The organism is Nocardia sp. NPDC003345 (assembly GCF_053589395.1).
In genome coordinates this window covers 1-42774 of the sequence record NZ_JBSFRU010000013.1, presented here as the reverse complement: position 1 = coordinate 42774, position 42774 = coordinate 1, and the positions used below count along the sequence as shown (strand labels likewise).

The window sequence follows — 42774 nt, the reverse complement described above, 5'->3', positions numbered from 1 at the left end:
CCGCTGTACCGCCTCCGTGCGCGCAGTGACCGACACACCAGCGCGCTGTCCCGCCGGCGGTCCGGTGAACTGCCACGATGGAACCCGGCCGGGTCCCGGTGCAGGCACACCGGGACCGCGACCCGCGGCATCGAGGGAGGACAGATGGAGTCGAACGACACCGGGGACGCACCGGGCACCGATACCCGGGCGACCGGTGCCACGCTCGCGGCGAGCGGGCACCGGATCCGGATCTGGGCCGGGCCCCTGGCGGTCGTGACCCTGCTCATGTCACTGCTGGCCACCATGTATCTCGGCTATGTCGTCAACCCCGAGGAGAATTTGCACGATTTCCCGATCGCGCTGGTCAATCAGGACGACGGTGATATCCGGGACGGCACCCCGATCAATGTCGGCGACCAGATCACCGAGGGCCTGACCCAGCAGGTACCGGCGGACAAGGTCGATCTGCGGGTCACCGGTATCGCGGAGGCCCAGCGCCTGCTCGGCAACGGCGAGGTCTACGGGGCGATCGTGCTGCCCAGCGATCTGTCCAAACGGTTGTCGATCCTCGGCGCCGGCGCGGTCGTGCCCGGAGATATCGAACAGCCCGTTATCACCGTGTGGACCAATCCCCGCACCGGCACCTACGCCACCCAGATCGTGGCGCTGGTGACCCGCCAGGCCCTGACCCAGGTGAACAGTGAGGTCGGCCGGCAGCTCACCGATACGGTGAACGCCGCGCTGGCCCCGCCCCCGGGCGGTACCGCCACCGAGGTGCCCGGCGCCTCCCGGCTGCTGCTGGCCGAACCCATCCAGGTGATCACCGATCAGTACCGGCCGCTGCCGGCCGGGACCGGAAGCGGGCTGTCGGCGTTCTTCGTCACCCTGCTGGTGGTGCTGGCCGGGTTCACCGGCGCGATGATCGTGCACACCATGATCGACTCGGCGCTGGGCTTCGTCCCGACCGAATACGGCCCGTGGTTCGTGCACCGGCCCACCGCCCCGCATTCCCGGTTGCGCACCCTGCTGCTGAAATGGGGGGTGATCTCGGTGGCGGCACCGATCGTGTCCGGTGTCTTCCTGGGGATCGGGACACTCCTGGATATGCCGTTCGACCACGCGCTGGCCTTCTTCCTCTTCAGCACGCTGGCGATCATCGCCGTCGGGGTGACCGCGCTGTCGGTGCTGGCGGTTTTCGGCTCGGCGGGCATGCTGCTGAACCTGATCCTGTTCATCGTGCTGGGCCTGCCGTCGGCCGGGGCGACCATCCCGCTGGAGGCGACGCCGAAATTCATGGCGTGGCTGGCCACCTTCGAACCGATGCACCAGATCTACTTGGGAATCCGGTCGATCCTCTACTTCGACGCGCACGGCAACCCCGGGCTCTCCCGCGGGGTCGGCATGTGCCTGTTCGGGCTGGCGGTGGGCCTGATTCTGGGCGCGGCGACGACGTATTTCTACGATCGCAAGGGCCTGGAACGCCGCAACCGCTGAGTCACCGCCGCCCGGCAGAGCAAGAACGGTCGGGCGCGGCGGGCCGTCCGGCAGTCAGACTCGACGGGTGACCAGCCGACGCGACCGCCTCCGGGAACTCCTGGACGCCGTACTCGACGCGGACAACACGACCCTCGGGCAGATGGCGGCCGGCGCGTACGCCTCACCGTTCCATTTCTCCCGGCAGTTCAGCCGGGGCACCGGTGAGTCGCCCGTCGGATTGCGGCGCCGGGTGCTGCTCGAACGCGCCTGCTGGCAACTCGGCGGCGGCGCGTCTGTCACCGAGGCGGCCTTCGCGGCCGGCTACGACAGCCTGGAGGGTTTCGGCCGGGCGTTCACCCGGGCGTTCGGCCATCCACCGAGTGCGACACCGCCGCGCACCGGCCGGGCACCCCGGTGGCTGCCCGCGGTCAACGGAATCCACTTCCATCCGCCCATGTCGCTGTGGGTGGAGGGCGAACCGAAAGGACGGTCCGATATGGACCCGACAGCGCTGCTGCTGCAGCACGATCTGGACGACACCCGGCTGCTGCTGGACGCGGCGGCCGGTATTCCCGCGCAGCGGTACCGGCAGATCAGGTCCACCGGCGCGGTGGTACTACCGTGGGACGGGCCGGAGGAATCCGTCGCCGCGGTACTGCACCATCTGATCCGGAGCAAGGAGGTCTGGCTCGCCGCGATCGAGGGCGCCGATATCCCGGCGGCGGGCGGGGACGAGCCGGCCGCCCTCACCGCCCGGCTCGCCGCGGTGGGCCCGCGCTGGCTGGATACGGTGCGCGATATCGACCGCCGGGGCGGATGGGGAGATACCCTGATCGACGCGCTCTGCGATCCACCCGAGAGTTTCGTGCTGGGCAGTGTTATCGCCCATGTGATCGCGTATTCCGCCTACCGCCGCCAGCAGGTCAGGTACTGGATGCACCGCGACCTGCCCGCGGAGACGGTCGGCTGGGGCGACCCGATCATGTGGCTGCGAGACCGGGCCTGACGGTGCCCGGCTAACCCGAGGAGACCGATGCCGTCCAGGCCGCGAACGAGCGCGGGTTGCGCGTCTGCAGCATCACCCGGCCCGGACCGGTGAAATCGAAGACCAGCCCCTCGCCCGATTTCAGCGATTGCAGCGACCGGCCGGAGACCGCGCGGCGGATGGTGAACCGCATGGACAGGTCGTAGGCGACCACATGCCCGGTATCGATGGTCACCGGTTCGCCCGGCGCGAGGTCGACGATATCGATCGCGCCGAACACCCCGATCACGACCTCTCCCTGCCCGTGCGCGCGCAGGCCGAAACCACCCTCACCGCCGAAGAGATTGGCGAAACCACCCCACTGGCTCTCCACCTGCACACCGGCGGAATTGGCGATCCAGCCGCCGCGGCTGATGAAATGCGGCCGGTCCGAGGTGACCGGGAGCGCGAGCATATCGCCGGGGAGGGAGGGCGCCACATCCACCCAGCCGCCGTGGGCGGGCGCGGTGAAGGTGGAGACGAAGAACGACTCGCCCGCCAGGACCGATCGTTTCAGCCCGGCCAGGATGCCGCCCTCGGCCTTGGCCTCCAGGCTCACCCCGGCCGAATGCGCCAGCATGGCACCGGTTTCCACCCGGACCGGTTCGCCGCCGGCGAGGACACACCGCGCCACCGTCGACGACGGGTTGTGCCGCAGTTCAACTTTCATGGTCCGACACTACCGCCGCCGGAGCCTCCAGATGGTTTCACCGGCCTCCTCACACCGGGCCGGGGCCGCTATCCGCCGGCAACCGCCACGGCGATCAGTCCAGCGAACGCAGAGCATCCTCGTCGCGCGCGACGAGGGCCCGTCCGCCCGCGGTGAATACGATCGGGCGCTGGATGAGCCGCGGATACCGGACCAGCGCGTCGATCCAGCGGTCGCGGTCCGCCGCGGTCCGGCCCCAGCCGGATATTCCCATCTCCTTGGCGGCGTCCTCGGTGGTGCGGGTGATATCCCAGGGTTCGGCATCCAGCCGCGCCAGCGCCGCGCGCAGTTCGTCGGCGGTGGGCGGATCGTCCAGGTACCGGCGCACCGTATAGGCGACGCCGAGTTCGTCCAGCCGCGCCAGGGCCGCCCGGCTCTTGGTGCAGCGCGGGTTGTGCCAGATCTCGGTTTCCGGAGCACTCATAGTGCGCAGCGTAGCGGCCGGCCCCGCGCTACATATGCATCCATTCCGGCCAGACCCGCACCCACGAGGCCCGGGGTTGTGCGCACTTCCAGATGGTGACATCGCGGGTGTTACCCAGAAAGCCCAGACGGGTATCGACCCGGCCGACCGGTTCGAGGACGGCGAACTGGGCACGCAATCGGCCCTCGTCACCGCCCACGCACAGCATCGGGACCGCGGAGTCCGGCGGCGGGCCGAAATACCCGAAACCGCGGGCCGGGCTGTGGACACCGGCGAGTTCGTCGCCCGCCAGCTGGTCCAGCGCGCCCGCTTGCCAATAGCTTTCCGTGATCACCTCCACGCCCGGCCGGCCCGGTAGCACCACGGCGGCCTGGGCCGCGACCACTTCGGCGGCGAGTTCGGGCCAGCCGAACTCACCGTAGAGCCCGATCTGCATGGCCGCATCGCGCTCGCCGGCCGGTGTGGGTATATCCGCCGGTGACTGCCACGGGGTGGACCCCACAACCACCAGTATCGATACGGCGGTCAGTACGGATCCCGACCAGAGCAGCGCCCGGCGCCGCCCGCTCGAGGTGGTCCGCCGCACCGCCGCGGTGGCGGCCACCGCGCCCGCCGCGAACATCACCCCGTACATTCCGGCCACGTAGTACATCCGGCCACCCGAGACGAGGAAGATCAGCACCAGCAGCAGCGTCGTGACGCCGAGGAATCGATACGGCCGGAACGCGGTATGCCGCAGCAGCGCCCACACCCCGTAGCACAGCAGTACCGCCCCCAGCGCGCCCGCGATCGCCACCGCCAGCGGCACGAAGGCCACCGGACCGCCGACGTACTGCTGCTCCTCCCGCACGGCCGCGCCCAGGGCCAGCTGGGGCCACCCCCGGTCTGCCTGCCAGAGCAGCGAGGGCAGTGAGACCAGCAGCACACCGAGGCCGCCGACCCACAGCAGCGGGCGGCGCACCAGCTCACGCGGGCCGAATACCGCCGAACTCGCGATTACGGCCAGCCAGAAGAACGGAATCAGCCATTTGACCTGCATATCGACGGCCGTCACGGCGGCCGCCGCCAGCAGCAGGCCGTCGCGCCGGGTGCGCACCCAGCGCACCACCAACCAGGTGATCAGTACCCACAGGGCGGTGTCGACCGCGTTCGTCGAGAGATTCTTCGCCTGCAGGAGCAGGAAGGGCGAGGTCGCGTAGCCCAGCGCGGTGAGCGTCTGCGCCGCACGGCCGCCGCCGAGTTCCCGGGCGATCAGCGCGCTCACCACGATCGCCGATACCGCCAGGACGATGGCCGGCGCTCGTAGCGCTACCAGCGATCCGGGGGCGACGGTATCCATCAGCCAGGCCAGCACCGGCAGCACCGGCCCCTGATCGGCGTAACCGGACGAGAGCCGCCGGCCGGCCGCCAGGAAGTACAGCTCGTCACCGAAATACCCGTAGCGGGTCGCCGAGGCCACCAGTACGACAGCGGCGACAGCCGCGATCGAGAGCACTCGAACAGTGGCGAACGGAGGTACGCCGGGCGGGGCCGGAGTCCGGGCGGTATCGGTCGATGTGGTCACGGAAGCTCCTCGAACGATGGGTACGGCCTCGAAAATATCCGGCGCGCACCCGCATTGCCGTCCCCCTCCCGGACCATTGCGGATACCTCCACCGGCGTACCCGGATACCGTCCGAAGTCGTGCGCGAATCCTCCCGTGACAGACCGGGGGCCGCGCTTCCGGCGGAAGCGCGGCCCCTGGTTTCGTGCTGGGTACCGGAATCGGCTACAGGTACTGGCCCGTATTGGATTCGGTGTCGATCGCCCGGCTCGCGCTGGCGTTCTTGCCGGTGACCAGCGTGCGGATGTAGACGATCCGCTCGCCCTTCTTACCCGAGATACGGGCCCAGTCATCGGGATTCGTGGTGTTGGGCAGGTCCTCGTTCTCGGAGAACTCGTCCACGATCGAATCGTAGAGATGCTGGATCCGCAGACCCGGATTGCCGGTGTCGAGCACCGCCTTGATGGCGTACTTCTTGGACCGGTCCACGATGTTCTGGATCATGGCGCCGGAGTTGAAGTCCTTGAAGTACAGCACCTCCTTGTCACCGTTGGCGTAGGTGACCTCCAGGAAGCGGTTGTCCTCGCTCTCGGCGTACATCCGGTCCACCACCCGCTCGATCATCGCGCGGATGCAGGCCACCTTGTCGCCCTTGAACTCCTCCAGATCGTCGGCGTGCAGGGGCAGGAATTCGGTGAGGTACTTGGAGAAGATGTCCTGGGCCGATTCGGCGTCCGGCCGCTCGATCTTGATCTTCACGTCCAGGCGGCCGGGCCGCAGGATCGCGGGGTCGATCATGTCCTCGCGGTTGGAGGCGCCGATGACGATGACGTTCTCCAGGCCTTCCACACCGTCGATCTCGCTCAGCAGCTGCGGCACCACGGTGGTCTCCACATCCGAGGAGACACCGGAACCACGGGTCCGGAAGATCGAGTCCATCTCGTCGAAGAACACGATCACCGGGGTGCCCTCGGACGCCTTCTCCCGGGCCCGCTGGAAGATGATCCGGATATGGCGTTCGGTCTCGCCCACGAACTTGTTCAGCAGCTCGGGACCCTTGATGTTGAGGAAGTAGGACTTCGCCTCCTTGGCGTCCTCACCGCGGGCCTCGGCGATCTTCTTGGCCAGCGAGTTGGCCACCGCCTTGGCGATCAGCGTCTTACCGCAGCCGGGCGGGCCGTAGAGCAGCACGCCCTTGGGTGGACGCAGCGCGTATTCGCGGAAGAGATCCTTGTGCAGGAAGGGCAGCTCCACGGCGTCGCGGATCTGCTCGATCTGCCGGCCCAGGCCGCCGATGTCGTTGTAGCCGACATCGGGCACCTCTTCGAGCACCAGATCCTCGACCTCGGCCTTCGGGATCCGCTCGAAGGCGAATCCGGCCTTGGTGTCGACCAGCAGCGAATCCCCCGGACGCAGTTTGCGCACCGGCGAATCCGGGTCCTCCAGATCGTCGGCGTCGGCGAGTTTGACCAGCGGACCGGACAGCCACACCACGCGTTCCTCGTCGGCATGCCCCACCACCAGGGCGCGGCGACCGCCGTCGAGGACCTCGCGCAGGGTACCGATCTCCCCGATTGCGTCGAAGTTACCGGCCTCGACCACGGTCAGTGCCTCGTTCAGGCGCACGGTCTGCCCGTAGGCCAGGGTCGACGTCTCGATATTCGGCGAGCAAGTCAACCGCATCTTGCGGCCGGAGGTGAACACGTCGACGGTCTGATCCTCGTAGACACCGATCAGAATCCCGTAACCGCTGGGCGGCTGACCGAGACGGTCGACCTCCTCACGCAGCGCGACGAGTTGCTGTCGCGCCTCCTTCAGGGTATCCATCAACTTGGTGTTGCGAATGGTCAGCGAATCGATACGGGCTTCCAATTCCCGTGAGCGATCCGGTGAGTCGGCGAGTTGCCTCCGGAGTGCAGCCGCTTCGGCGCGTACTGCCTCGAGTTCTCTCCAGGCCGCCGAATCCGAATTCTCGATGGGGCTCATGTGCTGCTCCTCCCAGTCCCGGTCTATCAACGCTACCGGGCGCGACCCGTTTGCGCTGTCCGACATGATTTCGTCGTGATCACATATGCTCCGTGGTCGCGCGCTGGTCAAACCATGTTAGCGTGCCCTAACCCACATTCGGTGGGCGTTCTCACCGACTAGCCGAAAGGTTGCCAGCTATGCACCTTCCCGCACGGAGACTGCGGTTGTCCCGGGTCGCCGCGGCGACGGCCGCGACCGTTGCCCTGGCGGTGGGACTCACGGCATGCGGGTCCGACGACGCCGGCTCCCGTACCGCCGAGACCAGTGCGGTGACCGGCAGCGCCGCCCCGACGGGCGCCGCCGGGGACGGTCACGACCATGATCACGGCGAGCCCGCGGACGCGCCCACCGCGGAGAGCCTACAGGCCGGTCTGGACACCTTCGTCAACCCGGATGTCCCGGTGGACGACAAGGTGGCCCTGGTGGTCGACGGGGAACAGCGCCGCGACCTGTTCGAGCAGCTCAACGCCGCTCTGCAGACCTACCGCGGCATCACCTTCCAGGTGGCCGGCATCGAGGTCGACGGCGATACCGCCACCGCCGACACCACCATCACCAGCCCTCGCGGTTACAGCGCGCCGCCGGACGAGTTCACCTGGCAGCACGAGGACGACTCCTGGAAGCTGTCCGACGCCGACGCGTGCGTCCTGTTCGGCTTCGCCCAGATCCCCTGCAAGGCGGCATAGCGGACACATCCGGCGGGACCGTGGCACCGGCGCCCTCGCGCCGCCACGGTCCCGTCGCCGTCTCCCCGTCCGGCGGGCCTCAGCCCTTCGAGGGCCGCCGCTGGGGCTTGGGGGTCACCACACCCTCGGCGAGCCGCCGTGCGCTGACCAGGAAGGCCGTATGGCCCTGCATCCGGTGTTCCGGGCGCACCGCCAGGCCCACCACGTGCCAGCCCCGCACCATGGATTCCCAGGACCGGGGTTCGGTCCAGCACTGCTGTTCACGCAAGGCCTCCACGACTTTGGAGAGCTGCGTCACAGTCGCGACGTAGACGAGGAGAACACCGCCCGGGACCAGCGCCTTCGCGACCGCGGGCAGGGCGTCCCAGGGAGCGAGCATATCCAGCACCGCCCGGTCCACCTCCCCCTCGTAGCCGGCGACATCACCGACGGTCAGCTCCCAGTTCGCAGGTCGTTCGCCGAAGAACCGGTCCACATTGCGCACCGCGTGTTCGGCGTGATCCTCGCGGATCTCGTAGGACACCACCCGCCCCTCCGAACCCACCGCCCGCAGCAATGAGCAGGTCAGCGCACCGGAGCCCGCCCCGGCCTCGAGCACCCGCGCGCCCGGGAACATATCGCCCTCGTGCACGATCTGGGCCGCGTCCTTGGGGTAGATCACCGCCGCCCCGCGCGGCATGGACATCACGTAGTCGGTCAGCAGCGGGCGCAGGGCCAGATACGGCGTGCCGTTGTTGGAGTGCGCGAGCGTGCCCTCCTCGGCGCCGATCAGCTCGTCGTGGGAGATGGCGCCGCGGTGGGTGTGGAACTGTTTCCCGGGTTCCAGCAGCACCGTGTACAACCTGCCCTTGGCGTCGGTGAGCTGTACCCGGTCGCCGACGACGAATGGCCCGGTCCGTCTGGCCGTCATGGATCTCCGTTCCGCGATTCCGTCCACGCCCGGCCCGATGACTCCGCGCGCGGGCACCCGTGTCGGTGCCGCCGGATAGCCTGCCAGGTATGTCAGCGCCCCCGAGCACACCCCCGGCGAGTAGTGATCCCGCAGCAGCGCCGCGGCCTGCCCGCCCCGCGCTGTCCCCTTCGCGCGCAGCCGATTTCAAACAATGCCCGCTGAAGTACCGGCTCCGCACGATCGACCGGATCCCCGAACCGCCGTCGCGGCAGGCCGTACGCGGCACCGTGGTGCACGCCGTCCTGGAGGATCTGTACGCGCTGCCCGCGGCCGACCGCGATCCGGACCACGCCCTGGCGCTGGCGGGCCCGGCCTGGGACCGGGTGCTGAGCGCACAACCCGAGGCGGTGGAGGTGCTGGCCGGGGAGTCCGGTCCCGACGCCTTCCTGGAAGAGGTGCGAGCCCTGGTGCGCACGTACTACCGCCTGGAGGATCCGCGGCGCTTCGAGCCCGAATCGTGCGAGACCAGGCTCGAGGTCGAGCTGCCGGGCGGCCCGCCCCTGCGGGGTTTCGTCGACCGCATCGATGTGGCGCCCACCGGCGAACTCCGGGTGGTGGACTACAAGACCGGCCGCTCCCCCGGCCCCACCCGCGAGACCCGGGCCCTGTTCCAGCTGAAGTTCTACGCGCTGATGCTGCTGCGCACCCGCGGGGTGCTACCCGCCCAGCTGCGTTTGATCTATCTGGCCGACGCCCAGTTGCTCACCTACGCCCCCGAAGAAGACGAACTGCTCCGGTTCGAACGCACCCTCACCGCCCTCTGGGAAGCGGTCCGCACCGCCGGTGCGACCGGAGAATTTCCGCCGAATCCGGGTTGGCTGTGTGATTACTGCGCCTACAAACGACTCTGCCCGGCCTTCGACGGAACCCCGCCCCCGTACCCCGGCTGGCCCGGCGACGCGGAATCCGCCGCCGGAACCCCCGCGGAATCGGTATCGGATCGTGTTCTCGAAGCCGACCCCGCAGACGCCCTCTGAACCACTCGAGCGTGCGTTCCGCCGATCTCCGGGCACCCCGCCGGCGTCCCTTCCGTCGCGGGAGTCTCACAACTCTCCGGACGTCCGCCGGCCCACCTCGGTGGACCCGGTGTTCGGCAATGCCGTGTCAGTATCCGCTTCGAGCCGGGACGAAATTCCAGGCAGCGAGAGTCTCCCCATTCGTGCCACGAACCGAGACTGAACGGCACCGCCCCTTTTCACCGACGACCGCGGGCGATCAGCGACCACCGCATCAGCCGCACCCGACACGCCACGATCAGCGCCGACCCCCGGCCACCCCACCCCCGGGCGCCGAGTTCAGCGAGGCCCTGAAAGGGTTTCGGCCCGCGTCGCCTTTCAGCCCTCGAAGCGAGGCGGCGCAGCCGCGAGTCTCGAGGGCTGAATCGACAGTCGGCGTGGCGTCGCTTTCTGTTCATCCGAAAGACGACTGATGGAAAACTGAAGACATGGGAGCCCCCGCGACCACGGCGCCTGCCCGCACACGGCCCCGCCGGCTGCTGCGCAGTGGTGTGTGGTCGGCCTACCTGCTGGCGCTCGTGGCGGTGACCGTGGTCTTCGGCCCACCCACCGATCGCATCTACCAGGCGCTGTGGATCGTGGCCGGGATCGCGGCGTACCAGCCGGACCGGCCCTGGCGCGAGCAGGTACGCATCCTCGTCGACTGGGTTCCGCTCATCGCCGCCCTGGTGATCTACGACCACACCCGCGGGATCGCCAATACGCTCGGTATGCCGGTGCGGGTGGGCGAACTGGTATCGGTGGAGACCTGGCTCTTCAGCGGGACCGTGCCGACGGTCTGGCTACAGGACCATCTGCTCCACGACGACGGGAAGCCGTGGTGGAGCGTGCTCACCGGCCTCGTCTACATGAGCCATTTCATCGTGCCGTGGCTGATCGCGGGGATCTTCTACATCCAATCGCGGGATCGCTGGTCGAAGTACATGCGGCGGGTACTGCTGCTGTCCTATCTGGGCCTGCTGACCTATGTCCTGCTGCCCGCGGCTCCCCCGTGGTACGCCGCGAGGGTCGATGTCATCGATGCCGATATCCGGCGCGTGACCGGATTCGGCATCGGCCTGATCCCGTATGACGTGGGCGGTGACTGGCTGGCCGCCCAGAGTAATCCGGTCGCCGCCATGCCCTCGCTGCACGCGGGTTTCGCCCTGCTGGTGACCCTCGCGCTGTGGCCGCTGGCCCACCACTGGTACTGGCGGGTGCCGCTGGCGCTCTTTCCGTTCGCGATGGCCTTCACGCTGGTCTACGGGGGCGAGCACTATGTCATCGACGTCGTGCTGGGCTGGGTGTTCGTGGGCCTCACCATTCTGATCGCGACCGCGTGGGAGCGGCGGCGACGCCGCGACTCACCCGGCGGTCCCGGCACCCCCGGCGGCGAGAAGACGGGCGAGGGTTCCCCCACCGGGGGCGTCCGACAGGTCGGCCGGTGAGCCCACCCGGGTCAGCCGGCCGTCGTCGAGGAACGCGATCCGGTCCGCGCGGGTGAACTGCTCGGCCAGATCGTGGCCGATACAGACCACCGCCGCGTCCCGCGTACGGCGATAGTGGTCGAGGTGGTCCAGGATCCGCTCGGCGGTGCGCCGGTCGAGGGCTGTCGTCACCTCGTCGCACAGCAGCACCCGGGGGCGGGCCAGCAGCGCGCGGGCCAGGGCCGCCCGCTGTAGCTGGCCGCCGGACAATTCCGCGGGCCGTCGCCGGGCCTGGGTGGCGCCGATCTCCAGCTCGGCGAGCACGGTCAGCGCGGCCGCCCGCGCCTCGGCCCGGTTCATTCCCCGCAACCGGACCCCGGTCGCGGCCACCTGGTCGAGCACCGGGCGACGGGGGTCGAACGATCCCGCCGACTCCTGCCAGATGTACTGGATCGCCGCGATCCGGGGCCGGGATCGCCGCCGGAGAACCGGAAGCGATTCCGCGCCATCGGTGATCCGTCCACCGCTGGGCCGGACCAGCCCGGCCAGGCAGCGAGCCAGGGTCGTCTTACCGGCGCCCGAGACCCCCACCAGGCCCAGCCATTCTCCAGCGTGCAGATCCAGGTCGATATCCCGCAGTACCGGTACGCCGGCGCGCCGCACCGTCAGGTCGCGGACCCGCAGGATCGGGGCGGTGGCGGGCGGGGTCGACCGGCGCGGCACGGGACCGGTCGCGAGCTCCGGCCGACCCGCCGCGTCCAGGCGGCCGTCCCGCACGAACAGGGTCCGATCGGCCAGCTGCCGGACCGCGAACGCGTCATGGGTCACCAGGACGACGGCGCCGCCGCCGTCGCGCACCCCGCGCAGCCCGGCCAGTAACGCCGTGCGCGCCGGGCCGTCCAGCCCCACGGTCGGTTCGTCGACCACCAGGACATCGGGTTGCCACGCCAGGACCTGGGCCAGGGCCAGGCGGGCACGCTCACCGCCGGAGAATTCGAACGGATACCGGCGCAGGACGCGGTCCAGTTCGCGGTCGTCGATTTCGAAGGCGGCCGCCGCCAGCACCTGGGCGATACGGGCGCGGCGCCCGGCCCGGCCCGGTCGCGCACCGCGGTCGCGCCGCTGCCGGAGCGCGACCAATTCCCCGAGCGCGGCCCCGATCCGGCGAGCCGGATTCAGCGTCGACGCCGCGTACTGGGGTAGATAGCCGATCCGAACCCCGTCGGCACGCCGGATCTCGCCGGTCAGCTCGATCCCGGGACGATCCATCGCGGCCAGCGCCGCCGCGATGGTCGTCTTGCCGGCGCCGGAGGGGCCGAACAGCGCCACGACCTCACCGCCCGCGATATCCAGGTCGATCTCCCGCAGGATCACCGAATCGCCGGCCCGGGCGCCCAGCTGCCGCACCGAGATCAGCGGATCGTCGCTCACCGCCGCGCCCCTCCTCGCGCGCTGCTCGCCGCGAGCGTGCGCGGATCGGCCAGCAGATCATCGGCCAGCAGGTTGATTCCCACCACGAGCAGCACGATCAGTGTCGCGGGCAAGGCCACCGACCAGGGTGCGATCAGCAACGCGTCCTTGTTGGCGGCGACCGAGACCGCCCAGTCGGGCGCGGTGGTGTCGAAACCGAGGCCGAGGAAATTCGCCGACGCCAGGAAGTACACGGCGGCGGTGAAGCGGATCCCGAAATCCGCCGCCAGCGGCCGGGCCAGCTCCCGGACCGCGTAACGGCCGTACCGGTAGGCCCGTGTCTGCCCCTGCATCCGCAGGGCGTCCATCACCGGGCCGTGCACGACCCCGGCCGCCGCCATCCGGACGAACCGCGCGATCGGTGCCAGCAGCGCGATTCCGATCGCGCCCGCGATGGCGAGACCGGATCCCTCGGTGCGCAGCGCCGCCACCATGATGATCAGCAGCGCGGGCACGCACAGCAGCACATCGACCGGACGCATCAGCAGTTCGTCGAGCCACACCCGCGGCGCCGCCGCGGCGGCCACCCCGATCACGAACCCGGCCAGGTACGCGCCCAGCACGGTCAGCAGGCTCACCAGCAGGAAGGTCTGGCCTCCGGTGAGTGCCGCTGCCAGCACATCGCGGCCGAGCCGGTCCGCGCCGAAGGGGGACCACGGTGACGGGCCGAACGGGGTCAGTCGTTCGGCCGGAGCCGACCGGGCCACCAGCGGCCCGGCCACGGCGAAACTCAGCGGTATCGCGATCGAGACCAGGCAGATCACCCGCCGCCGGGTCATTGCTCCGGTCCTCTCGCCGCGCGGGGATTCATCCGGTCGCCCGCGATATCGATCGCGATATCGACGAGGAGGACGAACAGGGCCGTGAGGGAGACGATCGCGAGAATCACCGGATCGTCGCGGTTCCCGATGGCGCCGATCAGTTCGGAGGCGATACCGGGCATCGCGAATACGGCCTCGACGATCAGCACCCCGGAGAACAGACCGCCGGCGGTGCGCCCGAGCTCCTGGACCGCGGGCGCCAGTGCGTTGGGCGCGATATGCCGGGCCAGCAGCCGGATAGGCCCGACCCCCAGCCGCCGCGCCTGCACGATATAGGGCTGATCCACCACATCGATGACCCCGGCTCGGATCAGCCGCACCAGCGGTGCCGCGAGCCGCGCGACCGTGACGACCAGCGGCAGCACCAGATATTCGGGCCGTTCCAGCAGCGTGGCGAGGTCGGCGCCGAGAAAGGTCGCGGGCAGCAGGTCCAGCCGTACCGAGACGAACGCGACCAGCAGCACGGCGAGCACGAAATCGGGAATGGAGTCGATCCCGATCCCGATCGTCGTGATCATCCGGTCGCGCCGCGAGCCCGGGCGCAGGCCCGCCGCGAAGCCGGCCGCCAGCACCACCGGCACCAGCGCCACCAGTGTCAGCAGGGCCAGCAGGCCGGTGGTGAGGAACGGTCCCGCGATCACCGAGCCGACGCTTTCGCCACTGGCGTAGGAGGTCCCGAGGTCACCGGTCGCGGCGGCACCGATCCAGTCGAAAAATCTGGTCACCGGAGCGACATCGAGACCGAGGAGTTCGCGCGCGGTCTCGCGTTCGTCCGCGCCGAGGATGGTGTTGTTCTGGATATCGGCGGCGTCCCCGGGCAGCAGTAACGACAGCACGAATACCAGGATCAGCAGGACGAACAGCTGACCCACCCCGACCGCCAGGCGGCGCACCACCAGCCGGCCCGGCGAGCGCGGGTTCCCCGGCACCGGTGCGCTACCGGATACCGACGACGACCCGGTCGTCGCCGTACTGCCATACGACACCGGCCTCGGAGAATCCCGCCTCCCGGGCGAAATCGAGGTAATCGTGCACGGTGGGCCGGTCGTGCACCGTGTGCTCGAAACCGCCCGCGCGCACCCGGACCAGGCCCGCGAGTTCGGGCGCCCGCTCGACGGCCGCCCACCACGCGCTCCAGTCCTCGGCCGCCGCGGCGCCCGTCTGCCGGGCCCGGCGCGCCGTCAGCGTCCGGCCGAGCGCGTCGAGGCGGGGGCCGCGCGCGCCCTCGTAGAGATGGTCGCCGTTGACGAAGACACCGCCTTCCGGCAGGGCATCCGCGCAGGTCCGGATCAGGGCGCGCAGCGGCTCCCGGTTCATCCAGTGCAGCGCGGTCGTACTCACGAAGGCGTCGGGCGCCCGGTCCAGCCCGAGCGCGGCCGGCCAGCCGGGGGTCCGCAGATCCGCGGTGACCGTGCGAAAGCGCGGTGACCCGTATGCCGCCTCCGCGAGTGCCAGTAACAACGGATCGGCGTCCACGCCGACGATCCGGGCGCCCGGCAGCCGGCCCAGCAGTCGCTGCGACAGGCTGCCCGGCCCCACTCCGAGGTCGACGATCAGCGGATCGTCGCGGCCGGCCAGTTCGACGAGCACATCGCCGATCACCTCGAACCGTGTCTCACGATCGGGCATGTAGTGCTCCTGCTGCCGGTCCCAGCGGTCGATCCAGTAGCGGGCGAGCGCGGCGTCCGGGGCCGGGGTCGTCATCGCGCGCTCACACCGTCGAACCGCGCCCAGCCGTGCGAATTCGAGACCGCGGCGGGCAGCCCCCGGTACCCGGCGCGGGCCGCGCTGTTCCACGGTGTGGTGCCGAAGAACACGAAACCGCCCCGGTCGTGCAATATTTCGTGCATCGTGCGGTAGATGGCCGCCCGGTTCTCCGGCCCGGATGTCTCCTGGGCCACCGCGTACAGCCGGTCGAACTCCGGGTCCGACCATTTGGTCCGGTTCTGTGGTGCGCCGGTCAGCAGGCGGGACGCGAAATGGTTGGGGATCGGGAGCGGCCCGGACTGTCCCATCGTCAGATGCCCGGTCTTCAGGGCGTCGGTGTAATAACTGTCCTTCGATCCGAGAACCACATTCACCCGCGCCCCGCACGCGGCCGCCTGATCGGCGAACAGGCGGGCGGCCTCCACGAATCCGTAGGCCACCGCAGCGGTGAACAGGTCGAAGGTCAGATCCCGGACCCCCGCCTTGCGCAGCAGCCGGCCCGCCTCGTCGGGGTCGTATGTGTGCTGCGGCAGCTCGGCGTAGTACTGATTCCCCTTGCCGAAGACATCGTTGGACACCTCGCCCTGTCCCTCGAGGGCGACCTTCACCAATTCCTCGCGGTCGAACATCCGCATCACCGCCCGGCGCACATCCGGATTGTCGAACGGCGGGCGGTCGGTCTTCATCGCGAAGAAGTAGATACCGCTGTTCGGCGTCGACACCAGCTCGAGCCCACCGGCGCCCTGCAGGGTGCGGTACGCGGACGGAGTGAGGTTGTCGGCGTAGTCGATCTCCCCGCTACGCACGGCGTTCACCCGGGCGTCGGCCTCGGCGCTCACAATTCGCAGTTCCCCGATACCGGGTTTCCCGCCCCAGTACCGCTCATTGGCCGTCGCGACGAACCGGCGGCCGGGTTCGAAGGACCGGAAGACGAACGGCCCGGTGCCCACCGGCCGGGTGAAATCGGCCGCACCGTCCTGCACGATCTTGGTCCCGTACACCGACAGGGCGATCAGGAACTCGAACGACGGCCGCTTCAGCGCGATCTCGACGGTGCGGTCGTCGACGGCACGGCAGCTCCCCAGATCGACCTGCGCGAGCGAGGACGCGGCGATGAAGGGCCGCTTCTGGGCCGGTCCGAGCACCCGGGACAGGGTGTAGAGCACATCCCGGGAGGTGAACTTCGTACCGTCGTGCCATTGCGCGTCACGCAAGGCGATCCGCCACCGGGTCCCGTCGGCGTTGGGCTCTCCCGATTCGGCCAGCCGCGGGACCGGCGCCATCGTCTCGTCGCATTCGAAGAGTCCGTCGTAGATCGACTTCATCCGCGCCTCGTCGATGAACAGCGTGTTGACTCCCGGGTCGATCCCCTCACCCGCGCCGGACCCCTGGAAGGCCGCGGTGAAGACATCGGTGCGGACGTCCGGACCGCTCCCGCAGCCCACGGCCAGCGCCCCGGCGGCGAGTGCGCTGCCGGCCAAAAAGGATCTCCGGCTCAACAGCGGTGGCGGGATCGGCATATCGGACTCCTGTCGCGTGGGGCCGTTCACGCGACAGACATGCGAAACGCACCGCACAGCGGCGCGTTCGGCGCATCGACCAATACCCACGTGATCATGACCGTTCCAATACTTCATCCGCGGGTATCTGGCTCCGGCCCGGGGTACGGGCCACACAGTTGCGGGACAGCGCCGGATTCACACCGGGCTTCCCCACGGACGAAACAGACATTACCGAAGGACCTTCCGGTTGATCACGGCGCCCGATCCGGCAGGGCGGCAACCGGATCGAACGGGCCCCGGCGCGCCCGCCCGACCACCGGAAACCGCCGGGCCCACCCCGGCACGGCCGGCGATCCCCGACCGGCGGCGACGCCCGATCCCGGCGATGGGGCGAACACCCGGCATGTGATCCAGACCGCGATCGGGCCACGTTTGCCCCTGATCACCGGGGGTAGTTATTCAAGCGGGAGTGCTCTCGTCGTGGCCGCCCCCGGGGCCGTCCGGGAGGGGGCAGTGGACGAGCAACAGGTGGCTAGGAGAGTCGGGTGTCGGTAGTTCTCGTGCTTCAGGCACGCGGTCTCGGTGATCTGCTCACGGCGGTCCCGGCACTGCGCGCGCTGCGACGGGCGCGCCGCAACGACCATCTGGTCCTCGCCACCCCGCACCGGCTGCGTCCCATCGTCGACGTGATCGCCTCGGTGGACGAGATCCTGCCGATCGCCGATCCCCAGGGCCTGCGCTGGGACGGACCGCCGCCGAAGCTCGCCGTCAATCTGCACGGCGCGGAGGCCACCGCCATCGTCGAACTCAGCAAAACCGGCGCCGAGCGCATCCTCACCTATCGCAACACCGCCTTTCCGGAGATCCCCGGCCCCGACTGGCAGGCCGACCGCCATCCCATCGACCGCTGGTGTCATCTGCTCGAATTCGACGGGATCGGCGCCGACCGCCGCAACCTCGGCCTGGTTCCCCCGGTGGCCACCACCAACCACCGCGACAGCGTGGTGGTGCACATCGGTGCCGGGGCGGCCGCGCGGCGCTGGCCCGCCGACCGGTTCGCGGCCGTGATCCGCCATCTGCTGGTGCTCGGTCACGAGGTGGTGCTCACCGGCGACGAATGCGATCGGGACGAGGCACTCAACATCGCCGCCCGCGCGGGCCTGTCCGCCCGGCGGGTGCTGGCCGGCACCCAGAACCTCATCGAACTGTCGGCCACCGTCGCCGAGGCCTCGATGGTGCTGTGCGGCGATACCGGGGTCGCGCACCTCGCCACAGCGTTCGGGACCCGTACGGTGCAATTGTTCGGGCCCACCCCGCCGGAGCAGAGCGGCCCGCCGCGGCATCTGCTCAACCGTCACGAAGTGCTCTGGAGCGGCCACACCGGCGACCGGGACGCGGTCACGCCCGATTCCGGCCTGCTCCAGATCGGCGCGGGCGAAGTCATCGCGGCCCTGGACCGCCAGTCGCGTAGACGGCGCGGCGAGGCCACCAGCGTCACCGGCGTCTCGTATCGCCGGGTGGGCTGACCCCCGGCCGCCGGGGCTCGGGGCGCACCTGCGATCCGCGGGCCTCCGACAGCGCCGCGTTGTAGGCGGCGAGCGCACTGGGCCAGAACTGCTCCAGATAGTCGCGGGCATCGCCGAGCCCGCGCGGGTCCAGCGAGTACAGCCGGCGGTTGCCGACCGGTCGCACCATCACCAGCCGTGCTTCCCGTAGTACCCGCAGGTGCTGGGAGACCGCCGAGCTACTGATCCCCACCTGATGGGCCAGCTCTCCGACCGACCGCGGTCCCGGGGGCAACGCCTCGAAAATCGCCCGCCTGGTGGGGTCTGCCAGGGCGATCAGCGGCGCGGCTCTGTTAGCGACCACTCAACAAGTGTCACTTTCCGGCACACTCGGGTCAAACATCGTTCCGATGTCTCATTTGCGCAGCTCGACGGGCGATACCGGACATTTCGTTACCGGACGGTTATAAGCGACCTGGGCTTATGCGCGCGAGTGACGGTTGCCACATGATTGCTGACCGGGCTCGCCGGTCCCCTAGCTTGTATCTCATGCCCGTGACCCTTCCGTTACCTTTCCGCCAGCTCACGGTGCCGTCGATCGGCCGTCGTCGCGTAACGACGCAGGTTGTCGCCACCACGACCGCTGTCGCTGCCGGTTTCGGCCTCTTCGCCGCCGGTGCCGACTCCGATAACGAACAGATCACTCCGGTCGCCGCCTCCGCGTCGGCCCAGCAGGGTGCCGCACCCGAGCAGTCCGAGCAGCCGGCCACCTCCCACGACCCCGGTGCCTGGGACCCGCACGCGGCCGCCCAGCCCGTCGCATGGCCCTTCCCCGAACCGCCCCGCCAGACCACTGTCCGCCCCGTCAACGGCGTGCTGACCTCCGGCTACGGCGCCCGCTGGGGTACCGCCCACAACGGCATCGACTTCGCCGGCGATATGGGCGCCCCGATCCACTCCGTCACCGACGGTACGGTTATCGAGGCCGGGCCCGCCACCGGTTTCGGCCTGTGGGTCCGCGTCCAGCAGGACGACGGCTCGGTCGGCGTGTACGGCCATATGCAGGACATCCTGGTCGGCGTCGGGCAGCAGGTCCGCGCCGGTGACGTGATCGCCACCGTCGGCAACCGCGGCCAGTCCACCGGCCCGCACCTGCACTACGAGGTTCACCAGCCGGGTATCGGCCCCATCGACCCGCAGCCGTGGCTCGCCGCGCGTGGGCTCGATGTGAACAACTTCCCCGGCTGACCCTACCCACGACCCATACCGGCGGCCCCGGCGATACCGGGGTACCGGGCGGTGTCCGTCCCGCGGCGGGACGACTCCCCCGGCCCCGCGTTCCTACCGTCGGTCCATGCCCGCACTTTCCCCGCCCGGCGCGCCTGCTCCAACCGGCCGCCCACCCATGATCTCCGATCCGCGTCGGGTGATCGGACGCCTGCACCGGCCTTTGCTGCTCTGTTCCGCGGCAATGGCCGGTCTGGTGTTTTCCGGCCTGGTCGCGATGCTCTTCGACGACCGGCAACTGCTCGGCGAATCGGTCTGGCTCAAACCCGTGAAATTCGGGCTGGCGTTCTTTCTCTACTCGCTCACACTGGCCTGGCTGCTGTCTTTGCCGCATCGGGGCAGCCGGATCACCTGGTGGTTCGGACTCGTGTTCGCCGTCACCGGAGTCGTCGATGTGGGTTTCGTGGTCGTGCAGGCCGCACGCGGCACCTTCAGCCATTTCAATACCGAGACCGACGCCGTCAACGAGATCGGCCAGCTGGTCTTCGCTTCCGGCGTGCCCGGATTGTTCGTCGCGAATCTGGTGATCGCGGTGATCGTTTCGATACGCCCCGGAGCGGACCGGCCGATCGTCTGGGCGATCCGCGGCGGTTTGGCGCTGGCGGTGACCGCCATGGCGCTCGGATACCTCATGGGGTTCACCGGCACCCAGCTCACCCGCACCGCCGACGGCCGCCTCGTGGAGCTGGCGGCCGGTCACACGGTGGTCGACGCCGGCACCCGGCAGGCCCTGGGCGCGCCGGACGCCGGGCCCGGAATGCCGATCACGCACTGGAGCACGATCGGCGGCGATCTGCGCATCGCCCATTTCGTCGGCCTGCACGGAATCCAGGTGCTGCTGCTCGCCGCCGTCGTCCTCGCCTGGGGTGCGGCGCGGTACCCGCGGCTGCGCCCGGCCCGCACCCGCAGCCGGCTGGTCGGTGTGGTCACCCTCGGCTGGGCCGGGCTGCTGGCGATCACCTTCTGGCAGGCGATGCGCGGTCAGCCGCTGATACGTCCCGATTGGGCCACGCTGCTGGCGGTGTCCATCCTGGCCGCGGCGGTCGCGGTCCTGGCGATCGTGAGCCTGCGCACCGTACCCGGACCCGCGCGCGGCGACGGACCGGTCAGCGCAGGCGCTCCGCATCTCGTGCCAGTTCCACCAGGACCTCGCTGAGACGCGCCAATTCCGTGGTATCGGCACCCTCCTCGATCGCGATGGCGACATCCTCGGCCGCACATCGGGCGGCGAACCAGCGATCGGCCAGGGCGGTGGCCTCGGCGGCGCTGAGCACCACCGAATCAGCGGGGATACCAGTGCCCTTCACATTGTTGCGGTGTTCGTAGGCGCGCTGACGGCAGGACTGCCGGCAATAACGGCGCCGCCGACCCGCTTCCGTATCCACTATTTCCCGACCACACCACAGACACGACTGCAACCGGCGCGACATGACCCGACACCCTAATAGGCACTGTCGCATCCGCACACACCGCACACCGCGCGGAGCATTCCGGCGAACGCCGTACAATTACAAGGCTCTCCCGAACAAAGGGAACGGATCGACCCTCACGAACGTTGACAAGAACAGGGCGCACGGCCGCCACCGGCACGAATCGCTGGATTCGCACCACAGGTAACGGCTTGCACACGTGACCCGAACGGTCGGCGGAACGAACGGCCGGCAAGCGCGGACCCACGAAGTCCGCGTCGGAGAACCACAGGGGTCAACCCACCGGTTCGCACCCCGGATCGGGTTCCGGTGCCCCCGCAGTGGATACACCCGCCAGGTGTTTCCGCTCCGGCGGTAGTGGAACGGAAACGACCGAGGACCGCGAACCCGCGCGCGGCAACGCGCCACAACACAGAGAGGACCTGTACAGATGGCAGATCGCGTACTCCGGGGCAGCCGGCTCGGAGCGGTGAGCTACGAAACCGACCGCGACCATGATCTGGCACCCCGCCGGATCGCCCGGTACCGGACCGACAATGGTGAAGAGTTCGATGTCCCGTTCGCCGACGACGCCGAGATCCCGCCGACCTGGCTGTGCCGCAACGGCCAGGAGGGTGTGCTGATCGAGGGCACCACGCAGGAGGCGAAGAAGGTGAAGCCGCCGCGGACCCACTGGGACATGCTGCTGGAGCGGCGTAGCAAAGAAGAGCTCGAGGAACTGCTCAAGGAACGCCTGGAACTGCTCAAGACCCGTCGCCGGGGCTGAGTTTCCGATCACAGCGCAGAGGTCGTGGCCCGTTACGGGCCGCCACCGGTGAAAAGACCGTGCCCGCCGGGATCGTCCGGCGGGCACGGTCTTTTCTGTGACGGGTCAGCGGCTGGCGACCCGCCGGTACTGGAGCAGCGCCAGCGGGATGGCGATCGCGAGGATCGCCAGCGAGCAGCCGATCGCGTATTCGACACAGTGATCGGCCGGCCAGCCGCTGGCCGGAATGAAGGTGGGCGGAGCGCTGTTGTCGAACAGTTTCCGGCCGGTCGCGGCGACCGCGGTGATGGGATTCCATTCGGCGATGGTGGCCAGCGGGCCCGGCAGGGTTTCGGCGGAGATGAACGCCGAGGAGATGAACGACAGCGGGAACAGCCAGATCAGCCCGGCACTCTGGGCGACCTCGACATTCGGCGCGAGCAGGCCGGTGAGCGCGCCGACCCACGACATGGCGAACGCGAACAGCAGCAGCACCCCGTAGGCGAGCACCGCGTCCAGGAAACTGCCCTCGATACTCCAGCCGACCACATAGCCGCAGGCGGTCATCACCGCCAGGCTCACCATGCTCACCACGAGATCGGACAGGGTACGGCCCATCAGCACCGCCAGCCGCGACATCGGCAGCGCGCGCATCCGGTCGATGATGCCCTTCTCCAGATCACCGGCCAGGCCCACGGTGGTGAACGCCGCGCTGAAGGCGACGGTCTGCGCCATGATTCCGGCGATCAGGAATTCCCGGTATTCGCCGCCGCCCAGCGACGCCCCGAACACGTAGGCGAACAGGAATACGAACATCAGCGGCTGCACGGTGGCGGTCACCAGCAGGGTCGGCACCCGCATGATGGTGAGCAGGTTGCGGTGCGCGACGATGGCGCTGTCCCGGAAGACCCGCATCCGCGGCCGGTTCGATTTCGGGAGACGGTGCGAGGCCGGTGTGGTACCCACTTCCGTCGCCCCCTTGCCTCCGGCTTCGGCGTCCACTTGATCGACCGCGGCTTCTGCGGTGCTCACGACATGATCTCCTCGGGTGCCTCGTGGGTTTCCGGCTCGGTGTCCGGCACCGCCGGAGTGCCGGTGATGGACAGGAAAACATCGTCGAGGCTGGGGCGGTGCACCCGCGCGTCGACGACGTGCACATCGGCGTCGTCGAGCCGGCGCAGCGCCTCGACCATGGTGCGGGAGCCGTCGCCGACCACCACCGACACCTCGTCGACGCTCGCTTCGTGCGCGGCCTCGCCGATTCCGATCTCGCCGAGGATCCGCAGGGCGGTCGCCGGATCGTCGCCGGGTGTCAAAGTGACGGTGAGACGGTCGCCGCCGATGGAGGATTTCAGCTCGTCGGCCGACCCGCGGGCGATGACCCGGCCCTTGTCGATCACCGTGATCTCGTCGGCCAGCCGATCGGCCTCTTCCAGATACTGGGTGGTGAGCAGCACCGTCGTCCCGTCACGGACGAGTTCGGCGATCACCCGCCACATATCGTTGCGGGCCCGCGGATCCAGTCCGGTGGTCGGTTCGTCGAGGACGACCACGGGCGGCCGGGCCACCAGCGCCCCGGCCAGATCGAGACGACGGGTCATACCACCGGAATAGGTTCCGGCGCGGCGGTCGGCCGCCTCCTCGAGCCCGAAATCGCGCAGCAGTTCCCGGGCGCGCGCCGCCGAACTCTCCCGCGACATCCCGTAGAGCCGCGAAACCATCCGTAGATTCTCGTAACCGGTGAGATTGGCATCCACCGCGGCGTACTGGCCCGACACGCCGATCAGGCGCCGCGCCCCGGCCGGATCGTGCAGCACATCGACACCGGCGACCTGCACGGATCCGGCGTTCGGCTTCAACAGTGTGGTGACGATACGGACAGCGGTCGTCTTACCCGCGCCGTTGGGCCCGAGCAGGCCCATCACGGTACCCGCGGGTATTTCGAGATCGACCTCGTCCAGCACCCGGGTCCGGCCGTATATCTTCACCAGACCGGTGATCTGCACCGCGGGGTTCACCGAGCATTCTCCTTCGTTTCGATACCGGGTTGTGACCGCGCGGGCGCGGAGTCCTCGGCCGCACGCAGGTGTTCGAGCAGAACGGGACCGATCACGGCCAGCGATTCGGCGGTCGTCATCTCCGCGTGGGTGCACGCCAGTTCGTGCGCGCGCACCGCACCGGTGACGAACTCCCGCCAGGCGTCGGGCCGGCGGTCCGGAGCGGCCAGGTTGACCGGGTCGGTACCGGCCGCGAAGAACAGCAGATCGCCGTCGAACACCCCCGGCCGGAATCCGTTGGCCTGGACCGTCCCGTCGGCGTAGCCGGCGTACAGGCGTTCCAGATGCTCCAGGGTGAGTGCCTGGAACGGGCCGGGACGCGACCGCAGCAGTTCGGCGGCCTCGGCCAGGGTCGGTTCCGGGCCCTCGACCGCGAGTTCGCCGCCGAACTCGCCGAGGATCTCACCGATACCGGGCACTGCGTCGGCGGCGAGATCGTCGGAGAGCCGGTAGCTGTCCAGCATCCCGAGAAGCGCGACCCGCTCCCCCGCGGCCTGCAACCGGACGGCGATCTCGTGTGCGATCAGGCCCCCGAGCGACCAGCCGAGCAGATGATAGGGCCCGTGCGGCTGCACCTCCCGAATCCGGGCCACATAGTGTTCGGCGGCCTCGGTGATCGACCCGTACCCGGGGTCGCCGGTGGCCTGCGGCGCCTGCAACCCGTAGACCGGGCGGTCGGCGGGAAGTTCGGCGAGCAGCCCGGCGTAGCACCAGGACAACCCGATCGCCGGATGGACGCAGAACAGCGGTGGCCGGCCGGAACCGGTGGCCGGGCGCAGCGGCAGCAGCGGGGCCAGGGCGAGATCCATCGCGTCGGCGGCGGTTCCGTCGCCCAGCCGCGCGGCGAGCGCGGCGGGGGTGGATTCGCCGAACAGCAGCTGCATCGGCAGGTCGAGTCCGGCTTCGCGCGCCCGCGCGACCACCTTCGTCGCGAGCAGGGAATTACCGCCGAGATCGAAGAAGCCGTCACCGGCGCCGACCCGCTCCACTTCGAGGACGTCCGCGAAGATCTCGCACAGCGCGGTTTCCAGCGGCCCGTCCGGCGCCCGGTAGCCCGCCGCCCCGCCGAACACCGGTTCGGGTAGTGCGGCGCGATCGAGTTTGCCGACCGGGTTCAGCGGCAGCCGGTCGATGATCATGATCGACTGCGGGACCATGTAATTGGGCACAAGTCCGGACAGGTGTTCGGTCAATGCGGCCGGCGTGGTCGCGGACCCGGGTTTCACATACGACACCAGCGCGGTGGCGCCCGCGGCGGTCCGGTGTCCGATGGTGAGCGAGAACTCCACCGCCGGATGCCGGCCGAGCGCGGCGTCGATCTCACCCAGTTCGATCCGGAAACCGCGGATTTTCACCTGGTGATCGGTCCGGCCGACGTATTCGATATCGCCCGGCCCGCCGTCGGCGCTGGTGCCGATCCGCACCAGATCGCCGGTCCGGTACATCCGCTCACCCGGTTTCCCGAACGGATTGGCCACGAACCGTTGCGCGGTGAGCCCCGGCCGGTCGTGGTATCCACGCGCCAGCGCGCCACCGGCCAGGAAAAGCTCGCCGGTCACCCCGAGCGGTGCGGGCCGCAGCCGGGAATCGAGCACTATGGCGGCGACACCCCGGATCGGTTCACCGATGGGTATCGGCCCGCCCGGAGTCAGCGGCGCCGACATGACCGTCACGATGGTGGTCTCGGTGGGGCCGTACACATTGTGCAGATCGCGTCCCGGCGCCCACCGGGCGACGACCTCCGCGGGCAACGCTTCGCCACCCACCAGCACATGCTGGAAATCGGTGATGCCCTCGGGATCCACGGTGGCCAGGGCCGCCGTCGTGATGAAGGCGTGCGTGATCCGCTCGGCGGTCAGCACCCGCGCCAGTTCCGCGCCGCCGACCACGCCGGGCGGGGTCAGGACCAGGGTGCCCGCACCACCCAGCGCGAACAGCAGATCCAGCATCGCGGCGTCGAAACTCGGTGTCGCGAAATGCAGCACCCGGCTGCCCGGGCGGACATCGAATCGCTGCGCCGTCTCCGCGGCGAAATTGGACAGGCCCCGGTGGGTGACGACCACGCCCTTCGGGGTTCCGGTGGACCCGGATGTGTAGACCACATAGGCCGGGTTGTCCATCCGCAGCGGCGCGGTCCGTTCGGTATCGGTGATCGGCGCGCTCGACGCGGCCAGGACCTGCTCGCGGACCTCCGGAACGTCGAGTGCCAGCCAGCGGCAGTCACCCGGCAGCAGATCGCGATATTCGGCGAGGGTGAGCCCCAGGGCCGCCCCGGAATCGGCCAGCATATGGGTGATCCGGGCCGCCGGGTAACCGGGATCCACCGGTACGAAGGCCGCGCCGGTCTTGGTCACCGCGAGCACGGTCGCCACCGATTCGATGGTGCGCGGAATGCCCAGGGCCACAAGATTTTCCGGTCCGACCCCGTGCGCCATCAGCACCCGCGCCAGCCGGTTGCTCCAGCGGTCGAGTGCGTCGTAGGTGACCTCGACACCGGCCGCGGCCAGGGCCACCGCGCGCCGGTCGACGGCGGCCGCCGCGTCGAAGACCTCCGGGAGCGTGACCGGATTATCCGGATCGGCCCGGCGCAGCGGTGCCAGCGCCGACCATTCGGCCGGTTCGAGCAGTTCGAGGTCGCCGACCGGAACGGCCGGGTCGGCGGCGATCGCGCCGAGCAGCCGGATGAGACGGCGTCCCAGCCGCGCCGCGGTCGGTTCGTCGAACAGATCGGCGGCATAGTTCACCGACAGGGTGATGCCGTCCGGTGTCCGGTCGCCGGTATGGCATTCGGTGAGGGTGAACTGGAGATCGAATTTCGCGATACCCGGGTCGATATCCAGTGCTTCGATGCTCAGGCCCGGTAGGTCCAGCGCCCGCACCGGTTCGTCGTGCACCGAGAGCATGATCTGGAACAGCGGATGGTGCGATCGCGACCGTGCCGGGTTCAGCACCTCCACCAACCGCTCGAACGGCAACTCGGCGTGCCCGAACGCGTCGAGGTCGGCGCCGCGCACGGTGTCGAGCAGATCGGTGAACCGCTCACCGGACCCGACCGGCGTCCGCAACACCAGGGTGTTGACGAACATACCGATCATCCGGTCCAGTTCCGGCCGGCCGCGCCCGGCCACCGCGGTGCCCACGGCGATATCGCCGGACCCGGTGACCCGGTGCAGCAGTACCGCCAGCGCGGCGTGCAACACCATGAAGAGACTGACGTTGTGGCGCGCGGCGAGATCCTTCAGTTCCCGATGCACATCGGCGCCGAGCCGCTCCTGCACCGTGCCGCCACGATAGGACGGCACCGGCGGTCGTGGCCGGTCGGCGGGCACCGCGAGCAATTCGGGCAGCCCGTCGAGGGCTTCACGCCAGTAGTCGAGCTGGCCGCGGATCGAGGACGCGGGATCGTCCTCGTCACCGAGCATCTCGCGCTGCCACAGGGTGTAGTCGATGTACTGCAACCGGTCGCCGTCGTCGTCCGGCTCCGCACCGAGCCGGACGGCGCGATAGGCGCCGGCCACCTCGGCCGCCAGCGGTCCCAGTGACCAGCCGTCCATCGCGATGTGATGGACGACCAGCACCAGGATGTGCTCATCGGGCGCGACGGTGAAAAGTGCCGCGCGCAGCGGTATCTCGGTGGCCAGATCGAAGCCGGGAGCGATGAACCGCGCGATGGCGCCGTGCAGATCGTCCGCTCCGGATACGGGACTGTGCACGGTGACGGCGGCCTCGGCGGCCGGGAGCACCCGCTGGACCGGTTCGCCGCCGGCCTCCGGGAACACCGTCCGCAGGGTCTCGTGCCGTTCCTGCACCCGGTGCAGCGCGGTGGTCAGGGCGGCCCGGTCGAGCGGGCCGCGCAACCGGAGCACCATCGGCACGTTGTACGCACCGCCGGCGGCCTCCGTGACATCCGAACCGCCGAAGCGCTCCAGGAACCACAGCCGCTGCTGGGCCGGGGAGAGCGGAATCCGCTCCGGACGATCGCGGCGCACCAGCGCGGGGCCGGCCGTACCGTCGGTCCCGCCGTCCAGCAGTGCCGCGAGTTCCGCGACCGTCGGCGCGGCGAACACCGTGCGGACCGCGATCCGCGCGCCGGTGGCGGCGGCCAGCCGGCCCACCAGCTGAGTGGCCAGCAGCGAGTTCCCGCCGATATCGAAGAAGCTCTCGTGCACATCGGCCACCGCGGTCCCGGCCAGTTCGCCCATCACCGACGCGACCAGGCGCTCGGTGGCGGTCTCCGGAGCGCGGCCGGTCGTGGCGGCGGGCAGCGCCCGCGGTTCGGGCAGGGCGGCGATATCGAGCTTGCCGACCGGGGTGAGCGGGATCTCGTCGAGGAAGGTGAATGCCGACGGGACCATATGCCGGGGTACGCGCTGGGCCAGATGGTCGCGCAGTTCCTCCGGTTCCGGCGCGGCACCGGGATCGGTGGCCCGGACATAGGCCACCAGCCGGTCGGCGCCGCCGATAGCGCGCACCTCGGTATGGGCGAAGTGGATCGCCGGATGCGCGGTGAGCGCGGCGGTGATCTCACCGAGCTCGATCCGGAAGCCACGGATCTTCACCTGGTTGTCGCTGCGGCCGAGATAGCGCAGATCGCCCTCGGCGGTCCAGCGCACCACATCGCCGGTGCGGTACATCCGGGCGCCGGCCGGGCCGTACGGGTCGGCCACGAATCGCGACGCCGTGAGCCCGAACCGCTGGTGATAGCCGCGGGCCAGACCCGGTCCGCCCAGGTAGAGCTCGCCGGGGACCCCGGCCGGCACCGGCCGCAACCGTTCGTCGAGCACCAGGGCCCGGGTGCCGCGGATCAGGCCACCCAATCCGGCGGGCCGGTCGACGGCCACCGGGGTCACCGAGACCACCACGGTGGTCTCGGTGGGCCCGTAGGCGTTGAACATCCGGCGGCCGGGCGCCCACCGGGCCACCAGTTCGGGGCCGAGATGCTCGCCGCCGACCATCAGCGCCTTCAACCGCGGCAGCGGCCACCGGGACCGGTCGATGGTGGCCAGCGCGGCCGGCGTGATGAAGGTGTGGGTGACCTCGGCGCGGGTCATGAGCTCGGCCAGTTCCTCACCGCCGTACACCTCGGGCGGGACGATGACCATCGCCGCACCCGCGCCGATCGCCAGCAGCAGGTCCAGGATCGCCGCGTCGAAGCTCGGTGAGGAGAAGTGCAGCGTCCGCGCGGCGGGGTGCACGGCGAGCCGGTCCCGGAACTCGTCGGCGAGATCGGCGAGCGCACCGTGGGTCGCGGTGACTCCCTTGGGGGTGCCGGTGGACCCGGAGGTGTAGATCAGATACGCGGTATCACCGATCCGCAGCGGGCGCACCCGGTCGCGGTCGGTGACCGGCTCCGGCGCCGATCCCGCGATCTCCCGGTTGCCGGCGGGCGTGTCGAGCAGGAGCCATTCGATCCCCTCGCCGCCGGCGGCGCGCAGCCGGTCGGCGTGACCGGTCCGGGTGATGCCGAAGGCGCAACCGGAGTCGGCGAGCATATGTTTCACCCGCTCCGGCGGATAGTTCGGGTCCACGGGGACGAACGCCGCGCCGGTCTTGGCGATACCGAGCATGGCGGTCACCGAATCGGCGGACCGGGTGAGCCCCAGCGCCACCTTGTCCCCGGTGCCCAGGCCGCGCCGGATCAGCGCACGTGCCAGCCGGTTTGCCCGGCGGTCCAGTTCGGCGTAGGTGAGGACGGTGTCATCGGCGTGCAGCGCGGGCCGGGCACCGTGGGCGAGCACGGCCGAACCGAAGAGCGCGGCGAGCGTGCGCGGAATACCGTGGGCGGGCCCGCGTGCCGGGCTGAGCGTGGCACGTTCGGTATCGGTGCGGGTATCGATATCGCCCACCGCAACCGCGGGATCGGCGGCGATCGCGGCGAGTACCCGGAGGAACCGGTCGGCCAGGGTCGCCATGGTCGCCTCGTCGAACAATTCGTCGGCGTAGACGAATTCGAGTTCGCCGCCGCCGAGCTCACCGGCCCGCAGTTCCAGGTCGAATTTGGCGCGGGCGATATCCAGCGGCGCCGCCGCGACGGTCAGACCCGGCAGTTCCAGCGGTGGGACCGCGGTATCGGCCACCGTGAGAGCCACCTGGAACAGCGGATGGCGGCCGGTGGCGCGCGGATCGCTGCCGAGTGCGCCCACGACCTGTTCGAAGGGAATATCGGCGTGGGCCAGCGCACCGAGTTCGGTATCGCGGTCGGCCAGCAGCAGTTCGGCGAACGGCCGGGCCGGATCCACGTCGGAGCGCAGTACCAGGGTGTTGACGAACATTCCCACCAGATCCGCGAGCCGGCGATCGGTCCGCCCGGCCACCGGGGTGCCGATGGCGATATCGCGACCACCGGTCACCGACCGCAGCAGTACCGCCAGCGCGGACCGCATCACCATGAAGGCGCTCACCCCGTGGCTGTGGGCGAGAGCCGTGAGCGCCTGCCGCACGGGTTCCGGGACGGTACGTCGCACCGTGGCCGCGGTCTGCCGCGGGTCGGCGGGACGCGGCCGGTCGTAGGGCAGCGGCAGTTCCTCCGGGAGCCCCGCCAGTCGCTCACGCCAGTATCCGAGCTGGCGCGCCGCGAGACTGCCGGGATCGGTATCGGTGCCGAGATGTTCACGCTGCCACAGCCCGAAGTCGGCGTACTGGACCTCGAGCGGTGTCCACTCGGGTGCGATCCCGGCGGCTCGCGCCCCGTAGGCGACCGCGAGGTCGCGGGTGAGCGGAGCCAGCGACCAGCCGTCGGCGGCGATATGGTGCACGACCACGCCGAGCCGGTACCGGTCCGGCCCGGTGCGCAGCAGCACGGCGCGTAGCGGGCCGCCGGCGGTGAGGTCGAATCCGGTGGTGGCGCAGGCGTTCAGCTGCGCTTCGGCCTCCTCGGGCGTGGCGTCGCGCTGTTCCACGGTGGGCAGCGCCCAGGCCGCGGGCAGGATCCGCTGTTGTGCCCCGGCCCCGTCGTCGGGGTAGACCGTCCGCAGTACCTCGTGCCGCTCCACCAGGTCGCCCAGGGCCGCCCGCAGCGCGGGCACATCCAGCGCACCCTCGATATCGAGTACGAACGCGATGTTGTACGCACTGGATTCGGGTGCGAACCGGTTCAGGAACCACAACCGCTGTTGCGGCAGCGACAGCGGCAGCCGGTCCGGCCGCGGGTCGCGGGCCGTCAGCGGCACCCGGACGGTGACCGGTGTCCGGACGAGGTGTTCGGTGAGGGTGGCCACGGTCGGCGCCTCGAACACCGTGCGCACCGGCAGATCGACGCCGAACCGCTCGTACAGCTCGCCGACCAGCCGCGTCGCCAGCAGCGAGTTACCACCCAGATCGAAGAACCCGTCCTCGGCCCCGGCGACCTCGCGCCCCAGAATCTCACCGAAGATCTCGGCGACCCGGCGTTCGGCGTCGGTCGCGGGCGGCCGGGAAGCCGCGGTGGTGGCCACGAAATCCGGTTCCGGCAGCGCTTTGCGATCGAGTTTGCCCGAGGGGGCGGTCGGGAATTCCGGCAGCCGGGTCACCGCGTCGGGAACCATGTATCCCGGCAGCCGGCCACGGACGGTGGCCCGGACCGCGGCCGGATCGATATCGGAATCCGCGACGAGATAGGCGGCCAGCCGCTGGTGTCCCCGGGTATCGGTGTGCACCACGGTCAACGCGGACCGAACCCCGGGATGGGTGCGCAGAACATGGTCGATCTCGGACAGCTCGATCCGGAAGCCCCGCAGTTTCACCTGGTCGTCGGCGCGACCGAGGAACCGGAGCCGGCCGGCCCGGTCGGCCACCACCAGATCTCCGGTCCGGTACATCCGTTCGCCGCGGCGGCCGTACGGGTTGGCCGCGAAACGGGCGGCGGTCAGGCCGTGGCGGCCGTGGTACCCGCGGGCCAGGCCCGGCCCCGAGAGGTAGAGCTCGCCGGGAGTGCCGGGCGGGACGGGGCGCAACCGGGAGTCGAGAATGAACAGCCGCATGCCGCGGACCGGATGGCCGAGCGGGACCGGGCGCCCGGAGCGCATCGGCCCGGACATGGTGGCGGCCACGGTTGCCTCGGACGGCCCGTACATATTGTGCATGCGGTACCGGGCCGACCAGGTGGCGACGAGTTCGGGCCCGCAGGCCTCGCCGCCGACCAGCACCGTCTGCAACCGGTCCAGACCGGCCGGATCGACGGTGGCGAGCGCGGCGGGGGTGACGAAGGCATGGGTGACGCGCTCGTTCCGCAGCAGATCGGCCAGTTCGGCGCCGCCGTAGATATCGGGCGGCGCGATCACCACCGTCGCGCCGCAGGCGAAACCGAGCAGCAGTTCCAGCACCGAGGCGTCGAAGCTCGGCGAGGAGAAATGCAGGGTGCGCGAGGCCGGTGTGACGCCGAACAGATAGCACTGTTCGGCGGCGAACGACGCCAGCCCGGCATGGGTCACGACCACGGCCTTCGGCGTTCCGGTGGAACCGGAGGTGTAGATCAGGTAGGCGGGGTGGGTGATGCGCAGCGGCCGGATCCGGTCCGCATCGGTGATCGGGGCGGCCGGTTGGGCGGCACACGCCGATTCGAACTCCGGCGAGCCCGGCACCAGCCAGGTCTGGACGGCCTGTTCGGGTAGCGCCGCCGGTCGGCCGGGCCCGGTGATACCCAGGCGCGCACCGGAATCGGTGAGCATATGCGCGATCCGGTCACGCGGATAGCCCGGATCGACCGGAACATAGGCGGCACCGGTTTTCGCGATCGCCCAGATCGCGGTGAGCGCGTCCAGTCCGCGCGGCAGCGCCACCGCGACCACCGACTCGGGCCCGGCGCCACGGGTGATGAGCAGCCGCGCGAGGCGGTTGGCCCGTTCGTCGAGTTCCCGGTAGGTGGTGTCGCGTCCGCGCCAGCGCACCGCGATACCGTCGGGGTCGCGGACCGCGGACCGGTGCAGCAGTTCCGGCAGGGAGACCGGCGGCTCGGCGGGACCACCCGCCAGCGGGACCAGATTGCCCTGTTCGCGCCGGTCCAGGACATCGATATCGCCGACCGGGAGCCCCGGCGCGCCCACCACCGCTTCGAGCACGGTGACGAAGCGCCGGGCGATGGCGGCGACGGTCCGTTCGTCGAAAACATCGGTGGCATAACCGAATTCGGCGCGCAGATCGCCACCGGAATTGTCGTCGTGTACTTCGAGCTGCAGATCGAACTTGGCGACGTCGTCGGCCGGCGGCAGGATTTCGGTGCGCACACCGGGCAGGTCCAGGTCCAGTTCGCCGGCGTTGTCGTAGGAGAGCATCACCTGGAACAGCGGATGCCGGGCACCCGAGCGTTCCGGGTTCACCACGTCCACCAACCGCTCGAACGGCACATCGGCGTTGGCGAACGCGTTGAGATCGGTTTCCCGGACGATATCGAGCATCCGGTCGAAATCGGCGGCCGGATCCACTTCGGTCCGCAGGACCAAGGTGTTGACGAACATGCCGACGAGTTCGTCGAGCGCGGGATCGGTGCGGCCCGCGATGGGCGTGCCGATGACGATATCGGTGCTACCGCAGATCCGGGCCAGCAGGGTGGCCAGCGCGGCATGCACCACCATGAACATGCTCGCCCCGCGCGCGGCGGCGAGTTCGGCGGCGGCCCGGCGGGTTCCGGCCGGGATGGTGAACGCGACCCGGCCCCCCTCGGTGGAGCGCCGCGCGGGACGCGGACGGTCCAGCGGGAGGTCGAGTTGATCGGGCAGGCCGGCCAGTTCGGCCCGCCAGTGGATCACCTGCCGGCTCAGCGCGCTGGCCGGGTCGGATTCCTCGCCGAGCAGTTCGCGCTGCCACAGCGCGAAATCGGCGTACTGCACCGGCAGCGGCGACCAGCCCGGCGCCCGGCCCGCGGCCCGCGCCGCGACCGCACCGGTGAGATCGCGGGCCAGCGGCGCGATCGACCAGCCGTCACCGCAGATATGGTGCAGGACCAGCACCAGGACATGGCAATCGGTATCGGTGCGGTACAGCGCGATCCGGAACGGGAACTCCGTCCGCAGATCGAAGGGCCGCGAGACGAATTCGGCGGCACGCCCGGTGACATCACCGGCGGCGATCTCGACCGGTTCCAGTGTCAGCGGCACGTCCGTCATCGGGTGGATCAGCTGCTGCGGTCCCGCGCCGAGATCCGGGAACGTCGTACGCAGGCTCTCGTGCCGCTCCAGCACATCGCGCAGGCCGGCGTCGAGTGCGCCGAGATCGAGATTGCCGTCGAGTTGGACGGCAAGGGGCATGTTGTAGGCGGCGGCGTGTTCGGCGAACCGGTTGAGGATCCACAGCCGCTGCTGGGCCGGCGACAGCGGAATCCGGTCCGGCCGGGTCATCGGCACCAGTTGCGGCGAGGCGAGATCCGGTTCGCTCACCGTGAACCGTTCGGTCAGTTCGGCGATGGTGCCGGCCTCGAACAGATCACGGATGGTCAGCGCGGTACCCAGCGCGTTGTTGATCCGCGCCACGGCACGCGCGGCGACCAGCGAATTACCGCCGAGTTCGAAGAAACCGTCCTCGATGCCGACCTCCTCGACACCCAGCAGTTCGGCGAAGATGGCGGCCAGCGCCTCTTCTACTTCCGTCCGGGGCGCCGTGCGGGTCCGGGGGCCGCCGACGACGGGCGCCGGGAGCGCGGCCCGGTCGATCTTGCCGTTGCTGTTGAGCGGCAATTCGGCCAGCACGGTCACGGTATCCGGGATCATGTACGCGGGCAGGGCCCGGGCCAGATGCGAACGCAGCGAATCGGTGTCCGGCGCGGTATCGCCCCGGGGTACCACGTACGCGGCCAGACGGTCACCGGCGGGGGTGCGCTGTGCCACGCAGACCGCGCGGGCGATCCGCGGATCGGCCAGCAGTACCGATTCGATCTCACCGAGTTCGATGCGCAGCCCGCGGATCTTCACCTGGAAGTCGGTGCGTCCCAGATAGTCCAGGACGCCCCGGCGGGCGTCCGCGGCGGCGGGCCGCCAGCGGGCCAGATCGCCGGTCCGGTACATCCGCTGTCCCGGGGTGAACGGATCGGCGACGAAGCGGTCCGCGGTGAGCGTGGCCTGGCCGAGATAGCCGCGGGCCAGCTGCACTCCGGCCAGATACAGTTCGCCGACCGCCCCCGGGGGCACGGGGCGCAGGGCGGCGTCGAGCACATAGGTGCGGGTGTTCCATACCGGCGAGCCGATCGGCACACTGTCCGGATCGGCCGGGCAGGGCCAGTAGGTGACGTCGACGGCGGCCTCGGTCGGCCCGTACAGATTGTGCAGCCGGGGTTGCGGTAGCGCGGTGTGGAAGTCGCGCACCGTCGCGGGCGGCAGCGCCTCGCCGCTGCAGAAGACCCGGCGCAGCGATACGCATCCGCCCACCTCGGTCTCGGTGACGAACACGGAGAGCATGGAGGGCACGAAATGCGCTGTGGTGACGTTCTTTTCCCTGATGAGGGCGGCCAGGTACGCGGGATCGCGGTGCCCTTCGGGCCGCGCCACCACCAGCCGGGCGCCGGTCTGCAAGGGCCAGAAGAACTCCCATACCGAGACATCGAAGGTGGCGGGGGTCTTCTGCAGCACCGTATCGTTGGCGTCCAGGCCGTACTCGTGCTGCATCCAGCGCAACCGGTTCACGATCGCCCGGTGGGTGACGCCCACGCCCTTCGGGGTGCCCGTGGATCCGGAGGTGAACAGCAGATACGCCAGGTGGTCGGGCCGCAGCGGGGTGATCCGGTCGGCGTCGGTGACCGGGGCCGGATCCAGCCGCGCGAGGTCGGCGGTGTCCACCGCCAGGCATTCGATATTCGACGGTGGTTCGAGTCCGTGACGCGCGGCCGTCAGCAGTACCACCGGCCGGGCCCGGTCCACGATCCCTTCCAGCCGTCCCACCGGATGATCCGGATCCAGCGGCAGGTACGCGGCGCCGGTTTTGACCACCGCGTACATGGCCGTCACCAGGTCGAGCCCGCGGCGCAGGCACAGCGCCACCACGCGTTCGGGACCCGCCCCCTCGGTGATGAGGAGCCGGGCCAGCCGGTTGGCCCGTTCGTCGAGTTCGCGGTAGGTGAGGGTCTCGTCCTCGAACTCCACGGCCACGGCGTCGGGGCAGCGCCGCGCGCGATCGGCGAAGATACCGGCCAGCGTGCCGGGTTCGACCACGGCTGCGGTGTCGTTCCAGGTGTCGAGCACCTGCCGGCGTTCGCCGTCGGTGAGCACGGGGATCACGCCGACGCGGGTGTCGTCGGCGGCACTCAGGAAGCGGTCGAGGAACCCGAGCAGCCGGCGGTGATGCGCGGCTATCTCGTCGTCGGTGTACAGCAGCGGATTCGCCTCGAAATCGAGGTGCATCGGCCCGCCGTCGGCGTTGTAGAGATTGACCGACAGGTCCTCGACGGGGCCGGTGGCCAGTACATGGGCCGTGACATCCAGATCGGCGAACCGCAGCGGTTTGCTGAACAGCATGATGTTGATCATCGGGCCGAAGAAACCGCGGGTGTCGCGGTCGTAGCCGCAGTCGCGGCGGATATCGTCGTGCCGGTAGCGCTGATGCCGCAGCGCGCCGGTGACCTGCCGCTCCACCGCGCGCACCACATCGGAGACCGTCGTGGACCCGTCGAATCGGATCCGCAGGGGGACGACATTGGACACCACACCCGCGGATCGGCGCAGCGGCACGGTGGTGCGCGCGGAGACCGGCAGGCTCAGCACCACATCGTTCTCCCCGGTCATCGCCCGCACGTAGCAGGCCATGGCGGCGGCGAACAGTACCGGGTTCGAGGCGTTACGCGCGGTCGCGGCGGCCGCCACGGCGGATTCGGTGGCGGCGTCCAGTGTGGCGGTCGCCAGCCGGCGGCCGGTATCGGACACGGGGGCGGCGGGGTTGGCGACCGTGGACAGGCTCACCACGTCGCCGGCACCGGCGAGCAGCTCCCGCCAGTACTCGCCATCGGTGTCGAAACGTTGCGAGTTGCGGTAGTCGATCTCGCCGCTGTAGAGATCGGCCAGGGGTGCGGCGCGCGAAACGGACGGCTCCCGGGATTCGCTGTAGGCGGTGTAGATCTCCGCGGTGCGGACCAGCGCGTTCATCGCCGCGTAGCCGTCGATGACGATATGGTGCGCCCGCGAGTACCAGATGTAGTCGCGGTCGCCGGTGCGCAGTACGGCGTTGAAGACGAGCGGGTCGTGATCGATATCGGTCGGAGTCCGGACGTCGTCCTTCATCCAGCGCAGGGCCGCGGCATGCGGATCGGGTTCGGACCGCAGATCCAGGCGCGCCCAGCCGGGCCGCGCCGCCGGATCGATCACCTGGTGCGGCACCCCGTCGACCTGCACGATCCGCTGCAATCCCACCTGGGTCTCCACCCCGAAGCGCTCGATCGCATAGAGCAGCAGCCCGGGGTCCAGCTCACCGTGGAATTCCACGTATTCCGCAATAACCAGCGGGATGTCCGGCTGGATCCGCTGCGCGTACCACATTGCTGTCTGCGCCGGCGTGAGTGGAAAAGGATCGCCCGAAACTTCTGCGGATGAATTGCTATCGACCCCGGTGGCCGACGATCTCATCAATCACTCCGTTCTACAGCTAGACACTCCCCGAACAGCCCGCGAGCGGCCGATACCGGTCGTGGGTGTGATTCACGACTGGTTATTCGGAGCGTCACCTTGAATGGATTGCAGTCGAAACCGAATGGTTACCTGGAGCCGGTGCAGCCTTCGGACCACGGTGTCCGAATTCCGGCGCGGTGTCCTGCGATGTAGCGGAATAGCGCTTCACTTCGTACCCGGCGGCCCGGGCGCTGCCTAGATCCTACGCACAAAGAGCCGGAGTGTTTACCCTCCGGCGGTGAAAAATAAACCGTCCGTTTCACCGTCCGGAAACCCGGCTCACAGCGGTACTCCGCACCGGGCCCGAGGGCGCCGGCGCGACCGTCACACCGGCCGGCGATCAGTTCCGGACGGATACCTCGACATCGCCGCCCGCGCGACGGGCGTTACGCCGGGACATCAGCGCGTATCCCACCGCACCCGCCGTCACCAGCACCGCGACCAGCTCGGGCCAGGGACCGGCGGTCGTCGCGACCGTTTTCGCGGTCCGCAACGGCACCTCGGCCACCAGTGCGGCGGGCACGAAGAGGTCGCTGCGCTGCCGGACCGTCCCGTCCGCCGCGATGATCGCGCTGACCCCCGAGGTCGCCGCCACCACCAGCGATCTGCCGTGTTCGACGGCCCGGACCCGGGACATCGCGAGCTGCTGATAGGTCATTTCGCTGTCACCGAAAGTCGCGTTGTTGGTCGGCACCGTCAGTAATTGCGCGCCGGAGCGCATGGAATCCCGGAAAGCACGATCGAAAGCTACTTCGTAGCAGGTTGCCACCCCGATTTCCGTACCCGAGGCCCGAATTGTTCCGTCACCGTGGCCCGGAACGAAGTAGCCCGCTCTGTCCGCATAGTCCGAAAAGAGCCGAAAAAATCCTCGCATCGGCAGATATTCGCCGAAAGGTTGTACTATTTTTTTGTCATGGCGCTCGCCGGGACCGTCGTCGCCGGTCCAGACCATTACGGAATTTGTGGTGGTGCGATCGCCGTTCACCAGCACCGCACCCACCAGAATCGGTGCCGAGATCCGCTGCGCCGCGCGGGTGATGACCGCCGCGGCGTCCGGGTTGCGCAAGGGATCGATATCGGAGGAGTTCTCCGGCCAGACCACGAGATCCGGGGCCGGAGACCGGCCGGCCGCCACCTCGTCGGCGAGTTGTTCGGTCCGGCGCACGTGATTGTCGAGGACGGCGCGGCGCTGGGCGTTGAAATCCAGGCCCAGCCGCGGCACGCTGCCCTGGATCGCCGCCACCGTGATGGTGCTGTCCCCCGCCAGCGGACCCGGCAGTGTGGCCCGCACGGCGAGGCCGGCCAGGGGCAGCAGCACAGCGGTGAGCGTCGCGGCTGCGACCGCCACGATCCGGCGGCGCGACCGGCCCGTGGCTTCCGCGTCGCCGCCGGCGGTCCGGAGGAATCCGAACAGGCCGAGCAGGACGGCCGCCCCGCAGGCACCGCTGAGCGCCACCACGAAACTCACCAGCGGCGCACCACCCACCGATGCCAGTGGCAGAAACCAGCCGTCCGCCTGGCCGAACGCCAGCCGCCCCCACGGGAACCCGCCGAACGGAAAACCGGATCGGCCCCATTCGGCGGCGGACCAGGCCAGCGCGACCCACAGCGGCCAGCCCGGCAGCCGGCCCACGATCCGGACCAGCACCCCGAAGAGCCCTATATATACGGCGCACGCCGTGGAGAGCGCGATCCACGGCAGCGGGCCCACATAGATCCCGGTCCATGGCAGCAGCGGCAGGAAGAAGCCGAGCCCGGCCAGGAAGCCGTACCCGAAACCCGAACGCCACCGGCCGTCCGCGCGGAGTACGAGGGTGAGCACGGCGATTCCGGCCGGTGCGAGGAACCACCACGGCCGGGGCGGGAAACTTCCGAACAGCAGCAGGCCGGAGACCAGCGCGGCCACCGCGCGCGTGACCGCCGGCCGCCGGCCGAGCAGTCGCACCACGGGGTGATGGGAGAACCGCGCGGGCCGGCCGGGCGCCGGAGCTACCGACGCGATCGGTGTCTCGGCCTCGTTCACTGGGAGATCCTGTCGTCGCGTCCCGATCGGGACCGGAGGGCGGGGTTCATACGCTGTAGAGAGTGGCGCCCCGGTGCACGGTGCGCAGGCAACGCGGCAATTCGGTGCCGGGGGTCAGTGGCGGGAGCCCGGGAACCCGCGAGCGCGGATCGGTCGACCAGCGCTGAACGGAATCGGCCGGTGCGCCGACCACGAGGTCGGCGGCGTCCCACACCGCGTAGGAAGCGGGCGCCCCGGGCGCGAGCGTCCCGGCGACACCGTCGCGCACGCCCCCTGCCCGCCACGCGCCCCGGGTCGCGGCGGCGAACGCCGCCCGCGGCGAGAGGCCGTGCCCGGCGGTGCGGTGATGTACGGCCGCCCGTATCGCCGCCCACGGATTCAGCGGGGTGACCGGCGCGTCCGAGCCGATGGCCAGCGATACCCCCGCCGAGGCCATGGCCGAGAAGGGGTTCGACGCGCTCGCTCGGTCCACACCGAGACGTTCGGCGTACATACCCTCGGCGCCGCCCCAGGCATGGTCGAAAGCCGGTTGCACGCTGGCGATCACACCCCAGGTCGCGAGGGCTTCGATCTGCGCGGAGTCGAGCAACTCCACGTGTTCCACCCGGTGCCCGCGGGCCGCGACGGCCGGGCCGCCGAGTTCGGCGGCGACCTGCCCGAATCCGGCGACCACCGCGTCCAGGGCCGCGTCCCCGATGGCGTGGAATCCGGCCTGGATCCCGGCCTCGGTGCAGGCTCGGACGTGCGCGGCGATCGCGTCGGCGTCGAGGTAGGACACCCCGGTACCGGGGTCGTCGGCATAGGGGGCGCGCAGCCAGGCGGTATGCGAACCGAGCGAACCGTCGACGAACAGATCACCGCCCAGCGCGTGCGCCCCGAGTCCGGCCAGTAGCGCTTGGACCTCCTCGGCGCTGCCGACCGCCTGCCCCCAGTAGGCGCGGACCTGCACGCCGTGCTCGAAGACGAGCAATTCCCGCAGATCGGTCTCCCCCTCGATCTCCGGTCCGGCGCATTCGTGGACGACGGCCACCCCGTGCGCGGCCGCGGCGTCCAGGGCGGTGCGGCGGGCCGCGTCGCGCTGCGCGCGGGTGAGCAGACCGCGGGCGGCGGCCCGCACCAGATGGTGGGCCCGCGCGCGGACCGGTTCCCCGGCCCGGTAGCCGGACGTGGCGGTCAGCTCCGGTACCGAGTCGAGCAGGGCGCTGGAGCCGACCGCCGAATGCGCGTCCACCCGGGCCAGATACACCACCCGCCCGGCTCCGGCCGCGTTATCTATTTCCTCGACCGTCGGCGGGCGACGCTGCGGCCAGCGGGTTTCATCCCAGCCGTCGGCCAGGATCGCGCCGTCGGGGTGGTCGGCGGCGAATCGCGCCAGTAGTTCCAGGCAGTGCGGCAGCGAACGGGCCCCGGACAGGTCCAGGCCCATCCGCTGCAGGCCGTAGGCGGTGGTGTGCAGATGCGGTTCCACGAACGCCGGGGTCACGAACGCGCCGTCGAGGTCGCGGACCTCGGCGTCGGGGTGCAGCGCCCGCCCCACATGATCGGCGCCGAGCCAGACCACCACGCCGTCGGTGATCGCCATGGCGGTGGCGTCGGGCGCCGCCGCACTGTAGATCCGACCTCCGACCAGCAGCTGCGTACTCACGGGGATCCAGTCTGCCGCACCGCCGCGGCGACCGTGCGGCCGGTGGGGCGCACTACCGCCGGATCGCCTCCCGCGCGATCGCGAATTACCCTGCCAGCATGACCAATGCTCCCGGTGCGGTCGGTTCCGCCGATTACGTCCTGCTCACCACGTTCCGGAAGGACGGCACTCCGGTGGCCACACCGCTGTGGGTGGTGGCCGAGGAAGGCAAGGTGTACGTCTGGACCGTCACCGACTCCTGGAAGGTGAAGCGGCTGCGTCGCAATCCCGAAGTGACCATGCAGCCCTGCGATTACCGTGGCAATCCGCGCGGCGAGGTCGTCCGCGGTACCGGCCGGATCCTCGACGAATCCGGCAGCGAGCACGTCCGCACACTGATCCGGCGCAAGTACCGGCTGGCCGGGCCGCTGATCGTCTGGGGCAGCACTCTGCGCCGGGGGAAGTCCGGCACCGTGGGCGTCGAACTCACCCCGGCCGAGTCCGCCTAGCCGGCGGCCTGTCTCAGCTCTCCGGCGCGCCCAGCCATTCGGCCAGTTCGTCGGCGGCGCCGAGTTCACCGGCGAGAGCGGCGCGTTCGTCCGCGGTCAGCGCCAGGGCGCGCAGATCCGCGCGGCGTTCGTCCGCTTTCTCCGGATTCTCCAGCGCCACGGCCAGTTCCGCCAGCGCCGCATGGGCCCGGGCCAGCTCCGATCGGCTCGCTTCGGCGCCGTAGCGGTGCAGGCCCGCTTCGATCGCGCGCTCCGCCGCCCGGTGGTCGGTTTTGAAATCACGCAGGATCCGGGCGTTGTCCAGGACCCGAGCCAGACCCGTCAGCTCCTCGGAGCCGCCGTATTCGAGATCCTCCGGTTCGCTCTTCTCTATATAGGTGATCCAGTTGCCATCCGGGTCGATCAGGCTGAACCGGGTCTGTCCCGGCCGGAACCGGGTGATGCGGCCGCAGCCCTTGGCCGGGATGGCGCCGAAGCGCTTCCGCAGCCCGAGGGTGAACGCCCGGTGCCGGGCGGCGATATCGTCCACCAGCACCAAGCAGCCCGCCACCCCCTCTTTGCTCTCCTCCCCCTGCGGATCGGTGAAGTTGAGATCACAACCGTGGGCTTTGATCGCACCGTAGACGTAGGGCTTGGTCTGCCGGTAGGTGATCTCGTAACCCAGCGCCTCGTAGAAATCGAGCGTGACGTCCAGATCGCGTGACGGCAGGACGGGGACCGCGATATCGCCCATGAGAACCCTCTCGATAATCAAATTTGACTACAGAACGGTAGGCGGCGCGGATCCAGGAAGTCAAATTTGAGTACCGTACTGTTCCGGGGAGCGAGGACAAGGAGCGTGGATGTCGGCGGTACGGCTACTGGTACTGGGGGTGACGCGGCGGCAGCAGCCGACACACGGCTACGCGGTGCGCCGCGAACTGCTCTCGTGGCGAGCCAATACCTGGACCAATGTGCAGCCGGGGTCGATCTATCACGCCATCAAGCAGCTCACCCAGGAGGGCAAACTGCGCACGCTGGGCTCCGAGGGCGGCGACCGCGGTCCGGGCCGGACCCTGTTCGAACTGACCCCGGCGGGCGAAGCGGAATTCCGGGAGCGGATGGATACGGCGCTGACCAGTGTGGATATGGAAGAACTCGGCGCCGGGATCGCTTTCATGGACGCACTGCCCCGCGCGGAGGTGATCGCGAGATTGACCGAGCAGCGCGCACGCAGCGGCCGGATCCGCGACGAACTGCTCGGCATGATCGGCGACTTCCCGGGCCGCTACGAGACCCCGCACGCCACC

Annotated in this window: 29 protein-coding genes and 1 riboswitch; of the genes, 11 read left to right on the top strand and 18 right to left on the bottom strand. The window is 69.9% G+C overall.

Features of this window, described 5'->3' with window-relative positions; genetic code table 11:
- Positions 1-144: 144 nt before the first annotated feature.
- Both ACWDU1_RS03230 and ACWDU1_RS03225 read left to right on the top strand, forming a co-directional pair.
- Positions 145-1476, top strand: a complete 1332-nt coding sequence (locus ACWDU1_RS03230) for a YhgE/Pip domain-containing protein (RefSeq protein WP_449995501.1) — start codon at positions 145-147, stop codon at positions 1474-1476.
- Positions 1477-1543: 67 nt separating this feature from the next.
- Positions 1544-2464, top strand: a complete 921-nt coding sequence (locus ACWDU1_RS03225) for a helix-turn-helix domain-containing protein (protein WP_449995499.1) — start codon at positions 1544-1546, stop codon at positions 2462-2464.
- Positions 2465-2474: 10 nt separating this feature from the next.
- Here the strand turns inward: ACWDU1_RS03225 and ACWDU1_RS03220 are convergent, their stop codons facing one another.
- The 4 genes from ACWDU1_RS03220 to arc form a co-directional block, all read right to left on the bottom strand.
- Complete coding sequence (locus tag ACWDU1_RS03220; protein ID WP_449995498.1) at positions 2475-3152, bottom strand: TIGR00266 family protein; 678 nt, start codon at positions 3150-3152, stop codon at positions 2475-2477.
- 94 nt (positions 3153-3246) lie between these two features.
- Positions 3247-3615 (bottom strand): arsenate reductase family protein, encoded by a 369-nt coding sequence (locus ACWDU1_RS03215; RefSeq protein ID WP_449995496.1) that lies wholly within the window; start codon positions 3613-3615, stop codon positions 3247-3249.
- A 28-nt stretch (positions 3616-3643) separates the two neighbouring features.
- Positions 3644-5179, bottom strand: coding sequence for a glycosyltransferase family 39 protein (locus tag ACWDU1_RS03210; RefSeq protein ID WP_449995495.1), 1536 nt, complete (start codon positions 5177-5179; stop codon positions 3644-3646).
- A gap of 204 nt (positions 5180-5383) precedes the next feature.
- Positions 5384-7144 carry a proteasome ATPase gene (gene arc, locus ACWDU1_RS03205; RefSeq protein ID WP_449995493.1) on the bottom strand — a complete coding sequence of 587 codons (1761 nt, stop codon included), beginning with the start codon at positions 7142-7144 and terminating at the stop codon, positions 5384-5386.
- Between the two features lie 179 nt (positions 7145-7323).
- Between arc and ACWDU1_RS03200 the strand changes: the two genes are divergently transcribed.
- Positions 7324-7872, top strand: a complete 549-nt coding sequence (locus tag ACWDU1_RS03200; RefSeq protein WP_449995491.1) for a hypothetical protein — start codon at positions 7324-7326, stop codon at positions 7870-7872.
- A gap of 79 nt (positions 7873-7951) precedes the next feature.
- Here the strand turns inward: ACWDU1_RS03200 and ACWDU1_RS03195 are convergent, their stop codons facing one another.
- Entirely contained in the window at positions 7952-8782 is an 831-nt protein-coding gene (locus ACWDU1_RS03195; protein WP_449995490.1) for a tRNA (adenine-N1)-methyltransferase, read from the bottom strand.
- Positions 8783-8871: 89 nt separating this feature from the next.
- Between ACWDU1_RS03195 and ACWDU1_RS03190 the strand changes: the two genes are divergently transcribed.
- Positions 8872-9801, top strand: a complete 930-nt coding sequence (locus tag ACWDU1_RS03190) for a RecB family exonuclease (RefSeq protein ID WP_449995489.1) — start codon at positions 8872-8874, stop codon at positions 9799-9801.
- Positions 9802-10268: 467 nt separating this feature from the next.
- Positions 10269-11267 carry a phosphatase PAP2 family protein gene (locus ACWDU1_RS03185; RefSeq protein WP_449995487.1) on the top strand — a complete coding sequence of 333 codons (999 nt, stop codon included), beginning with the start codon at positions 10269-10271 and terminating at the stop codon, positions 11265-11267.
- Here ACWDU1_RS03185 and ACWDU1_RS03180 read toward each other — a convergent pair.
- Genes ACWDU1_RS03180 through ACWDU1_RS03160 form a run of 5 tightly spaced genes read right to left on the bottom strand, consistent with a single transcriptional unit; the run spans position 11184 to position 16764 of the window.
- Positions 11184-12677 (bottom strand): ABC transporter ATP-binding protein, encoded by a 1494-nt coding sequence (locus tag ACWDU1_RS03180; RefSeq protein WP_449995486.1) that lies wholly within the window; start codon positions 12675-12677, stop codon positions 11184-11186. The genes ACWDU1_RS03185 and ACWDU1_RS03180 overlap by 84 nt on opposite strands.
- Positions 12674-13495 (bottom strand): ABC transporter permease, encoded by an 822-nt coding sequence (locus ACWDU1_RS03175; protein WP_449995485.1) that lies wholly within the window; start codon positions 13493-13495, stop codon positions 12674-12676. The genes ACWDU1_RS03180 and ACWDU1_RS03175 overlap by 4 nt, the downstream gene beginning before the upstream one ends.
- Positions 13492-14466 (bottom strand): ABC transporter permease, encoded by a 975-nt coding sequence (locus ACWDU1_RS03170; RefSeq protein WP_449995483.1) that lies wholly within the window; start codon positions 14464-14466, stop codon positions 13492-13494. Before ACWDU1_RS03170 ends, ACWDU1_RS03175 begins: the two co-directional genes overlap by 4 nt.
- A 7-nt stretch (positions 14467-14473) precedes the next feature.
- On the bottom strand, positions 14474-15241 hold the full coding sequence (locus ACWDU1_RS03165) for a class I SAM-dependent methyltransferase (protein ID WP_449995481.1): 768 nt from the start codon (positions 15239-15241) through the stop codon (positions 14474-14476).
- A complete protein-coding gene (locus ACWDU1_RS03160) occupies positions 15238-16764 on the bottom strand; it encodes an ABC transporter substrate-binding protein (protein WP_449995479.1) in 1527 nt (508 codons plus the stop codon). Before ACWDU1_RS03160 ends, ACWDU1_RS03165 begins: the two co-directional genes overlap by 4 nt.
- A gap of 101 nt (positions 16765-16865) precedes the next feature.
- Positions 16866-16979: riboswitch (cobalamin riboswitch) on the bottom strand.
- A gap of 312 nt (positions 16980-17291) precedes the next feature.
- On the opposite strand from ACWDU1_RS03160, the gene ACWDU1_RS03155 reads away from it, so the two are divergent.
- On the top strand, positions 17292-18272 hold the full coding sequence (locus tag ACWDU1_RS03155; RefSeq protein ID WP_449995477.1) for a glycosyltransferase family 9 protein: 981 nt from the start codon (positions 17292-17294) through the stop codon (positions 18270-18272).
- On the opposite strand, the gene ACWDU1_RS03150 is transcribed toward ACWDU1_RS03155, so the two are convergent.
- Positions 18241-18615: an ArsR/SmtB family transcription factor gene (locus ACWDU1_RS03150; RefSeq protein ID WP_449995475.1), complete on the bottom strand. Its 375-nt coding sequence runs from the start codon at positions 18613-18615 to the stop codon at positions 18241-18243. The two genes, ACWDU1_RS03155 and ACWDU1_RS03150, sit on opposite strands and share 32 nt — an antisense overlap.
- A gap of 185 nt (positions 18616-18800) precedes the next feature.
- On the opposite strand from ACWDU1_RS03150, the gene ACWDU1_RS03145 reads away from it, so the two are divergent.
- Entirely contained in the window at positions 18801-19499 is a 699-nt protein-coding gene (locus ACWDU1_RS03145; protein WP_449995473.1) for a M23 family metallopeptidase, read from the top strand.
- A 106-nt stretch (positions 19500-19605) separates the two neighbouring features.
- Entirely contained in the window at positions 19606-20694 is a 1089-nt protein-coding gene (locus ACWDU1_RS03140; RefSeq protein WP_449995471.1) for a hypothetical protein, read from the top strand.
- On the opposite strand, the gene ACWDU1_RS03135 is transcribed toward ACWDU1_RS03140, so the two are convergent.
- Positions 20645-20968: a hypothetical protein gene (locus tag ACWDU1_RS03135; RefSeq protein ID WP_449995469.1), complete on the bottom strand. Its 324-nt coding sequence runs from the start codon at positions 20966-20968 to the stop codon at positions 20645-20647. The genes ACWDU1_RS03140 and ACWDU1_RS03135 overlap by 50 nt on opposite strands.
- Positions 20969-21398: 430 nt before the next feature.
- Between ACWDU1_RS03135 and ACWDU1_RS03130 the strand changes: the two genes are divergently transcribed.
- The gene (locus ACWDU1_RS03130; protein ID WP_449895681.1) at positions 21399-21734 is read left to right on the top strand and encodes an RNA polymerase-binding protein RbpA; all 336 of its coding nucleotides are present in this window, start codon (positions 21399-21401) and stop codon (positions 21732-21734) included.
- A 105-nt stretch (positions 21735-21839) separates the two neighbouring features.
- Here ACWDU1_RS03130 and ACWDU1_RS03125 read toward each other — a convergent pair whose 3' ends face one another.
- The 5 genes from ACWDU1_RS03125 to ACWDU1_RS03105 form a co-directional block, all read right to left on the bottom strand.
- Positions 21840-22628 carry an ABC transporter permease gene (locus ACWDU1_RS03125; RefSeq protein ID WP_449995505.1) on the bottom strand — a complete coding sequence of 263 codons (789 nt, stop codon included), beginning with the start codon at positions 22626-22628 and terminating at the stop codon, positions 21840-21842.
- A 113-nt stretch (positions 22629-22741) separates the two neighbouring features.
- Entirely contained in the window at positions 22742-23731 is a 990-nt protein-coding gene (locus ACWDU1_RS03120; protein ID WP_449995467.1) for an ATP-binding cassette domain-containing protein, read from the bottom strand.
- Complete coding sequence (locus tag ACWDU1_RS03115; RefSeq protein WP_449995465.1) at positions 23728-37287, bottom strand: amino acid adenylation domain-containing protein; 13560 nt, start codon at positions 37285-37287, stop codon at positions 23728-23730. Before ACWDU1_RS03115 ends, ACWDU1_RS03120 begins: the two co-directional genes overlap by 4 nt.
- A gap of 382 nt (positions 37288-37669) precedes the next feature.
- Positions 37670-39274, bottom strand: a complete 1605-nt coding sequence (lnt, locus tag ACWDU1_RS03110) for an apolipoprotein N-acyltransferase (RefSeq protein WP_449995503.1) — start codon at positions 39272-39274, stop codon at positions 37670-37672.
- Positions 39275-39398: 124 nt separating this feature from the next.
- A complete protein-coding gene (locus ACWDU1_RS03105) occupies positions 39399-40997 on the bottom strand; it encodes an amidohydrolase (protein WP_449995463.1) in 1599 nt (532 codons plus the stop codon).
- A 98-nt stretch (positions 40998-41095) separates the two neighbouring features.
- Here ACWDU1_RS03105 and ACWDU1_RS03100 point away from each other — a divergent pair, with 98 nt between their 5' ends.
- Positions 41096-41485: a PPOX class F420-dependent oxidoreductase gene (locus ACWDU1_RS03100; protein WP_449995461.1), complete on the top strand. Its 390-nt coding sequence runs from the start codon at positions 41096-41098 to the stop codon at positions 41483-41485.
- A 13-nt stretch (positions 41486-41498) separates the two neighbouring features.
- On the opposite strand, the gene ACWDU1_RS03095 is transcribed toward ACWDU1_RS03100, so the two are convergent.
- Positions 41499-42218, bottom strand: coding sequence for a glyoxalase (locus tag ACWDU1_RS03095; protein ID WP_449995460.1), 720 nt, complete (start codon positions 42216-42218; stop codon positions 41499-41501).
- Positions 42219-42327: 109 nt separating this feature from the next.
- On the opposite strand from ACWDU1_RS03095, the gene ACWDU1_RS03090 reads away from it, so the two are divergent.
- Positions 42328-42774 (top strand): PadR family transcriptional regulator (locus ACWDU1_RS03090; protein ID WP_449995458.1); only part of this gene is annotated, 447 nt, incomplete at its 3' end.

What these genes read in the sequence shown, in the direction of transcription:
- ACWDU1_RS03230 (WP_449995501.1), top strand. Translation starts at nt 145, where the DNA reads ATGGAGTCGAACGACACCGGGGACGCACCGGGCACCGATACCCGGGCG.
- ACWDU1_RS03220 (WP_449995498.1), bottom strand. Translation starts at nt 3,152, where the DNA reads ATGAAAGTTGAACTGCGGCACAACCCGTCGTCGACGGTGGCGCGGTGT.
- ACWDU1_RS03215 (WP_449995496.1), bottom strand. Translation starts at nt 3,615, where the DNA reads ATGAGTGCTCCGGAAACCGAGATCTGGCACAACCCGCGCTGCACCAAG.
- arc (WP_449995493.1), bottom strand. Translation starts at nt 7,144, where the DNA reads ATGAGCCCCATCGAGAATTCGGATTCGGCGGCCTGGAGAGAACTCGAG.
- ACWDU1_RS03200 (WP_449995491.1), top strand. Translation starts at nt 7,324, where the DNA reads ATGCACCTTCCCGCACGGAGACTGCGGTTGTCCCGGGTCGCCGCGGCG.
- ACWDU1_RS03195 (WP_449995490.1), bottom strand. Translation starts at nt 8,782, where the DNA reads ATGACGGCCAGACGGACCGGGCCATTCGTCGTCGGCGACCGGGTACAG.
- ACWDU1_RS03190 (WP_449995489.1), top strand. Translation starts at nt 8,872, where the DNA reads ATGTCAGCGCCCCCGAGCACACCCCCGGCGAGTAGTGATCCCGCAGCA.
- ACWDU1_RS03185 (WP_449995487.1), top strand. Translation starts at nt 10,269, where the DNA reads ATGGGAGCCCCCGCGACCACGGCGCCTGCCCGCACACGGCCCCGCCGG.
- ACWDU1_RS03175 (WP_449995485.1), bottom strand. Translation starts at nt 13,495, where the DNA reads ATGACCCGGCGGCGGGTGATCTGCCTGGTCTCGATCGCGATACCGCTG.
- ACWDU1_RS03165 (WP_449995481.1), bottom strand. Translation starts at nt 15,241, where the DNA reads ATGACGACCCCGGCCCCGGACGCCGCGCTCGCCCGCTACTGGATCGAC.
- ACWDU1_RS03160 (WP_449995479.1), bottom strand. Translation starts at nt 16,764, where the DNA reads ATGCCGATCCCGCCACCGCTGTTGAGCCGGAGATCCTTTTTGGCCGGC.
- ACWDU1_RS03145 (WP_449995473.1), top strand. Translation starts at nt 18,801, where the DNA reads ATGCCCGTGACCCTTCCGTTACCTTTCCGCCAGCTCACGGTGCCGTCG.
- ACWDU1_RS03140 (WP_449995471.1), top strand. Translation starts at nt 19,606, where the DNA reads ATGCCCGCACTTTCCCCGCCCGGCGCGCCTGCTCCAACCGGCCGCCCA.
- ACWDU1_RS03135 (WP_449995469.1), bottom strand. Translation starts at nt 20,968, where the DNA reads ATGTCGCGCCGGTTGCAGTCGTGTCTGTGGTGTGGTCGGGAAATAGTG.
- ACWDU1_RS03130 (WP_449895681.1), top strand. Translation starts at nt 21,399, where the DNA reads ATGGCAGATCGCGTACTCCGGGGCAGCCGGCTCGGAGCGGTGAGCTAC.
- ACWDU1_RS03125 (WP_449995505.1), bottom strand. Translation starts at nt 22,628, where the DNA reads ATGCGGGTCTTCCGGGACAGCGCCATCGTCGCGCACCGCAACCTGCTC.
- ACWDU1_RS03115 (WP_449995465.1), bottom strand. Translation starts at nt 37,287, where the DNA reads ATGAGATCGTCGGCCACCGGGGTCGATAGCAATTCATCCGCAGAAGTT.
- ACWDU1_RS03100 (WP_449995461.1), top strand. Translation starts at nt 41,096, where the DNA reads ATGACCAATGCTCCCGGTGCGGTCGGTTCCGCCGATTACGTCCTGCTC.
- ACWDU1_RS03095 (WP_449995460.1), bottom strand. Translation starts at nt 42,218, where the DNA reads ATGGGCGATATCGCGGTCCCCGTCCTGCCGTCACGCGATCTGGACGTC.